The organism is Acinetobacter sp. YH12136 (assembly GCF_013418545.1).
Taxonomy (GTDB): domain Bacteria; phylum Pseudomonadota; class Gammaproteobacteria; order Pseudomonadales; family Moraxellaceae; genus Acinetobacter; species Acinetobacter towneri.
The window spans coordinates 1-56008 of record NZ_VPBV01000020.1 but is presented as its reverse complement, the minus strand read 5'-3'; the positions used below and the strand labels follow the sequence as shown (position 1 = coordinate 56008).

The following is a 56008-nucleotide window of genomic DNA, read 5'->3' as shown; positions in this document are numbered from 1 at the left end:
AAATGGACAATGCCTATTCAGGAATGGGGACAAACGATTACTCAATTATCCATTTACTTTGAAGGTCGATTAGATGATATAATTAAAATCTAGTCAAATTTACTGACACAGAATTTTGAACGCCCTCACATTTTCTCGCATTCACAAAAAAGCACCACATCAAAATGAAGTGGTGCTTTTTTAAATCTGAACTGATACTTCTGAAATTTAGCTGAGTATTTACTTAATACTTACTGATCAACTCATCCAATACTGCTTGATAATGAATCGCAATATCTTCAGCTAAAATTTTATAGACATTGTCGAATTGCACCATTGGCCAACCTTCTTTCCAGAAAGGGAAAATATTGTGCAAATCATGCGTTACCACAGCATCTTCACGCACAATCGCTTGTGCAACCTGAGCCAATACTTGTGCAGTTTCTGTGCCATCAATGGCTAAATAATCAATCCCACGTGCTTTTAAAATACGCACACGGTCTTTTTTATAACGAATTTTTTTCATTTGCGCTTCATTTAACTGCAAAGCCAAACTCACCGCTTCTACAAATTTGCTTTCAAATGATTGATTCAGTGCCACCAACGCTGCTTTATGCGCTTCCTGACGACCTGCTTTCCCACCATTACGGATAATTTCTTTTGCCTCTGTGTCTAGCTCATCACTTTTCATAGACTGCAAAATGTCGAGTATTTCGATATCACTTAATGATTCAGGAGATTGGTCAATCATGTACTGCCCTTGGACAAAAATAGCAAAACGCTATTTTCGCACAATTTAGCTAAAAGCTCGACACATTCCGAAGCAATTGTTCACACAAGGCAGTGCTGCACCTATTACAGTGCAGCAGTTTAAAATTGATCTTTCAGCTTTGATCATCCTTGTTTATTTTAAATTTCTTATTGTTCCCTTAGTTTTTCTCCTGAATTTTACCGTCTATTTAAAACCCGTTATTTCAAATGAATAATCCAATAAATAACAGGTTTAACTTTTCAACTCACTTGTACTTTTTAGTAAAAAATAATTAACAGGTTGCTCTTTACACTTAATACAAGTTTTCGCGTTTATCATGATCGAGGCGGTCAATATAGCGCTCTAAATGTAGCATCGCATGATACATTTTATTTAAGTTCCCAACATTGATTTGCTGACGAACAATATTTTTGTGTAACCGTTTTAATGCACGTAGACTGTGCTTTGTCGTATATGCAGATAAAATTTTCATAAGCCTGCTCTCTCTATCAAATTATTTTACATGAACCGTTTTGTAATCTTGAGAATGAATTCAATGAATATAAAGATAAGGTTTATTATTGACAGGGTGTGTCCTACACCTCCTTAATATTTGACTATTTGGAAAAATTTCATTGTGTTGAATTGTAGTTTAAAGGAATATTTATGTAATTATGATTAAAATAATTGCTAAAACTGATTCAAAAAATCTTTGTTAAAATCCTCTATAAAGTACACATAAAAAAACTGACACTCGGTCAGTTTTTTTATGTACGTTGATTTTAAATTTGAGTCTTTAAATCACTTCGACCACTACTTTGCCCACATGCTCGCCTGTATCCATTTCGGCATGCGCTTGCTGAATTTGATCAAACTGAAAGGTTTTATAAATCATAGGCAGACATTCACCTTTGGCTAACAATGGCCAAACTATCTCTTGCAAACCTTTGGTAATTTCAGCTTTTTCTGCAGTATTGCGGGCGCGCATGGTCGAACCCGTAATGGTAAGACGCTTCATCATAATTTGACCAAGTTTTACTTCTTTGGCTTTTGCACCACCTAAGAATGCGATATACACCAAGCGACCATCACGACGTAATAAGTTTAAATTACGTTCCAAATACGGCGCACCAACAATATCTAAAATGACATCGACCCCAGCATTGTCTGTCACTTCGTTAATCACTTGTTCAAAATCTTGTGTCTTGTAATTAATTGCTGTGGTGAGGTGTGAAATTGCTTGTACTTTTTCATCTGAACCTACGGTTGCAAAGGTTTTTAAACCTAAGGCATTGCACAGCATTAAAGCAGTTGTACCAATACCACTGGTTCCACCATGAATCAGCGCCGTTTCACCTGCTTTGGCTTTACCCATTTGGAATACATTGGCCCACACAGTAAAAAATGTTTCAGGTATCGCAGCGGCTTGTACAAAACTGACACCTGTTGGAATTGTCAAAGTCTGGCTTTCTGGTACAACACAATATTCTGCATAACCACCACCATTGGTTAAGCCACACACTGCATCACCAACTTTAAATTGGCTAACATCTGCACCCACAGCAACTACTTCACCTGCTACTTCTAAACCTGGCACTGGCGTCACGCCTTTAGGCATAGGATACAGACCCTGACGCTGTAAAATATCAGGACGATTCAAACCAAAAGCATGTACTTTGACCAAAACCTCATTGGCTTGTGGCTCAGGTATTGCAACCGTTTCATAGGCTAATTTTTCTGGGCCACCTGGTTCTGTGATAATAATCTGCTGCATTGTGTTTTGTGTCATGGCAAATCCCTGATTGTTTGATGCTGATATGAATTCTGACTATTTGAACATAAAACAGCAAAGCATTAAAACCCAGATTAACTTAGGTATAATTCTCATGCCGTGGTGTTTCATGCGTGATTAAATTTTTATTTATGATTAAAGAGTATGTGATGTCAGAAATTGTGGAATACAACGAAAATAATTACCGTGAGTTTGAATATGAAACAGGCGTTGCGGTGATTCGTTGTTATGCGACGTGGTGTACGCCTTGTGTTCAAAATGCACCATTTTTTGAGCAGCTTGCCCAACTTTTTGATGCTTCGGTAAAGTTTGGCAAAGTGAATGTCGATCAATCTCCAATTTTAACTTTGCGTTATCAAGTCTTTGGTTTACCGACCACTCTGATTTTTAAAGATGGGCAAATTGTTGAACGACTGTCGGGCAATGTTTCTGTCGTACAACTTCAACAAAAAATTCAGAGCTATCTTTAAGCCATGTAGAGTAGCGTCAACATATTAAGTTTGAATTACTACCTGATCACGTCCTGCCTGTTTGGCTTGATATAAATGCGCATCTGCGGCTTTCATAAAATCATCCACGTGCGTATACGCTTGTGCGCGAGTCATCCACGCCACGCCCATACTTAAAGTCACATATTGTTTATGGTCTTCTCGTGCCACATGCTCAAAAGCTGCATCACGCACAGCCTGCAAGACTTTTTGCATGAGTGGTGCAATTGCAGGGTGTGGAATATCGTGCAGTAAAATGGCAAACTCTTCGCCACCATAACGTGCCACAAACGCATTTTTAGGCAAAGTGTTTTGTAAAACCTTAACTAAGTTTTGCAGAATTTGATCACCTTTTAAGTGCCCATAATGATCATTGTATTTTTTAAAATAATCGACATCGAGCATCGCAAAAACCAAAATATGTCGCTTATTTTGCAAGGTTTCAAAATACAAACGCTGAATTTCTTCATTTAATGCACGGCGGTTATACGCCTCCGTTAATGCATCAGTATTAATCTGTATTTCCAGTTTTTCATTCAAAAGTCTGAGTTGTTCAGTGCGTTCCTGCACTTTTAAATCTAACGAGTTGTTTAAATGAATCAGCTTTTGGTTCAAGCGTTCAATGCGCAAGTTATGGTAGGCATAATTTCGTGCCTGCTGAAACATGATAAGCAATGCATAAACACTGGTCGAAATAAAAGATAAATGAATGGAATTGACCAGATTCAGCATTAATAAAAAATCATGAATAAATGTGCCACATAGAATAATTACTGCCCAAAAATTAATTTTGGAATAATCCTCTCCTGAACGCAGGGTTTGATAAAATCCATAAGTAAAATTTGCCAAAATCAAAACAAAGAAAAATGAACTATAAAATGCCAACTGCTGAAAAATAGTGGGTTCTGCCCACAGCGTCACCCCAATATTAAAGCTCAATAACAGCATTGCCGCGCTATATACCCAACGATGCAAATAGCGCGAACTGAGCAAAAACATATAACTCAGGAAAAATAAAATCGCTAAAAAACTAAATAAATATTCGAGTCTTATTCCCCAAGACCAACTTAAATTCAGGAAAGTGGTATAGGCATAGGGTGCAGAAAATAAATTGTGTAATGCCAGAAAAACAATAAAAATGCCGAAAATAAAAATACGCTTGGTCTTTCCACCATTTGCAAGACTAAATGCCGAAAACATCAAGGTAAACAAACCAATACCAAGTACTGCCCCACAAATCATGGCAATACTCATCATCAAACGCTGATACTGTTGATTGATGGTGCGACTTAAACCAATTTTCATTGGATTTTTTAAACCACCTTGCAAGCTCTGAAAGCTAGACGCTTGAATGGTCAGGGTAAAATATTCACTTTCAGGAACAAAATATGCAATTCGTGGGGCATTTTCGGTTTGGTGACTACTCGCATCTGCACCGACTGTGCCAACACGCACCAGTGGATCGCCATTTAAAAATACCCGATAGGCGCCATATTGGTTGGGAATCCAAATCGCAATACGTCTGCCTAGAAATTCTTTTGGAATTTGAAAGTGCCCAATAAAAGTGCCGTAAGTACTGGCATTGCCCATTAAATCTTCAAATGAAGCAGGCAATTCAACGGTATTCGATGCCAGTACCGCACTGGGTTCTTGAATCAATTGTTGCGGATAAAACAACCATCGCCCAGTCAAAATACTCGATTGATCTTCAGTAAATTGAACAGAATTGAGCAGTTGTTGATGGAGATAGTAAGATTCAGGTGCAGACTCATACTGCGCCAACACACACGGTGGTGTGAGTACACTGCACAGTAAAATTAAGAAGAGTAATGCACACTTGTGCCACATCCGAGTGAAATTCAAAAATGCAAAAGTCCTATTGTGCTTGTTTTTTAATCTAATCGTTCTTGCACTAAATTTGAAGTAAAAAATTAAGTCATTTATGCTAGACCTTACTGGCATCGGATGAATGACTTAAATTCTAGCGGTTTGGCTAAGTTGAAAGGTGTTTATTGATCGCGTGTTTTCACATCATACAATTCAATTTCAAAAATCAAATTAGAATTAGCAGGAATGATATTGCCCATTTTGCGCTCACCATAAGCCAAATGCGCAGGTACGATCAGTTTGCGTTTACCACCCACTTTCATCCCCATGATGCCTTGATCCCAGCCTTTAATGACACGACCTGTACCAATCACGGTTTCAAAATAGTTACCACGGTCTAAGGATGAATCAAACTTGGTGCCATCTTCCAACCAGCCTGTGTAATGCGTAGTAATTAAAGCGCCTTTAACCGCTTCTTTCCCCTCACCCACCACCAAATCAATAATTTCTAATTCTGCACTCATGTTCATCTCCAAATATTTACACTTCGATGTTTAAGATAATTTCCAGCTCGTGCAAGTGTTATTGCAACTGTGTCCACTCAATCTGAGCCTGTGCCTGATCGCCAATCAATGTCCATTCGCCATCCATTACATTCAACTGCAATTGCATGGTACGTTCGCATAAAGCTTGAACGGCTTCGGTACTCGCTGGCGATAGTTGCCACACTTCAACATTATTTAAAGTTTTGATTTTACTGTTACGTTTGTACCATTCATCTACCGATGAACCATAAGCAATAATCGCAACTTGCTTACAACGCGAACTGGCTTTTTTGACTTTGTCTTCATCTGGGCAACCGACTTCAATCCACTTAATTAACTGCCCTGTTAAGTCTTTTTCCCACAAAGCAGGCTCATCGGTTTCAAATAAATCTTTGGTAAATTCCAAAGCTTCATCTGCATAACGTGCGAATGCCAAAATACGCACCATCAATCGCTCAATAGTTTCAGAAGGATGCAATGCCATGGTGAGCTGATAGTCACCGTATTGATGCACATCCATATTGGCAATGTTCAAATCTGCCTTATAAATTGTCGCTTTCAGCGCCATTGTCTATTCCTAAAACTATGTTTAAATTTGCCACTAAGCATAATGGATTTTCTGTGATTTTGCTGTATCGTTTGCCCGATAACGTATAGATTTCAGTCTAGAACCGCAGCAGCATCGACCCGATACGCCAATAGTTCAGCCTCAAATTTTTCCCAATCACGCTCGCTTTGATAAATAATTTCCAACCGATTGTCTATGCCTTCATCGGTAGATTGATAATTAAATTGCTGCGGATTGAAGTTGAAACTTTTCCAACCCTGATTGGTATAAAAAATTCCTTTAATACGCAGCCAATCTTGCTGTTCACAGAGTAAATCTAATAAGGGATAAAAGTCGAATTGCCAACGTTTAGGCAATTTCCAACCTGCGACTGCATATCCTTGTGCAGTTTCGACATAGTGATATGGCAATTGTTTGATTTCTGCAGACTCTTGCAGATTTGTAGAGCTGACCTTCTGTTGCAATTTTAGCAACGGCTGAATTTTACGCTGTGTACCGACATACGGTATATCCATTTCGGTCAAAGCCAGATGACCCTGTTCTGCTTTCAACCATTTTTGCGCGTAGGCTTGATATTCCTGTTGTAGTTGTATGAGGGCTTGCTCATCTGCCGCCTGCATTTGGTCTGCATGTGACACCACAATAATTTGTGCAGCTTTGAGCTGATCGGCATACAGGTTTTGCTGCGTCCACGCCTGATCATGCAAACGCGAACCATCTACTACCGTCACCAAGGCGCGCATCGATAAATGCGTATGCCAATGTGGTTCGGTCAGTTGTTCCAAGAGTTGCGCAGGATGCCCCAAACCTGTCGGCTCGATGAATAAACGGTCAGGCTTCGCTTCGGACAATAAACGCGACAAAGCAATTTGCATAGGCAATTGGCTGCTACAACATAAGCAACCGCCCAATAATTCTTTGACTTGATAACCCTGTTGCTGAGGTAAGAGTTGTTGATCGACCCCGATTTGTCCAAATTCATTCATCAGCACCGCCCAAACTTCATGTTCTGGTTTTTGGCTGAGTAACTGTTTCAATAAGGTGGTTTTTCCTGCACCGAGAAAACCAGAAATAATATGCGTCGGGACTGCTTTTTGTGGTGCAATTAATTTCAAAATAAGCTCACTTTATTGAATTTCAAACAACTCAAGCATGCTAAGCAAGTTTAGCGATTAGTTCAATCTGAATCTAAACACACTGAAATTTATTCATTTCAGCACATCTATCACCATCATGATTTGAAAAATTCGCTTACATTTATTACGTGATGATCTGCAACTTATTTGGGGAAATACACGAGTTTTAGCCGCTTGATGTTATGTTTTATTGCCAACCACGCAATTTTATTGCGGAAAACACAGCCATTTTGATTGGATTTGACTGCATATTTAAAACAAAAATTACCAAACTACGACCTATTCATCATCATTGTGCGGTTCAAGTAACCGTCATTGTTTTGCTTTGTTGCAAGCATTGATCCCATAGCTTTGGCTCTTTAGCATGAGTTCCTGTTCAGCCCGTTCAAATCAGGTGATGACTGACTTGAACACTTTAGCCGCAATAAGTTTTTTTACTTAATGCTTGTGCTGAGCACTCCCTACTACTCATGAAAAACTTTAAATAAGGATGCCAAACCATGAAATTGACACAAATTTTACTCGCTTCAACTTTTGCTTTTGCCACTGCAACTACTTTTGCTGCAAAGGCTGAATCGACAGCAACAGAACAGGAAAAAGTGGTTGTTTCAACGCAGGAAACTGTGGCTGAACCAGCTTCAGAACAAGCTGCTGCACAACCTGCATCTGAAGCAAGCACTGAAACCCCTGCTGCATCGACGCAACAGCCTTAAAACTTAGATACATTTAAAAATGTAAATCGAATACAAAAACTGAGTTTTCCGCCACTCTCTCGGTTTACTCAGTTTTTGTTTATCTACAAAGCCAATCAATATTGCCTTGGACAAAATTAAAAAATAGGCACAAAAAACCTGTCTACAATTGCAAACAGGTTTTCAGCTAAATTTGATGAAAATTTAGTTTTGTTCAGTTTTCTTATAAATGCTGCAAGATGGATGATGATTTTCTTGCAAACGTGCTACTTTACGCTGCTCTGCTGCTTCAAAACGGCAACGCTTCCAGTCATTGTCTAATTTCAACGCAGGGATTTGTTTTGGTTTACCATTTTCATCGACAGCAACCATAGTGAAGTAACAGCTGTTGGTATGGCGCACTGTACGCTTTTGAATATTTTGTGCTTCTACACGAATCCCAATTTCCATTGAAGTACGACCGACATGGTTCACACTAGCAAGGAAAGTCACCAATTCACCCACATGAATCGGCTCTTTAAAGTTCACTTTATCAACCGAAAGGGTCACCACATAACTACCCGAATAGCGGCTCGCACATGCATACGCCACTTGGTCTAATAGTTTTAAAATTGTTCCACCATGTACATTCCCTGAGAAATTTGCCATGTCGGGTGTCATTAACACGGTCATGGTTAATTCTGACTGGTCATCTAACACTGGGGCAATTTGATCTAATGGTGACATCGCGTTCTCTAGACTCTTTTAAAGACAGTAAGATATGAGCGTATTATTATATCGCGTTTATAAAAGTTTGAATGTTCATTTCGGCAACAACTGCATCATTATTATTTATATTGTTTATGATAACATTTATTTAAAATTATAAGACTAACACTAAGACTCCCAAGCTGTTATTTTTTAATCCATTTCTAATTTTTTAGAATATTTGTTCAAATTGAATATTACGTGAATCCCCCTGATTCAAGTGTTCAAAAAACAATCTAAAATCTTTTATTCAATGGATTATTCAAGCAAATTTCGGCGAATTTACACAAAAAAAGTTCAATTTCCCCGTAAATTTTCAAACTTCGCTGCGACATTTAAGCCAAGCGCAGCATTTCCTGCGACACATTGCTATAAGTCAAAGTTTGTTCAGTACTCAGTGCAGCTTCAATCACATAAGAACCATCTGGATTAATCATCGTCACTGTAAAAATAACTTGCTCCATAGTAGCAAGTTTCACCTGCTGTCCAATTTCAAAGCCGTGCATGAAGTATCCCCTCGATTTTTTATAAAGTTTTAAAGTCCTGAAGCACAAAAGTTAGGCTGTCTTGGAAGCATGTTCAATTGGTAAACTGCTTAAAAAACGAATTCAGTAAATGCTACATAGAATAAATGGAAACAGTGCGAAAGAACACGCTAAAAAATTGATTTTAAGTCTAAATACCTCATCTCAGTATTTAGATATCTTTAGGGTATCTTTATTTTTAAAATATAATATCAAATACTTACAAAGAATAAATCTAAGCAATCTAACATTAAAGTTATTTTTATCAAGCACCTAATTAGACTTAAGTTAAATCTGTTGATTTCATTGAATTGACCTAAATGAAGGATCTGGACAGCTATTTAAACTGTCCATAAAGCCCAAAAGTATTACTCACTTTATAGTCTACAATTCTATGCCCATGCGCATAATGATGCTGTTGATAGACCTGATCAATTTTATTTAATTGCGCTGCGGTTGCTTCTGCACCTGCCAGCATAGTCGCTTCGCGCCCTTTTACATCAAAAATATGGGCTTTTTCACGTAAATCGGGTTGAATGACCACATCTGCCAGTTTCAATTCTTCATTGGCCAAATGCTTTTGCATAATATTAATATTTTGGTTAAACAATCCCCACACATTACTGGTTTCAGTATGAATAGGCTGCGCCAAAATATTCACGGCAATCACAATATCTGCCCCTAAATCGCGTGCAACCTTGACAGGTACAGGGCTCACTAAACCACCATCGACATATTCATGTTCTGCAATTTTAGTAGGTACAAACATACTTGGGATAGACACTGACGCACGCACCGCTTGACCCGTATTGCCATAATTAAATACAACTTTTTTGCCTTCTTTTAATTCAGTCGCCACCACGTACATCGGGATTTTAAATTGCTCCAAACGGAGTTGATCGACTTGTACATTGACATAATTTTCAACTTTTTTACCATCAAAAAAGCCTTTTAAATCTAAAGTCACATCCCGCACATCATTGGCTTTCATATTCATGGCAATTTCACGTAATTGCTGTGCATTTTTACCACTGGCATAAATTGAACCGACAATGCTGCCTGCGCTGCTGCCCACAATAAAATCAGGATGAATACCGTACTGCTCAAGTACTTCAATTACTCCAATATGTGCATAACCACGAGCACCACCACTGCCCAAAACCAATGCAACAATTGGACGTTTTTTTTGTTGTTTTAACTGACGAAAATCAATTTGATTCAGGCGTGACTCTGCTTCAACCACGGGCTGCGACTCACGCAAAGTTTGAGTCGAAAATTGCTGCTGCGATGGCACCACCTGACATCCCACCATCAGTAATGCTGTAAGAGATACATACCCAATTTTCATAATGACCTTCTTGAATCCATAGGTTTCAGTCGATATTTCACCATCAATCGTGTCAAGGTTGATCAGCCTACTTGATACAGCAACCCTCTTAACGTCAACAGTTATGCTCTCTGTTTTTACCTTGCATGAGCGCCCATAGTCTATCTATTATTTTAACCGATCCTTGTAGTAATTCGTTAAACTGTCACGTCTAGCGACTACAGTGGCGCACAAGTCGAATCTGTCTAAAATTATATGCCAACACCTTCTTATTCCTTATTATTCTGGATTTTTCTGCAATTAGGCTGTCTGTCTTTTGGTGGGCCTGCAGCGCATTTGGTGTTTTTCCATCAGCGTTTTGTGCAACAACTCAAATGGCTAGATGAATCCCAGTATTCACAAATTGTCGCACTTGCACAACTCTTACCTGGCCCAACTAGTAGTCAGGTGGGGTTAGCGATTGGTTATTTGCAAAAAGGCTATTGGGGTGCAGTCCTAGCTTGGTTGGGTTTCACCCTACCTTCAGCGTTGTTTATGGCTTTGGTTGCAGTTTTGGGACATCAATATTTAGATGTCCTGTCTTCAAATAGCTTTCACAGTATTCAACTGATCGTATTGGCCGTGGTAGCTTGGGCATTTTGGCAAATGTTGCGCAGTTTTTGTAAAACGGTTTGGCAATATGCCTTAATGTTTGCTTCTGCCCTATTTATTTATCTGGTGCCATTGAGCTTCAATCAAGTTTTGGTGATTCTGATTGCCGCTTGTTTTGGCATTTGGATGGCGAAACACGCAGCACCGACTGCTGCACCAGCATCCACCAATACAACGGCGACAGATACGCATTTTACTGCGGCACATTTACTCAAACATCGTCGTTATGCTGTATTTTGGGCAGTACTTTTTGTTGCACCCTTTATTGTGCTGTCAGGTCTAAACTGGCTGCAACCTCAATTACTCTATGCAGCCAATTTAAGTTTCTATCAAGCCGCATCTTTGGTCTTTGGCGGTGGGCATGTCATTTTGCCTTTATTGCATCAAGATTTTGTTAGCACAGGCTTAGTCAGTACAGAACAGTTCGATTTGGGTTATGCCATGGCGCAATTGGTGCCTGGCCCACTGTTCAGCTTTGCAACATATTTGGGCAGTTTGATTCCAATGACAGAATCAACGCTGCTGAATGCGACTTTAGCCACGTTGGCGATTTTTCTGCCGTCTTTCTTTTTGGTATTTGCGACCTTGCCTTATTGGTCTTGGTTAATGCAGCAAGCCTATATCCGTCATGCGGTAACAGGTATTAATGCAGCTGTAGTCGGTTTGCTGCTGTATATGGTGCTCGAAATGGCACAGCGTCATATTTTGAGTATTGCTGATCTGCTGTTTATTGTTTTGGTGATTGGATTATTAAAATCCAAACTACCTATTTGGCTCAGTTTAATTGGTAGTTTTCTGGTCTATACAGCATTTTTGCATTTCATGGCTTAAATTAAAAATGCTACAGATCAAATAAAAATGCCAGTTCAATTGAACTGGCATTTTTTGTGGATGACTGAATCAATCCTTCATGCTTTGGAGCTTAGCCACCAAAGAATTTTAGAATAGATTGAATCACCGCAACGTTAATTAAATCGACAAAGAATGCACCACACAGCGGCACAATCAAGAACGCTTTATAAGATGGACCATACATATTGGTAATGGCCTGCATATTGGCGACTGCTGTTGGCGTTGCCCCCATCCCAAAACCACAGTGTCCTGCTGCCAGCACGGCTGCATCGTAGTTTTTCCCCATAATACGAAAGGTTACAAAGGCAGCATATAACGCCATTGTGAGTGCTTGCGCACCTAAAATCACCATCAACGGACCTGCCAAATCGGCCAATTGCCATAGTTTGAGTGACAACAACGCCATCGCCAAATATAACGATAAAGATGCATTCCCAAACACATCAATCGCACGGTCAAAAATATTAACTTTAAAAATACTTTCTAAGACATTACGCAGAACCACACCGCCCGCCAATGCCCAAACGAAAGTTGGTAATTCAAACATGCTGCCTTTGGCAGCGCCTGTCATAAATTCGGCAAATGCCAAACATCCAGCAAATAAACCCAAAGTAGTAATTGCATTATCTGCTGTAATTAAACGAACCTGATGCGGATATTCAAATGGAATAAACTCATTGGAATCTTGATCCGCAGGCGTATTATCGCGTTTTTCAATTTGTTCGTCGGTACGTGGTACAGCCAATTGATGACGGTTGATTAAAGTTTTAGCCAGTGGACCACCAATTAAACCACCAATAATTAAACCAAAGGTCGCACTTGCCATGCCCAGTGCCAAAGCACCTTGAATACCATATTGGGTTTCTAAAATTTCACCCCACGCACCTGCCGTACCATGACCGCCAGTTAAGGTAATTGAACCTGCAATTAAACCAATTAGCGGATCAATACCTAACAAAGTTGCAAGGCTAATACCGACAAAGTTTTGCACCACAATAAATGTTGCAACTGCAATCAAGAAAATAATTAAACCGATTCCACCCTGACGCAATTTAGAAAAGTTCGCACTTAAACCAATCGAGGCAAAGAAAATCAGCATAAAGCTGGTTTGTAATGCGCTACTGGTGGTAATGCTATAACCCCAAAATTGATGCACTAACAATGAAATAATTGCGGCAACCAAACCACCTGCAACAGGTTCAGGAATGTTATAGCGTTTTAAAAAATCAATTTTATTGACTAAAAGTCGCCCTAAGAGCAGGACGATGACCGCAGCAATCAGCGTATAAAACGCATTAAAAGTAAATTCCATGGCAATATCCATATAGTGATTGCAGATTATTTTTTAATATGATGTAGATCTGTCTATGCAAACCAAAGCATTTGCATCACTATGACTCTAAATCAACTAAAAAATGCCGCAATACAAAGTATGTAAACAGTATTGTATTTGACCGATGTTTAAGAGGTATGCGTTTCGCTGAGCCAACCCAATCCTTAGGTTTCGCTCAAGCGTTATGGTCTGCGTTTGCCTAGAACAGAAGAAAAGAAAGACAAAAGACAGCATTTTCACTTTCGGGGTGACTTCGAGTGCAAACAACTGAATCGGCTTAACACTGAGAGGTAATCTCATATAAGCTCCAAAATATCTGAGGTGGATAAATACCTTCCGATAAAGATATTCAACCACTTGATAAAAAACAGCAAGATTAAAGGTCGATCATTATGCATTTTTTTTGACAAAAAGCTGCTATTTTCTGCGTTTTTTCTATAAATTTTAATGATTGTTTTCAGCTATAAGTGAAAGTTAAAGCATTTTATAAAAGTGAATAAAATTTAAGTTATTGAATTAATGTTATAAATTTAAAGCATAAAAAAAACAGAGCCTAAAATTAAGCTCTGTTTTCGATTTTGCTCAAAAGTAGCGACTTAGAAGCTATAGCGCGCCATAAAGCCTACACGGTCGTCACTGAATTTCTTACCATCAAAGTTTTTACGCTCACCATTTAGATATTCAATACCTAAATCGACTGGTTTTACAGGTGAATAGATAAAGTTAATCCACGCTTGTTGTACTTTTTCGTTAGCATCAGCATTTAAACGCGCATAGTCTGTACCATCATCGGCAAATAAAGCACCGTAGGCTAAAGTTGAACGTAGTTGTGGTGAGAACTTATAGGTTGCACCCACTTGTACACCAATCGTTTCATTTTGCTCAATGCTATTACCATCAACTACAAATGCTGAGTTATTACCATATAAGTAATTGCTGTTACCTTTTACATATGTTACGTCTGCAGATACTTTTAAAGGTTCTGCAACTTGATAATTCGTGCCTACAGCAGCACCCCAACCAGTTTTATCATCATTTGCTGCTTCTGATTTGTAATGTTCAACCAATGCACGTGCAGAAGCTGAACCTTTACCATCAGCAAAACCTTGAGTCACTTTTGCAGTCAATACTGGTGCGCGATAAGTTACTGGTGTAGGTGAGACTGTACTTGCTGAAACTTTACCAGCTGTGCTGTTGCCCTCTTCAGCCGAAACAAATAATTCTGTTGCAGGCGCTAGCTTATAACCATAACGAACTTGCGGTACACGCGCTGTACCACCACCAATATTCGTTGCGAAGTCAATCATTTCTGGTGCATGATTAGACAAGAAGTTCGATGTGGTTTGACCAAATAACCAGTTATTTAAAGTCAAATAAGCATGACGGATACGTAAGTTTTCTGATTTGTCATTATCAGAACTTGCAAAATCAACTTCGATTTTACCACCTAGCTTGTTGTCACCCATTGGCGTATTAAAATCTAATCCAAAACGAGTAACTTTTGGTGTAGCACGTAATTTATCTTTTGTAGATTTAGTTGTTGCATTACCCACAGTATGAGTACTGTTAAAGTCACTATCCGCACCATCAATAATATAGTTCGCATCACCACGGATCGAACCATAAATAGAAACATCTGCACCAGATTTAGACTTTAAACTGCTTAATGCACTTACAGGTGCAGCAGGCTTCGCCTGTTGTACTTGGGCAATTTGAGTTTGCTGCTGTTGTTGTACTTGCTGTTGTTGCTGAATTAATGATTTTAACGCTTCAACTTCTTGACGAAGTTCTTGAATTTGTTGTTGCTCAGTTTTTGCTGCGTGTGCAGTACCTACCATTAAAGTTGTAACAGCAATAGCTAAACCTTTGATCATAAATTGACCGTTGAGTAATTGACTCATTTATCTCTCCAAAATAAAACAACGCTGCATCCGTGCATGATGATTTTGTTCGTCATCTATCGATTTCACATCGAATTATAAAAATGGCTGAAAAATCAAAACACTTTTGCCAAATAGTCCAAGACACCCAAATATTTAAAATATTACAATTTGTGTCATTTATTACAGGCTTCAATCTATCAAGTTATGACGTTTATTAAAATCAGTTTTCCCGAATAAGAAATCACAATTAATCATAATTACAGATTCAAACAATTAAACCATATAAAATTCAACACCTTAAATAGGTTGATTATTCAAGTATTTACACCACCATTAGACTATTGTATATATTTCAGTTCTGTTAAAAAGCCCGATTTTTTCGAAAAAAATCACCATTTGAAAAAGTATTGACCCCAACTCAATCTGATTGAGGTTGCAAAATATGAAAAACGGCAAACATCCCAAACCCAATAAATAGCAGCATTAATACAGCCATATTCAGCAAAGCACTGCCTGTTAAAAAGTTGAGTAACACTCCACCAATCAAGCCACAAAAGAATTGCACACTGCCCATGACCGCACTGGCTGTTCCTGCACGTGCGCCTTGTTTTGCCATAGCTAGTGCCATGGCATTCGGGCCTGTAAAACCAATCCCAGACACGGCAAGAAATAAACCGACCATCACCAATGCCAAAGGTGCATACCCCAAACTACCTGCAAGCAGTAGAATGACCGCACCACTCAGTTGAATCATGCTGCCCAATTTTAAGCGTTGTAACACACCCAATTTGCCACTGATTTTTTTATTCAGGGTCGAAAACAGCATAATACCAATCGCATTGGCACCAAACACATAAGCAAAAGCTGTTTCACTCAAGCCATATTGATCCATCATGACTGCACTTGAACCGCTGATATAGCAAAACAATGCCCCACCAGTCAGACAGCCTGCCAACATTGGAAAACGAAAATCACGATCTTTTAAAATGGCAAAATATAAGGTCAGTACTTGCTGAAAGTTCAAATTTAAACGACGTTCTTTCGCCAAAGTTTCTTTAAAAAAGAAGTGCACACATAAACAGCAAATAATTCCAACGCAGGTCAGCACTACAAAAATAGCTTGCCAATTCATCCATCTAAGTACCCATGCCCCCAGCGTAGGCGCGATAATGGGCGCAATGGTCATCACAATCATCATGCTCGAAAAAGCTTGAGCGGATGTTTGCAAATCTAAGCGATCACGAATAGCTGCTCGTGCAATTACCACACCTACACAGCCACCCAAAGCCTGCAAAATACGTGCAGCAATCAGTCCCCATTCATTTTGTGCAAACACGCACAACATACTGGCGAGTGAAAACAGTGCTAAGCCAAAATATAAAGGCGGCTTACGTCCAATCCGATCACTCAGCGGCCCGTAAATCAGTTGACCCAATGCCAAACCTAAAAAGTAGGCAGGCAAACTGTTTGCGACCATTTGGGTCGATACGCCAAACTCGCTTGCCATAACGGGCAAGGCAGGCAAATACATATCAATCGATAAAGGCCCAAGCGAAGTCAATAACGCCAACAATAAAATCCACGCAGTCGAATATTGCCGCATGTTGGGTTGTTGCGCAGATGGTGGCGTACTGCTTGAACTTGGCAGCGTTTTCGATATGCTCATATTTTATGATGAAATGACAGATGTACAGACAAGCTTACACGCTCCATAGTATGATTTGTTGTGATCAAAGATGAATTTTCACATATTAGGTACTCTAAACATCTCATCTACAGTTACAATGTAAGCAAACCTTCATCTTGCAGCATAAATCTCTGTTTAGACAGAAAAGTTTACTTAAAGGAATGATGTTGAAACCTTGGCTGATAAAGCTCAAACAAGCGACCTATAACACCACATTTATGTATAACATCCGCATGCTCATTGCATTTGCGGGAACTGCTTTTGTTCCCTATTTTATGGGGATGCAGCTTGCTACTATTCCTTTAACTTTAGGTGTGCTTGCAGCAGGTTTGAGTGATATTGATGACCGTTTTTCGGTGCGTATTGTCAATCAGCTCTATACCTATATTGGTTTCTTTGTTACCGCCACATCAATTCAGTTTTTATTTCCGCATCCTATTTTATTTGCTACAGGCTTAATCCTGTCGTGTATTGTCTTAATTTTGCTCGGTTCGCTCGGACGACGTTATGCCACCATTTCTTATGGCTGTTTGGTGGTGTCAGTCTATTCCATGCTTGGCGTCAACCTATTTGATGACTGGTACATGCAGCCGCTGCTTTTGGTTTCGGGCGCAATTTGGTACGGCTTAATTTCGACCATCAGCTTTTTACTGTTCCCTGTTCGTGCCTTACAAGACAAACTTTCACTCAGTTATTCTTCTTTGGGTGATTTTTTATTTGCCAAATCAAATCTATTTGATGTGGATATGACTGCACCGAGTTATCAACAAAGCATCATTGATTTATCACTTGAAAATGGCAAATTAATTGCGATTTTTAACGACTTAAAAACCGCTTTACTGACCCGTTTAAAAGGTGACCGCGGGCAAAAAGATACCCGACGTAGCTTACAGTATTACTTTGTCGCACAAGACATTCACGAACGTGCCGACTCTGCACATATTGATTATCAAAAACTGGCGAAAATATTTCAGCACAGCGATATTTTATTTCGCTTCCAACGCATTTTGTCGATTCAGGGCAAAGCCTGTAAAGATTTAAGCGAAAGCATTTTGCACCGTAAACCTTATGTGCATAACAAGCGTTTTAAACATGCTTTTGAAAATCTTAAACAGTCTTTAGAAAAACTGCGCAGTGAACAGCAATATGACCAAGTCTGGATTAATGCATTGTTTGCCCTATACCAAAACCTGAAATCTATTGATGCTCAATTGCGTAACCTTGAAACCGAACGCAATATTAAACTGGATAAATCAAAACATATTGAACAACAACTGAAAGATGACGACTTAAAAAGTTGGGATGATATTGTCATTCGGATCAAGCAGCATTTAACCCCAGAATCGGTCTTGTTCCGCCACGCCATTCGTTTGTCGATTGTACTATTGATTGGCTATATTTTTGTGCAAGTCACCAATATTCAATATGGCTACTGGATTTTACTGACCGCCCTGTTTGTGATGCAGCCCAACTTTAACACCACCAAACGACGTTTACGTTTGCGTATTATTGGGACGTTGGCAGGGATTGTAGTCGGCTACACCATTTTATATTTTGTACCATCTGTAGAAGGACAATTACTGGTTTTAGTGATTAGTGGCATGTTGTTCTTTGAATTGCGCAGTAAACAATATGCACAAGCCACTGCCTTTATGACCATTTTGGCGCTGATGAACTTTAACCTAGAGGGTTTAGGCTATGCTGCAGCCGTACCACGTATGGTCGATACCTTAATTGGTTGTGCGCTAGCATGGTTTGGCGTGAGTTTTATCTTCCCCGATTGGAAATTCCGCCGTCTATCACGCACGATTCGCCGCTCACTCACCGCGCAATGTGGCTATTTGGCAGAAGTGATTGAACAATATAAAAATGGACGCAACAACGGTTTGAATTATCGTGTCGTGCGCCGTGCTGCTCATAATACCGATGCAGAAGTTGCTTCACTGATTTCAACACTCGCCACCGAACCTGATTTTGACCCCAATCAAAAAGCTCAAGCCTTTGAGTTCTTGTGTCTAAATCACACCTTTATTAGCTATATTGCTGCACTTGGTGCGCATCGTGACAAAATTGACGATCAGGAAGTCTTGCAACTGCTCGATCAAGCAATGGACGATATTCAAGGTGCTTTACTGAAAGATGAAACGCCAGATTTAAGTGCACACAACATGTTGCAAACCATTCGTCAGCGTTTAAGCCAAAACAAAGAAGAAGATCAAAAATCATTAATTATTTTGCAGCAATTATCTTTGATGATGAGTATCTTGCAACAATTAAGTCGCTTAAAACAAAGTTTAAGCCACGAACATGATCAGGACGCAACTGAACTGGCGTCTTTATAAACAATCCTGCAAACGGTCAGTGCCTACTTATTCGCCCTAAGCTGCACAAGTATTCACCGACCTTAGCATGATTTTGCGACAATATACTCACTGCATGACAGCAATTAATGCTAAACTTTTTATAGTTTTAAATTTGTTAGTTTCACTATGACCGCGAAAAGTTTATACGCCTATACCCTACAGCCTGTGATCTACGAAGTTTCTGAAGAAGAACAACGTCACGCACAACTGGTAATTTGGCGCAGTACCAATAAAATTGGCATGAAAGCATGGATTATTATGGGTGTGATTGTTGCCCTTTCCATTTTAGGCATTCTGCTATTAAAAAATTATTCGACAATTTTCTGCTGGGTTGCCATTGTCTGTGTGGTGCTCTACCTGCTGGTGCGTAAATACGGCTTGGAATGGTACGTTAAGCGAAAAATGAATGAATTTCCTGTTCAAGAAATTAAAGGGATTCGTTTAGGCGTACAGCCGCACGGTATCGTGATGCGTCAGCAAATGGGCGCTCAAGAAGGCGTGGGTGCAATTGGCTGGAAAGATGTGTATGAATGGTACAACACCCCTGAATTTATTTTGATGAACTTCAAAGTAAAAGGTCAGCAAGGTGCTTATATTCTGCCTAAGCGTATGGACAGCAAGAACTTTTCGTTCAACACCATTCGCAAGCATTTGACTGAAGCTGCAGGCGAAGCCAAGCAAATCTAAATATCCCTATTTAAAAATAAACCTCTATCCCCTGTGATGGAGGTTTTTTTTGCTTAAAATTAAAACAATGAACGATAATGAGAATAAATAGCATTTGCATTAACTTCATCTCTGCATTATTCTGCATCACAATTCATACTCAACAACCAACGCTTATGCTGAAGAAAGCCTTTTTCCAAATTCACTGGTTCCTTGGTATTACTGCAGGACTGATCTTGTCACTCATGGGCGTGACAGGTGCGATTTATTCCTACGAACAAGAAATTCTAAAATGGATGAATCCGAACAGTTATCAGGTACAAGTTGAGCAGAAAGCCAAACTAAGCCCTGCAGAAATTTATCAACATTTTCAGCGTACCCAACCTGACTATAAAATTAATAGCATCACCGTTGCAAAAGACCCGGCTGCATCTTCAACCATCAATATTGCGAAAGAAGGTGCAAAACGTGGACAAAATATCCTGATTAATCCTTACTCGGCAGCAGTGTTGCCTGAAATTCGGGGACGTGAATTTTTCCAGTTTATTCAGCAATTACACCGCAACTTAACCGTAGGGCCTATTGGTAAACAAATTACAGCCGCATGTACCCTCATGTTGTTGTTCTTTGTGTTAAGTGGCATTTACCTACGCTGGCCGAAACGCCATTCATTTAAACAATGGTTTGCGCTCAAACCTCAATTAAAAGGACGTAATTTTATTTGGGATTTACATGCCGTAGTAGGTACATGGGTGGTGATTTTCTATCTAGTTTTGGCATGCACAGGACTGTATTGGTCGTATGAGTGGTGGCGCAATGGCATGTTTAAAGTCATGGGTGTGGAAAGACCACAAGCGCAATTGCAAGCAGATGGACGCAACAAACCTGTAAATTCAGATGCTCAAGCACTTCATCAGGCTGCGCAAACACAAACTGCAGGACGCCGCGCAAACACTACAAAACCAGCCAAGCAGAATACGCTGGATCAGGCACAAATCAATCTTGCATTGACTCAGGCATGGCAGCATTTCCCGCAGCAATTGGGGCAGGATTATTCCAGTATCACTTTTAATGTGCCTAAACACGCCAATAGTGAAATTGAAATTAACTTTGTCGATGTCATTCCACAACATGAACGTGCCCGCAATAACGCAACTTTTGATTATCAACAAGCACGTATTACTCAACTTGAATTATATGTAGACAAACGGTTTAATGAAAAAATCATGAGCAGTATGCTGCCTGTGCATCGCGGTAGTTTCTTTGGGCCTGTTTATCAATTTTTAGCCATGCTTTCTGCATTGATGATGCCGCTGTTTTTCGTCACAGGTTGGATGCTGTATTTAAAACGTCGTAAACAAAAGCGTTTGACTCTTGCTGCACGTCAAAACCAGACTCAATTTCAGATCGACCCAAATGCTGCACACTGGCTCATTGTCTATGCCAGCCAAACAGGTACTGCCGAACAATTGGCATGGCGCACCGCTACTAGTCTGCAAGAAGCACATCAGCCTGTCACAGTCAAAGCCCTGCAACATCTCAGCCTTGAAGATCTTAAAAACACCACCCAACTGTTATGTATTGCTAGCACTTATGGCACAGGTGATGCACCCGATTTGACCTCAAGTTTTGTGAAAAAAATCCTACCGCAAACCTGTGACCTGAGTCATTTGCGTTATGCAGTACTGGCTTTAGGTTCACGTGAATATGCAGATCATTACTGCCGTTTTGGACATACGATTGCTGCATGGCTGCAACGTAATCAAGCACATGCCTTGTTCAATACCATTGAAGTAAATAATGCCAATCCTGCAGACATACAGCGTTGGAATCAGGCTTTGGTACAGGTCACACAACTTGACTTACCAAGTATGCATATCGAAAAAACTTTTGATACATGGACCTTACAGCAACGTGACTTGCTAAATCCCAACAGTTTAGGCGCACCCGCCTTCAATATTGAACTGTTAGCACAACATGATGTGCATTGGTCTGCAGGTGATATTGCAGAAATTCAGCCTGAAAACAGCACTGCACGGATTCACGCCTTTTTAAAACAGCATCAACTCGATGCCAATACAATTCTTGCTGATGGTCAGCAAACCTTAGTACAGGCTTTGGCAGATAAAGACCTCACCGCGCCAATTCAGACATTTAAAACTGCGGATGAATTATTGGCACAACTTTCACCCTTGCCTAGTCGTGAATATTCAATTGCCAGTATTCCTTCACAACAGGTTTTAAGACTTGTGGTGCGTCAAAAATTCGATGCTCAAGGCGAGCTTGGCTTAGGTTCAGGTTGGTTAACTGCACATGCTGCACTTGGGCAAAATATCGCATTACGCATTCGCAATAATCCATCTTTCCATTTAATTGATGATGACCGCCCAATTATTTGTATTGGCAACGGTACAGGGCTTGCAGGATTAATGAGCTTATTGCATGCACGTACCCGCCTGAATTACACCCAAAACTGGTTGTTTTTTGGTGAACGTCAGCAAGCGCACGATTACTTTTATCAGCACACCATCGAGGCTTGGCAAAGCACAGGTATGCTACAACGCCTTGATTTGGCCTTTTCCCGTGATCAAGCCGAAAAAGTCTATGTACACCATAAGTTACGCGAACAGGCTGAAGAATTAAAACGCTGGATTGAACAAAATGCCGTGATTTATGTCTGCGGTAGCATTCAAGGCATGGCCAGTGATGTCGACCAAGCCTTAAAAGATATTTTGGGTGAGACTCAACTGGAACAATTACGTCAGCAAGGACGTTATCGCCGAGATGTGTATTAGGATTTGTTGACACTTTTTAAATGGCTTGCGCTGTAGCTCTATAGCTAAAACTTGGCAATTCACCCAAGTTTTATCCATAGCCTCAGCCGAAACATAATTCAGTTGAGGCAAAATTTTTCAGCAGCTTCGGCTATACTGTTTGTACAGCATCACAGTACAATAAAATTATGCAAGGCATGCAAGCAAGTCACGTACAAACACAATTTAGTCTATTTAAAAGAATATTGAGTAGCCTAATTGGATTAATTTTAGTATTGGATGGTGCCTATCTCATCAGCTTAAAGAAAATTCATTTCGGCACCGTTTTACCTGTTTTAATAGGCACGATGCTGCTGTGTTATGCGATTTTCTATACTTGGATTCAAAGCCACTTAAAACAACATACTCGCTTAGATGGGCTGTGGAAATTCGGTTGGGGCATATTTTGGCTGTGGTGCATCAGCCTGCTGATCTTTTTTACTTATATTCATTTCAGTACACAGCAGCAAAATACTGTAGACAACAATGCTAAAGTGGTGATTGTACTCGGCAGTGGCATTGAAAATGGACAACCATCGCCCACGCTTGCCAAACGACTGGATACCGCAGCCGCTTATGCCTTAGCGCATCCACAAAGTTATTTAATAGTCAGTGGTGGCCCTGCTTTTGCGGAACAACTCACCGAAGCGCAGGTGATGTCCAACTATTTGCAACAACGTTATGCAATTGCAGCATCACACATTATCTTGGAAACCCAAAGCACCAGTACGGCACTTAATTTGAAAAACAGTCAGCCCTTGCTGCATACATTAGGCACAGATAAAACCCAACCGATTATAATTGTCACCAGCGACTTTCACACACCACGTGCAGCAGCCATTGCCAAACGACAAGGATACACACAGTTCAGCATGCTCAGTGCAACGACACCACTCTATACCCGCTATAACGCATGGTTACGCGAGTATTTTGCTTATATCAGTGGTTGGCTGCTGAATGAGTATTAAAAATAAAATCTAGCAAGCAGATCGCTTAATTCAAACGTATCGAGCGTGGTAAAGGAATTTGCATATCTTTAAAAAATTCAGGTTTTTGCATATACACCTGATACAAATAATTTTTTAGATCAAGCAATAACTTTTCAGGGGCAACCAATACATTCTGCCCTTCTGGACTTAGATTCATCGAAATATTGGTGGCTTCCTGACGTAAAAATGGAATCACTTTTTCAATAAAATCTTTCAGTGAAATTTCTTCGACTTGATAATTGGCCCAATTGTCTTTAATTAACAGTTTTGCCAGACTTTTATTTTGCCACATTGCAAAAGCACGTTGCCCTGTAGGCGTGGCACAGAGCGCCCAGCCATCTTCATACAATGCAAAAACATGCCCCTGAGACACAATGGTTTCAATAAATTGCTTGTAAATATCTTGTGCATTATAAGTTTGCGTTGCTTGCTTAGATGCAGCTTTACGTTGATAAGGATTTCGCATAAGTCACGGATATTAGTATTATTATTAAATAAAAATTCTAGGCGAATTTAGTGCAATACGCAAGAAATATAAGATAAAGGAGGATGAAAGGATATGGTGGGCGCTGACGGGATCGAACCGCCGACATTCTGCTTGTAAGGCAGACGCTCTACCAACTGAGCTAAGCGCCCTGAATATTAAAAAATAACATCGTTATTTTTTATGATGCAAGACAAGCGAAGCACGTCGTCTTGAACTTTGAAATACATTTTTCACATCAGGGAATGAAAAATGGCGCAGCGGACGGGGCTCGAACCCGCGACCCCCGGCGTGACAGGCCGGTATTCTAACCAACTGAACTACCGCTGCAACGGTAATTGCGTTAAGCAATTAAGGTCTTTTTTGTATATATGACAAGCATAGATACTAAAATATGGTGGGCGCTGACGGGATCGAACCGCCGACATTCTGCTTGTAAGGCAGACGCTCTACCAACTGAGCTAAGCGCCCTGATAAGATCAAAACAATATTTTGTTCTGATTTTGCAAAACTGTCAAACTTTGCATTATTTCAGTTTAAGTCTATCAGGCAACCTAAACTTTTCTTTTGAATGGCGCAGCGGACGGGGCTCGAACCCGCGACCCCCGGCGTGACAGGCCGGTATTCTAACCAACTGAACTACCGCTGCATCGCAAAAGAATCTGGTGGGCGCTGACGGGATCGAACCGCCGACATTCTGCTTGTAAGGCAGACGCTCTACCAACTGAGCTAAGCGCCCTCAAAAGCAATTTATGTAAATGGCGCAGCGGACGGGGCTCGAACCCGCGACCCCCGGCGTGACAGGCCGGTATTCTAACCAACTGAACTACCGCTGCACTTACACAAAGTCACTATTGTGGTACAAACAATGGTTAAAGAATCTTAAGTGGCGCAGCGGACGGGGCTCGAACCCGCGACCCCCGGCGTGACAGGCCGGTATTCTAACCAACTGAACTACCGCTGCACGTAAGAATCTATAACGTAAAGGCTTGGTGGGCGCTGACGGGATCGAACCGCCGACATTCTGCTTGTAAGGCAGACGCTCTACCAACTGAGCTAAGCGCCCTTAACGTCTTTATCGTTTGTGAGGTGCATTATAGAGAATCTTTACCGCCTGTCAAACGCTTTTCGGCTTGTTTTCAGTTTTTTGTGACTGAGTGATTAAAAAATAGGTGATCCGCTATAAAAACAAACAAATTCTGCAAGTTATTTTAGTTTTCAAGCAAAATTAATGTGCTTTTCAACTTGTTAGCTCTGCAATCTATCTGCTCAATATGTTGGTTTTTTATGTTGTGATAGATACAACTTTATTCAATTGACTCGCACCATCAACCAAGCAAACCTAAGCTATTTAAATCTAGCTTGTGTTCAGAAATATAAACCAAGGCTTTTTCTGGAATCAGTTCATACAATTCTAAAATATCGTGGTTACGCATCCGAATACAGCCATGCGATGCAGGAATTCCCATCGGCTCTGTATCTGGTGTGCCATGTATATAAATATAACGCTGAAAAGTATCGCAGCCAATGCCTTGATTAAAACCTTCTTGCAAACCACTGAGCCATAAAATGCGGCTTAAAATCCAGTCCCGTTCAGGAAATTGTTCAGCTAAATCTAAATTGTAAATTTCACCTGTCGGTTGACGCGCAATAAATACTGCATTTTCAGGTTCATTTTCACCAAATTTTAAAGCGACTTCATGCCAGCCACGTGGTGTTTTACCACTATTTTCAGTTTCACCAATGCCATTCACACCACTCGAGATGACGTAGAGTTTCTGATGCTTCGGCAAATATAAAGTTTGCTCGGCTAAATCAATCAAAATATCTGCTTGTGTGTATAAAAAAGACATTGCGCTACCCTATTCTTCTTCTTTCGTGGGCGGCTGTGGTTCAGGACGTAACCACAACCAAATACACACCACCAACATGGTGGTATTGGTAAAAATTTTGACCGCAACGGGCGCAGTTGTGAACAGCATGATCACGGCACTAATACTCATCATGATCGTTGCAAACCATTTGGCTTTACGCGGTACAGTACCATTGGCGCGCCAATCTCTGAGTGTACTGCCATATTTAGGATGATTCAGTAACCAGTTGTCCATTTGCGGCCAACCGCGTGACGATGCCCAAGCTGCTAAAATCAAAAAAACTGTAGTAGGCATACCCGGCAACAATGCACCAATAAAGCCAAGGATGACAAAGATCACCACTAAACTTCGCCATAACAAGCTTTGCATACCACTGTCCTAAACTACGAATTGCGGTAGTATAAAGCGTTTTTTAATTTTCCGTTGTAATTCTGCATTTTTCAGCATGGATTCATAATGATTGAGTTGTATCAACCCGAACTTCTGCCCGAAGTATGGCTGACCTACAAAACCCCACTCATCCGTCAGTTGGCTTTTAGTGTGGCAAGTCCGAATATTTTATGTGCTGTGCCTGAGCAATTGCCCATTCAACATGCTTTTGAATTCCATTCAGATACTTTTTGGCAGCAGCATTATCACGCTTATCAATCACGTTTAGCCTATTTAGATTCACATCCAGAAGCAGTGTACGACTTTTTAAATCAACTGAAAAGCACCCGTTTAGGCTTACGCTTTGAAATGCTGATGTGGTTTTGGCTGCGTGATCGTGATTATCATCCCTTCGAATTATTGGGACACAGTATTCAAATTATTGATGGCGCTAAAACTGTGGGTGAACTGGATTTTTTACTGCACAACCATGACACACAGCAGGTTGAACATTGGGAAGTCGCATTAAAATACTATTTAGCCGAAGCGGATTGCTCTTTGGCACACTGGTATGGTTTAAACCGCTCCGATACTTTGGCGCGTAAACTGAATCATTTTAGTCAAAAGCAATTTCAATTTAAGCAAGCCTTGGATGTGCCGATTCAACGCCGTTTTGCTGTACTCAAAGGACAATTGTATTTCGCCATACATCACTTGGCACAATCATCTACAACACTTACGCCACACTGGGTTAATCGCGCTCGTCGTTTAGGTCTTTGGGGGTGTGATATTCCTGCCCAAGCAGAACGGTTTTATCGCCTACAACGTCATGAATGGATTTGTCAAAATGCTCAAGCCAGTAGCCTACCGAATCAATGGTGGGGCGATGGTTTGTATTATCAAGAGGCACATTCACAATTTTATATGTATCGCGCTGCACCGCTGATTAGCTATCCCCCTTTAACACGCTGAATAACTGTTTCAACATTTTATTACGTAAGCACCATAAAAGTTGCCTATTTATTATTCTGTTTATTTCCTAAGCTAAAAAACACATCAAAATAATCTATCTAGAGCATATTGGAGATGATCATGAAAAAAATTCTAGTGACTTCACTGCTATTAACCTTTGTTTTAACGGGTTGTAATACAATTAAAGGCGTGGGCGAAGACGTATCTTCTGCAGGTCATGCGGTGAGTAACACTGCTGAAAAAACCCAACAAGAAATTCGCAAATAATTCTGAGTATTTCACGAATATCTTCACAAAAACCACAAAAAACCTTGTTCTCGGACAAGGTTTTTTTCACGCTAAAATTTCACTTTTGTTGCATTATTCCCCTATTATTAGCACTTACTCTTGATAAACGTCTGAAACTCTCATGACCTCTTCTGCTACTCTGGATTTAAGCCTTCAGCTTTTACGCCAACCGTCTGTCACTCCTGTCGATCACAACTGTCAAAACCTCATGGCAGAACGCTTAGAAAAAATTGGATTTAAGATTGAATCTATGCGTTTTGACGATGTAGATAACCTCTGGGCGCGTAAAGGTACAGAAGCACCTGTCTTTTGCTTTGCAGGTCATACAGATGTTGTACCGACAGGCAATTTAGACGCATGGAATACCGATCCATTTGTACCTGAAATTCGTGATGGCAAACTTTATGGTCGTGGCAGTGCCGACATGAAAACAGCATTGGCAGCCATGGTCGTTGCCTCTGAACGCTTTGTCGCCAAACATCCTGACCACAAAGGCTCAATTGCCTTTTTAATCACCTCAGATGAAGAAGGCCCATCCATTAACGGCACCGTAAAAGTTGTAGAAACGTTGGAAGCTCGTCAGGAAAAAATGACTTGGTGTTTGGTCGGTGAACCTTCAAGTACGCATAAACTTGGCGATATTATTAAAAATGGGCGTCGTGGTTCACTGAATGGAGTCTTGACTGTAAAAGGCAAACAAGGTCATGTGGCTTATCCACACTTGGCAATTAACCCGATTCATACCGCGTCTAAAGCGATTTCGGAACTGTGTGAAACGGTGTGGGATCATGGCAATGAATACTTCCCTGCCACCTCATTTCAAATTTCAAATATTCAAGCAGGAACAGGTGCGACCAATGTTGTCCCAGGTAACATGACGGTGACCTTTAACTTCCGTTATTCGACTGAAGTGACTGCAGATGAGCTAAAAGCACGTGTCTTGGAAATTTTAGATCGCCATCAAGTGGATTATGAAATCGAGTGGACGCTTTCAGGTTTGCCATTTTTAACCCCTGTGGGCGAATTGGTTAATGCTGCACGTCAAGCCATTCGCAATGTCACAGGTGTTGAAACAGAATTATCGACCAGTGGCGGTACATCTGATGGTCGCTTTATTGCGCCGACAGGTGCACAAGTGTTGGAGTTAGGCGTACTCAATGCCACCATTCACCAAATTAACGAGCATGTTGATGTGGCTGATTTAGAGCCATTGGCAGAAATTTATGAACAGATTTTGGAAGGATTACTAACTTAAATCCAATAAGATTAGTTGCATGAAGCAGAAAAGGAACTCTATTTGAGTTCCTTTTCTATTTTACAACGGAGAAAATTGCGTTTAGATCGTCAAATTTTCTTGAATGTATTGCAAATTAGGCACATGAAAGACCTGCTCACCCATACGGACATATTGGAATACCGCAGGATCAGTCGTGGTTTGCTGGTCATCATCTACCACTTCAGAAATACGCAAGCGCAGGGTTTTAGGCATTTCATTGCACATCAAAGCAAAACGCTGCTCCATTTCATCGCCTTCAATAACCAGTGCCACGCCCATTTTTTTCTCTGGGTCATTGACCGCATAAACAGGCAATTGCGATTCGTGCCATTCCACAGTTTTAACTTGAGTGGCGTTATCCAGCGCTGACAACACAATATTTTGAGGTATCAGCATCGGTTGTTTACCATGACATTCAACAATATAAGCATCAATAAAACCGGTAGATACGGTAATTAAATGTTGCAGCTCTTGCTGACTGATTTGCCCGAGTAAATTTGGACTATTCGTCTGACTCATCGTTTACCCCTGACTAACTGCTAATAATTGTTCAATATTGGCAAGCAATTCTGCCTCTTGGAACGGTTTACCCATGTAGTGCGTCACACCCAAGCTAAACGCTCGTTCGCGGTGTTTTTCACCTGTACGTGACGTAATCATGATGATCGGCAGATTGCTATGCATGTCGTGGTGGCGTACAAGGTTAGTCACCTCAAAACCATCCATACGTGGCATTTCAATATCCAGTAACATCAAGTCAGGTTTGACGTTTTCAAGCTGCTCCATGGCATCGACACCATCTTTGGCAGTCACGATGTCATAACCTTGACGCTCAAGCATACGTGAAGTTACTTTACGTACGGTGACTGAGTCATCCACAATCATAATTAAGCGGCGTGTATCACGACGTTGGCTATCACGTTGATCGCTGGCTTGTTTAGTACGTTGCGTTGCAAGAATTTGACGGGCAATGTTCTGACCATCCAAAATCAAACAAACTTGACCATCACCCAAAATAGTTGCGCCTGCAATTGCACCAATGCTTGAGAACTGTTGTCCAATTGGTTTCACAACAATTTGACCACGCGAACCAATCAACTGATCGACTAGTAAAGCAATGGTTTGACCTGTGCTGCCTTTAATTAACAGAACAGGTAGTGAATGACCCACATGGCTTAAACGCGGTAATGGCTGATTGCCAACGAACTCAGATAAGTAACGTAACTTGTAGTTCTGGTTGTCAATTTGGAAGAAATCTTCATTGCTGTTGAAGTAAGATTCCAAAGTGGTTGGTGCAATACGTACAATACGGTCAATTTGCGCCAACGGTACAGCAAATTGTTGATCACCAACTTTAACCATTAAGGCATCGGATACCGCAACCGTCGTTGGTACACGAATACTAAAGGTTGTGCCTTGACCTAATGTTGAATCTACAGAAACGTGACCGCCGAGCGCCTTAATCTCACTTTGCACCACGTCTAAACCAACGCCACGACCTGAAATTTGTGTAACCGATTGTGCTGTTGTAAAGCCTGGGTGGAAAATGTATTGCAGAATTTCGTTTTTATCTAAATTCTGATCGGCTTTGATTAAACCTAAGCTCAATGCTTTTTCTTTAATCTTGGCATCATCAATACCCTTACCATCATCCACAAAAGTCACCACAACATCTGTGCCTTGACGGGTAATGTTCAGTTCAATTTTACCAACTTCAGGTTTATTGGCTGCAGCACGTTGTGCAGGGTCTTCAATCCCATGGTCGACCGCGTTGCGCAGCATGTGTTCAAACGGTGTCACCAAACGCTCTAGAATGGTACGGTCTAATTCACCTTCAGTGTTATAAACCACCAGTTCTGTCGGACGGTTTAAGGTCGATGAAGTCTGACGCACAATACGTTGTAAACGTGGCAATAAACGTGAGAATGGTACAAGGCGTGTACGCATCAAGCTTTCTTGAATTTCAGCCTGAATACGTGATTGTTGTAATAACAAACCTTCGGCATCACGAATTTTTTCAGCCAAGGTGCTCTTAAAGTCCACCAAGTCCGATGCAGATTCCGCCAGAGATTTAGACAACTGATTCAACGATGAATATTGGTCCATCTCTAATGGGTCAAAGTCTGCATAACGTGAGTTTTCAGAACCATGCTTGGCAATAATTTGCGATTCCAGCTCGCCTTCCATTCGGCGTAACTGATCGGCAAGACGTTTAATCGCCAATTCCATCTCATTCAACGTACCGCCCAGTTGCCCAAGCTCCATTTCAATACGTGAACGGTTAATCGAGTTCTCGCCTGACAAGTCAATCATCTTCTCGACTAAATCGGCCGAGATACGAATCATCTCATTGCTATTATCCAGCTGTGTGGTTTCGCCCCACTCACCCGACATTGCAGGCGGCTCTGTACCATCACCCTGAACAAACTCATAACTACGGCTTGGCGATAACAAGTCGGTATGCGTTAAACGCTCAGGCAATTGTGCAGATACATCCACAAACTGCATTGCCGACAAGCTAGATTTTAAGCTGTCATAATTGCTGTAATCTGCTTTGAAAATTGCATCACGCAACCACGCCAACGTGGTTTGCAATAAAGCATCATAAACATTTGAGTTAAATTGATGCACAGCAAACTGTTCAAAGGCACTTTCAAGTTGATAGGCGATTTGCGCAACAGACTCAATTTCAGCCATACGTGCACCGCCTTTTAAGCTGTGCGCCGCACGTTGTAATTGAAGCAAGATACTTCGGTCACTACGCTGTTCAAACCATTGTTTCAAGCGCTGATCTGCAGCATCCAAAATTTCTTCCGCTTCTTCTCTGAAAGTCTCAACCACAATTGAATGTAATTGCTCATCTTCAGATTCAGCACTTGCTTCAAGACTTACAGTTTCTGTGATCGGCTCAAATGCCGCAGCAGCAGCGTCTTCAAAATGTGCATCATCAGCAACAACTGCGTCATCTTCAGCTAAATCTGCAGTTGTATCTTGCAACGCTTCTACCGCCAACTCAGGCTGTGCATCAACTTCTTCTACTGCCTCAATAGTCTGTTCAGGCTGCGCTGCGGTTGTCGCACTTGCAACTGACACATCTGCATCGCCTTGTGCCAAGCTAACAATGTTGCCTAAAATTGCAATCGACTCTGGCGCAGCATAGTCCACACGCTCATCACGAATGGTCTGAATACGGTCTGCAATATCATCTTGCACCAAACGAATAATTTGAATTAACGCAGGTGAAACAACAATTTGGTTGTTAATGATACGCTCGTAAATCGACTCAAGGTTGTGTGCAATTAAACCAATATGCGTCGCAGAAATCATATTTGCACCACCTTTTAAAGTGTGCAAATAACGCATTAAGTTGTTTAAAGCCGAAGTATCGCTGGCGTCTTTTGACCAAGTATTGACATCTTCATCCATACCCACCAAAAGCTCTTCTGCTTCTTCCAAGAAGATATCCAGCAAGTCAGGATCGAAGTCTTTATTGGCATCATCGGCATGCATGTTTTGTTGATCTGATGCAATACGTTGTGACAATTGCGCCAAATTCACTGTGCCCGAATTTTCGCTAGCAACTGCAGCAGGCACCGCTTCAGGTTCTGCAACAACTGTTGTTTCTACAGCATTGTCGCTCACTGATGTTTCAGCATCTTCAAGTGCAATTGCATCAATGTCTTGCTGCACAAATGCAGTTAAGTCATTTAAGGTTTTCTGAATGTCTTCTGTAACCGTAACACGCTGTCCCGCAGCCAAGGTATCGAATAAATGAATAAACTCTTGGTGTGCCTGTGCAAATAACTCATAACCATATTCAGAGTTAAGCAGAATTGGTTTGGCTAAAACACTGTCGTAAGCAGCTTTAAGTTCTTCAGTAAATTGATGAATACCCACAGACGCACGGTTATCGGTATGCTCTACCAACAATTGCGCTTGTGCGCTGAGTTCTTCTAAATAGCTTGGGAATTGCGCTTGCGCCAATTTATCAAATTCAAATTCGGCATCAAGTAAACGATCAATATTCAGTTCGATTAGCTTCGATACTAAACCTTGAGGATTAGAGTCTTCTGTATCGCTGGTGCTAAAGCCGTAGCTATCCCATGCTTTATTAAAAGTTGCATAGATTACATCTAAACCATCACAGTGACCTTGACGAAGTACATGCAGATAATCCCGGACAAATTCTGCATATTGCACCAACAGCGCAGTTTCTTTTGATGTAGATTCAATTTCATCTTGTACAAACGCTTTAAACAAGTTTTCAACTTTAGAACTGGCTTGAAAAACTTGATCAATTTGCGCCATAGACGAACTGCCGCGCAGTGTATGTAATGCACGGATTAAGCCATTATAGTCTTGTGAGTAAATCTGATCTTGTGCCAAGAACTGATCAATGGTCGCTAAATGCTCTTCAGCTTCTTCTACAAAAATAGCCAGAGTTTCAGCCAATAGACTCGCATCAGCAGCCTCTTCTTGTGCAACTTCTGTCTGCGGCATTTCTTCAGCAGTCATTACATCTTCAGATGATTCAACTGCTGCGACAGCTGCTGTTTCAACTGCAGCATCCGTCAATTCTAGTCCTGTCGGCATATCAGTGGCAGTCAGTTGATCTGCTAAAACCAGCAACTCTTCCAATGCAGGTTCAGGACTTTGGTTTTGCTGTAATTGTTGTCCTAAAAGCACCAATGGGCGTAAATCAAGATCAATTAAACCGACTTGCTTAAAAATTGGATAAAGCTTGTATTGATAAATATTTAAAACAGTTTTTGCGTATTTTTGAATATCAGTATTGAGTGTTACCGCACCCGAAAGCACACGGTTTAAAGTATCTTCAACCGTCCATGCCAACTCGCCCGCAGACTTCGCACCCACCATGCGACCCGAGCCTTTTAAAGTGTGAAAGTGACGACGAATAGTTACTAAAGTTTCTTGATCTGTTGGGTTCGCAAACCAAGTTGTAAATAATGGATTTAATTCTTCGAAGATTTCTTCAATTTCTTCGACAAAAATTTCAAGAATTTCCGCATCTTGCTCAAGATAACTATCTTCAGGAAGCGTCATTGTTTCGACTAAATTTTTTAATATTTCTTTCATAGCTAAGGCTTCTTACGTTTTCAGCACCAAAAGGCACTTCAACTTAATTGTAACCATCCTGAATGCCCCTAACCCAAAAGTTAAGTTCATCTTTGCGATGCTTTATCTCTGAATGATGGTGTACCCATAACAGTGTATAGGTACACCTTTCCCCAAGCTGGAATCCCGCTTATTCAGGTAGTTTAAAGTCAGTTACAGATTCACGTAATGATTCTGCCATGTTGGCCAACTCAGATACCGAACGTGCAGTATCGAAAGTTGCACTGGTCGTTTGCGAGGTAATTTCCTGTACAACGTTCATCGTGGTTGCAATGTGACCTGCAGAAGCAGACTGAAGTTTTGCAGCATCCGAAATGTTAGAAATCAATTTCGCAAGGTTGGTCGATACCGTTTGAATTTCATCCAGTGCAACACCCGCATCCTTAGATAAGTTCGCACCACGTACAACTTCCGATGTGGTTTGTTCCATCGAAATTACGGCTTCGTTGGTATCGGTCTGAATGGTTTTAACCAGTGTTTCAATCTGTTTGGTTGCAGATGCTGAACGTTCCGCTAGACGCTGTACCTCGTCGGCTACGACTGCGAAACCACGACCTGCTTCACCCGCCATAGACGCCTGAATTGCTGCGTTTAATGCCAAGATGTTAGTTTGGTCGGCAATATCGTTAATCAAGGCAACGATGTTACCAATCTCTTGTGAAGATTCACCCAAACGCTTAATACGTTTAGAGGTTTCTTGAATCTGCTCACGAATGATATCCATACCTTCAATTGAACGGTTTACAACGTCTGCACCATTCGATGCAATATGTACTGAACGTTCTGCTACCGCTGCTGATTCTTCAGCGTTGGCAGATACTTGGTCAATCGACATTGCCATTTCGTTAATTGCGGCAGATGCACCTGCAATTTCTTGCGCCTGATGCTCAGATGCTTCAGCAAGCTGGTTGGTAATGTTCTGTGTGGTTGCCGTATATTGTGCAACTTCGTGCGATGTTTCGTGAATACGCGATACAAGGTCACGTAATTGGTCAATTGCGAAGTTAATCGAGTCGGCAATTGCACCCGTGAAGTCTTCCGATACTGTTGCGTATGAACGTAAGTCACCATCTGCAAGGTCGGCAATCTCATCAAGTAAACGTAAAATCGCGTTCTGGTTACGGTCATATTCATCTTGTAGACGAACCACGCGAGTTTTATCGGCTTCACCACGTAAGTTCAAGAGTTTGAATACACAGAATAAGAACGCAAGTAATGCTGCAATTAAGCCAATTGCAGGAATTGCAATAGACCAACCTGAACCGCTAGACAATTTATTTAAATTGGTTAAAAGCTTATCTGACTGATCAAAAATAGAAGATGATGCCTGACGTACTTTTACAATTTGTGTTGAGTTATTTAAAACTGTTGCAGCAGCAGATTTCAATACATCTTCATATTCTGCTTGAATACCTTCTAATGAACTACGTAAATCTTCTTGAGTAATACGTTGTACACCAAGTTCCGCACTACCATTTAACTGTGCTGCCAAGTAAGCACCAAACGTTTCGGTATCGGCACTAAAGTCATCTGCAGATTCACGTGAACTGTCTGTACCTGTTAATACAGAACTGATTGAACGTAAAATACGTTCTGCAATGAATACTTGGTTCTTTGCAATAACCACCTGGCTACTTGGCATGTCTTGACGTGCCATTTGGTCAACCATCAAGTTATATTCAGCCTGAATACCCGGAATGGTTTCACCAATTGCAATGTTGGTGTCATAGAGTTGGTTAATGATTTTTTGTTGCGAAGCAATCAAATCAATATTTTCAGAAACCGATTTCCACTGTGTTTCCACTTCACGCAGTGTATCTGTGCTGGCATGAATATCCTTCACTGTTTCTAAGTGAGCAGCAAAGGCTTTTTGTGAATCTGTTAAGTTTTTAATAGATTCAGGCGTACCTGATGCAGTCGCTTCGGTTGCTTGACGTGAAATGGTTTGTGACAACAGACGTAAATCACCCAAACTACGGGTAAAATCGTTATTACGCGGCACGCTATAAAAAAGGTATAACAACAGGAAAAGCGATAAGATGATACAAAAAGCTGCGCCTAAAATAAGTGGCTTAGATTTTTCTGTTTCGCCAAATACACTCGCAAACTCTTCTGTTCGCGCCTGTAATTTTGCAAAAAAACCTGGACCACTTGCTTTACGGACGGTTTCTTCGCCTGAATTTTTCTTTTTAAGTTTAAAGCCCATGCAGCTTCTCCCCGATTGACGCCTTCATTTTTTAGGTGCGCGACAGTTAATTTATAAATTTTATAGATGCGTTCATGTATTTTGGGTTTTGCAATAAACGACTAAATAAGAAAACATGCCATTGTTGGTTATGTTGGTGAAAATACCCCTGACAATATTCTTGTAAATTACTATCTAAATCATTGTGTTTAGAAAAGAAACTTTTCTTATTAAAGTGCTGTATACCCAAAACTTGATCTACAACTAAACCGACATAATGGTCATTATGACTAATACACATTACTTTTTGAGTAGGTGAATATTGGCTGCTTTGCCCAGAAACATAATGTGCCAAATCTGAAACTGAAAGTAATCTTCCGCGAATATTCGCTAAACCTACTACCCAAGGTTGGGTATTTGGCACTGGCGTATATTTCGGTGGATAAATAACCTCAGAAACTTCTCCTAATGGAGCAACGAAATATTGCCCCATCATCTCAAAAGCAATGCCTGACCAGCGGTTTACCTCATTTTCGGTACTAACGTAGTTTTTGTTTCCACGTTTAGATAACCGAAGCAATTCAATAAAACCATTTGCAGCCATAGCTTATCCTGCATTAAGGTGTTGATTAATCACATCAATTAATTGTTTTTCGTCAACAGGCTTAGTTAAGTAATCGCTTGCACCTTGGCGTTTTCCCCAAACACGATCGGTTGCCTGATCTTTGGTACTCACAATTACAATTGGAATGTGTTTGGTGGTGTCACCACGCGAAATTTGACGTGTTGCCTGAAAGCCATTCACGCCTGGCATAACCACATCCATTAATACTAAATCTGGTAATTCAGCTTGCGCCATGGTCACGCCATCTGCACCATTCGCTGCTTCAATGACTTCAAAACCATGCTTGGTCAAGATTTCTCTGAAGCGGAATGTTTCTGTAGGTGAATCATCTACAATAAGAATACGAGCCATTATTTTCCCCAATAAATCTAACTAACTAATAATTATGCTGTCACGTGGTTACGAATGGCGTTTAATAATTCATCTTTACTAAATGGTTTAGTCAGATACTCATCAGAACCTACTACACGTCCTTTGGCTTGGTCAAATAAACCATCTTTACTTGATAGCATAATGACAGGAATGTTTTGGTAGTTTTGCGAGTTTTTAATTAAGGCACACGTTTGGTAACCATCTAGGCGTGGCATCATAATATCTACGAATACGATATCTGGATTTGATTCTGCAATTTTGGATAAAGCTTCAAATCCATCAACTGCGGTAACCACTTCACAACCTTCACGCTGCAGAAGTGTTTCAGCTGTACGGCGAATGGTTTTTGAATCATCAATCACCATGACTTTTAGATTTTGGAATTTATCGTCCATTCAATGACCCTTCCCATTTTTGTTTGTACAAGCAACTGAGTAGAAAAATCTTACACATTGATCGTATTTTTAACATATCTTTACTTGTAGTTTCAATGAACATATTTAGTGTAAATCTACACTTTTACACCATTATCACCAAACCGCTCACACTTTCTTGTGACCATTGATATTTTTTATCGGTTGTATTTTTTTAATTCCTAATTTTGATCTAATATAACACTATTATTACGTGTAATTTAAGTAATTTAGTCAACTTTATTGTGGGGGACAACGTGAGCACTTTTTTTGCAAAATCACTCGCTGTCAAATTAAAACAAAATAAGCAGTCACTTAAATTGGGCATGCTTGCTTTACTGCTCTTGTCCTCTGCCCCACTCATGGCTGACAGCCAGAACAAAGCGGTGTGGTATCGCTATTATGATCAACATGGCGTTGCAAATATTAGTAGTAATGTGACACCTAATCATATTCGTCATGGCTATGAAGCATTAGACCGTAACATGCAAGTGATTCAGCGCGCACGTCCATACAACACTGAAATGGATATTAAAAAAGCCCCACAACGTGCTGCTCAAGCGTATCAAATGGAATCTGATCAGCGTTTAAAAAAAGCCTATACCAATAGTCAAACCGCAATCACTAAACGTAATAACGCTTTAGCGCATATTAAAAAGCAAATTATTTTCCAACAAGAACAACTCAAACAGCTGCAAAATGACCGTATTACTTTTAAACGTCAAGAAATGGAGTATTTACGCAAGGTCAAACCTGTGCCTGCACAACTAAAAACCAATTTGGACAATAACTTAAAAAACATCGAGCTTAAAAAAGATATGATTCAATCTTTACAAACAAGCTATCGAAATACACAAGCAGAATACGACAGAATTATTACTCGCTTAAAAGCACTTGAATAGTTGATTTGAATTACCTTGTCATTTTGGCAATCAATAAGGACAAATATGCATGCACATTGCACAGCGTATCGCAGTTAGGTTTAATCGGCAGCATTTACCCATTTTTCGTATCGGTGCAATCGGTTTATGTATTTTGCTGAGTGCCTGCCAAAAAACAGAAACTGAAAATAAAACAACAGTATCAGAAAAAATTGAACTCATTCAGCAAGATTTAGTGACACCACAACAAGGCAGCGCAATCAGTAAAACTGCCTTTACAGGCACAGTGCGTGCTGTGAATCAAAGCAGTATTCAAGCACAGGTGACTGCCACAGCAACCTCAGTCTATGTCAAAGTGGGAGATAGCGTACAACGTGGTCAAACCTTGCTACGCTTAAATAATCAGGATAATGCTGCGCGTTTAGCACAAGCTCGCGCCAATTTAGCTGCAACGCAAGCGCAAGCCAACCAAGCCCGCAACATGATGCAACGAAAAAAACGTTTGCTCGATCAGGGTTTTATTTCACAAGTGGAATATGAGCAAAGTCAGTTAGATTATCGTGCGCAAATGGAAAATGTACGCGCCCAACAAGCCAATGTCGATATTGCACTAAAAGCCGATCAAGATGGCACGATTACCAGTCCAATTCATGGTGTCATTACCCAACGTCAAGTTGAGCCTGGGCAAACTGTGGCTGCAGGACAAACCTTATTTGAAGTCGTCGATCCGAACCAATTAGAAATTCAAGCGAAATTACCAAGCGACTTACAAGCCGCACTCAAAATTGGTCAAAAAATTGAATATCAACTCCAAGGACAAGCAAACACATTTAATGCACAAATTAGCCGTGTTTCTCCTGTTGCGGATTTAGCCAGTCGTCAAATTGAATTTTTTGCGACCCCGCTTGAGCGTCTTCCCTCTTTAAGTATTGGGGCATTTGTGGATGGTTATATTTTAGCGAACACGACAATTTCAGGGCAAATCATCCCACTCAATACCATTCACGATATCCAAAACAAACCTTATGTTTGGGTGATTCGAGATCAAAAAATTGCCCGCGTGGATATCACAGTTTTAGAACAGCGCTATAGTGACAATACTGCTGTGATTCAAGGCTTACAGAGCAGTGATCTAGTCAGTCGAGTGGTGTTCAACCCCGATCAAATTCAGCAGCAGGTGATCATTCAAAATAACCCTCAATAAATTGAATTTCATCTCAATGCAGTAGTGCAGATGTCCAATAAATAAAAAATCAGGATCGTTGTTATGTGGTTTACCCGAGTTAGCGTCAAGTATCCCGTTTTTACCATCATGATGATGTTTTGTCTAATGGTGCTTGGCTTGGCTTCATGGCAACGTATGGGCGTGGAAGAATTTCCTGACGTCGATTTTCCGTTTGTAGTGGTTTATACCAGTTATCCGGGTGCATCACCTGAAACAGTTGAATCTGAAATCACCAAGAAAATGGAAGATCAGATCAACACCATTTCTGGACTCAAACAACTGGTTTCACAATCCAGTGAAGGGCTATCTACTATTATTGCCGAGTTTAATTTAGATGTTCCTTCGGCAGTGGCGGCACAAGATGTACGCGATAAAATTTCGTCTGTCAGTGCAGGGTTTCGAGATGAAATTCAAGACCCTGTGGTGGAGCGCTACGACCCAACTGCCAATGCAGTCATGTCGATTGTGTTTGAATCCTCACAAATGTCTTTGCGTGATTTAAGTTCCTATTTAGATCAACAAGTTGTACCGCAACTGCGCACTGTGTCTGGTGTCGGAACTGTTAATTTATTGGGTGATGCACAGCGACAAATTCGGATTGAGGTAGATCCACAAAAGTTAATGAGTTTTGGCTTAGGTGTAGATCAGGTCATCAACACGCTCAAAGCTGAAAATATTGAAGTACCTGGCGGCACACTCAAACAAGCCAATAGTGAATTGGTGGTCGAAATCCAATCCAAGGTCATTCATCCTCTGGCTTTTGGCGATTTAATTATTGCCAATAAAAATGGTGCGCCAATCTTTTTAAAACAAGTTGCCACAATTCAAGACAGTCAGGCAGAGCTGGAAACCAGTGCATTTTTAAATGGGCAAACTGCGGTTGCTGTCGATATCTTGCGTAGTTCAGACTCTAATGTCATTGAAGTGGTAGATAACACTTATAAAACCTTAGAACGTATTCAAACCCAACTGCCTGCTGGCATGACTGCAAAAGTCGTGGTGGATTCTTCTAAAGGGATTCGTGGCAGTATCCGTGATGTAGCGCGCACCATTATTGAGGGTGCGATTCTGGCAGTCCTGATTGTACTGTTGTTTCTTGGTTCATTCCGTTCTACCGCCATTACAGGATTGACCCTGCCAATCGCCCTACTCGGCACACTCACCTTTATTTGGGCATTTGGCTTTACCATCAACATGATGACCTTACTGGCGCTCTCGCTCAGTATTGGCTTATTGATTGATGATGCAATTGTGGTACGTGAAAATATCGTGCGTCATGCAGATATGGGTAAAGACCATGTCACGGCTGCTTTGGATGGTACTAAAGAAATTGGCTTAGCAGTTTTAGCAACCACCTTAACCATTGTGGCGGTATTTTTACCTGTGGCATTTATGGGCGGCATTATCGGACGCTTTTTTTATCAATTTGGTGTCACCGTCAGTACTGCCGTGCTGATTTCCATGTTTGTCAGTTTTACGCTGGATCCAATGCTTTCTGCACACTGGGCAGAAAAACCAAATTCCAATAAAAAACCTGGACGAGTAAAACGCTTCTTAAACTGGATTTCCAACAAACTCGACAATTTAAGTCATCATTATGAAAAACTTTTAAAATTAGCACTACGATTTCGCGTTATCACCTTATTGATTGCCGTGGGTTCATTATTTGCAGCACTCGGATTATCCAAACTGATTGGCACAGAGTTTGTACCTGTACCCGACAAAGGTGAAATTCGGATTAAATTTGAAACACCTGTAGATGCCTCGCTTGAATATTCACAAGCAAAATTAAAACAAGTAGATCAAATCATCCGTCAACACCCTGAAGTACGTGCGACTTACGGAGCCATTAACAGCGTAACAGATCGCGGGAAAAATCATGTTAATTTGCGTGTAACTGTCAGCCCACGTAATGAACGTCAACAAACGCTAACCGAACTCAATAACGAATTTCGCCAGCGTCTACAAAGTGTTGCGGGCATCACCATCACCTCTGTCGCCTCTGCCGATGAAACGGTTTCTGGTGGGCAAAAACCTGTGATGGTGTCTATTAAAGGCCCTGATTTAGCAGAATTACAAAAAATCTCTGACCGCTTTATGACAGAAATTGCTCAGGTGAATGGTATTGTCGATTTAGAAAGCTCGCTAAAAGCTCCTAAACCTACATTAGGTGTTCATATTAACCGTGTCCTTGCCAGCGATTTAGGGCTATCGGTAAATCAAATTGCCAATATTATCCGCCCACTGATTGCGGGGGATGATGTCACCACTTGGCAAGATGAACGTGGCGAAACCTACGATGTCAATGTTCGCCTTACAGAAAACCATCGTAGCTTGCCGAGCGATGTGCAAAATATGTATTTAACTTCACAAAAAACCGATGCCAATGGACAAAATATTTTAGTGCCTCTAGCAAGTGTGGCGAAGTTTGAAGAAAGTTTAGGTGCAGCGCAAATCAACCGCCGTGATTTGGCCCGTGAAGTTTTGGTCGAAGCTAACACTGCTGGACGTCCTGCAGGGGACATTGGTGCCGACATTCAAAAAATTCAGGATAACTTTAAATTACCCGCAGGTTATAGCTTCGACACTCAAGGCGCCAATGCTGACATGGCTGAATCTGCAGGTTATGCACTGACTGCAATTACCCTGTCTATTGTGTTTATTTATATTGTTTTAGGTTCGCAATTCAACAGTTTCATTCACCCCGCAGCAATTATGGCTTCCCTACCTTTATCGTTGATTGGAGTATTCTTGGCACTGTTTATTTTTAACTCGACCATGAACCTGTTTTCTATTATCGGTATTATTATGCTGATGGGATTGGTCACCAAAAATGCGATTTTACTAATTGATTTTATTAAAAAAGCCATGGATCAGGGCGATTCACGTTATGATGCAATTATAGCTGCAGGGAAAACCCGTTTACGCCCTATTTTAATGACCACCAGTGCAATGGTGATGGGGATGGTGCCACTCGCACTTGGCTTGGGTGAAGGCGGCGAACAAAGTGCGCCTATGGCACACGCAGTCATTGGCGGTGTAATTACATCCACCCTACTCACCTTGGTGGTCGTACCTGTCATTTTCACTTACTTAGATGATTTTAAGAATTTTATGTTACGCCAAACACGTAAACTCATTTCTTAAAATCTCACGCAAAGTCACACAATCGTTCGGGCTAAATTTTAACGCAAGTTTAGCCCGATTTTTATTGTATAATCTGGCTTTGAAAAAACTCCATTTAACGCTTCACTTTTTAGGACAGTTTCCATGCGCGCGAGTCGCTTTTTATTTGCTACGTTAAGAGAAACCCCAAACGATGCCGAGGTGATTTCTCACCAGCTGATGTTACGTGCGGGTATGATTCGTAAATTGGCTTCAGGTTTATATACTTGGCTGCCAATGGGTGTACGTGTGCTAAATAAAGTTGAAGCCATTGTTCGTGAAGAAATGAATCGCGCAGGTGCTTTAGAAACATTTATGCCTGTCACTCAGCCTGCCTCACTTTGGGAAGAATCAGGTCGTTATGTGCAATACGGTCCTGAATTACTGCGCTTTAAAGACCGCCACGACAATCCTTTTGTACTTGGCCCAACACATGAAGAAGTCATTACCGATTTGGCGCGTAATGAATTAAAAAGCTATAAGCAATTACCAATCAACTTCTATCAAATTCAAACCAAATTCCGTGACGAAATTCGTCCACGTTTTGGGGTAATGCGTTCACGCGAATTTATTATGAAAGATGCTTATTCTTTCCATACCGATCAAGCTTCTTTACAAGAAACCTATGATGTAATGTACGACACCTACTGCCGTATTTTCTCGCGCTTAGGTTTAGACTTCCGCCCAGTACAAGCAGATACAGGTTCTATTGGTGGTTCTGGTTCACATGAATTCCACGTTCTGGCTTCAAGCGGTGAAGATGATATCGCCTTCTCTACCGAATCTGATTATGCAGCCAATATTGAAATGGCTGAAGCTATTTTGGTGGGTGAACGTGCTGCTGCAACCCAAGAACTCAACATTGTGGATACACCAAACCAAAAAACCATTGCGGAAGTTTCTGCATTTTTAGGCACAAATAGTAACCAATCAGTCAAAGCGCTCTTGGTTCAAGGTGTTGCAGATGAAACAGGTCAAGTGCCTGTGATTGCATTATTCCTGCGCGGTGACCATGAACTCAACGAAATTAAAGCAGAAAAGCATCCACAGATTGCAGCACCACTTACTTTTGCAACCGATGCACAAATTGCAGCATTAGGTTTAACTGCTGGCTTTGTTGGTCCACAAGGTTTGGTTGAAAAAGGTATAACTGTGATTGTAGACCGTGCTGCATCGGTACTGTCTGACTTTGTTGCTGGTGCAAACCAAGTTGATCAACACGCAACAGGTGTGAACTGGGAGCGCGATGCACAATATACTGAAGTTTATGATTTACGTAACGTCGTTGAGGGCGATCCATCTCCCGATGGGAAAGGAACGCTACAAATTAAACGCGGTATTGAAGTCGGTCATATCTTCCAACTTGGTACTAAATACTCAGAAGCTTTGGGCTGTAAAGTTCTTGGTGAAGATGGCAAGCCGTTTACCGTGACTATGGGATGTTATGGTATTGGTGTTACCCGTGTGGTTGCCTCTGCCATTGAACAAAACTTTGATGAAAAAGGAATTATTTGGCCTGCTGCCATCGCACCATTTGAAATTGCGATTGTGCCAATGAATGCACATAAATCACCACGTACATTAGAAGCAGCAGAAGCACTTTATGCTGAACTTCAAGATGCGGGTTATGATGTCTTACTAGATGACCGTAATGAACGTCCTGGTGTGAAATTCTCTGACCTTGAGCTTACAGGTATTCCGCACCGTATTGTGATTGGTGAGAAAGGTTTAGATGCAGGTACTTTTGAATATAAAGGTCGCCGTGATGCTGAATCTAGCAACCTGACGAAAGAAGAATTACTCATCAAAATTGCTAAAAAAGGTTAAACACTAAGCATAAAAAATCCCGCACAAGTTGCGGGATTTTTTTCATTTGAGATTAACAGAATTTCATACCACCATAACAGTTAGGGGTGACGTTCTGGTTTTGTAAAACCTTATCCGTTAATGTAATCGTAGCAGGGTTCTGAGTAGTATATTGCCCCACATTAATATTTAATTTTTTCTCTACAGGTATTCCAGCTAAAGATCCTAACGCAGCAAAAAAACCAACATCAATTGGTTCAGATTTATAAAGTAAATAATCACTAATTGCTTCAGCTACTTGTGGTAATACCGCAGAAATATCAACCTTATCTGTTGTTGCTAAATATCCCAGTTGTATAGGTTCTTTAAAAGACATCCACCACCCTTGTTGTGCAACATCGCCCTGATCAGCCCCCTGCCAATGCACAGGTTTACTTTGCAAAGATAAATAGCCCCCCGTACCATTGAGTGGAATATTGTGAATCATATTTAAAGCTTGAACAAAAGTAATATCCATATTAAGTTCATCCAAACTCGAACCTGCTGCCATTTTAAAGAATGAGTGCGTACCAACCGTACCTAATAAAGCCGGGAATTCCACATAAAGCTGGTCTTTTGAGAAGTCAGGAGTTCCCTGAACACTACCTGGTAAACTCTTACCCGACTCTGCAGCAGCTAAAGGAATAGAAGGAATAAATGAGCGAATACCACTCACTTTGGCAGCAGTCATACGTTGACCCGTAACCACCGTTTCTGGCATAGTAAAATCTACTTTCATAGAAGGAACTGTAATCCCTGTATGCCCTTCTGTTCTAACACCATTTGTAAATGGCTTACTATGAAACTGTCTTGTTTGCCCCAAAGCCTTTAAACGACCAGAAATAATTTCATCATCGGTCATACCAAATGTCGCTTGCTCAGTAAATGAATGCCCTTGAGTTTGTGCCATTTTCATATAACCACTGAAACTTTTAATCCCGTCATTGGGGTTTTGTACGTTATCTGTACCCAAAGTCAGTAGACCTAAAATTTCTTCTGCACCTAAGCGAAAACCTACCACTTCACGTGTTGACGCACTATTTCCACTAATCGCAAACTCAATAAATGGATTGGTAATTTGCGCACTAGTACCCGCACGTTCACCATTAAACTTTGGGCTACCTGTTGAATCATAAGATTCATTCAAACCACTCAATGCAATATTGGAAATATCAATATCACATCCCGCTTTACCACCAATCGCATTATTTACACCACCACAACCCAATTGTAGCGTTTTGATGTTGGCATTGAGCTCCATAAGCGCATCAACACTCAGCTTATAAAAGTTGAGCCCTTGTGATTGATCTGTCGCAGTCATCAGGTTCAAAAGTGCCTGACCTTGTACATGAGATAACTGATCATCATTTAAAGCCTGCATCGCTTGAGCAGAATTGAATGAAAAAGCTGTACTTAAAATAGATGCAACTAAAATTGTTTTTTTCATTTTATTTCTATCCTTTAGCGTGGCGTAATGCCCAATGTGCTGCGCATGGTTCCACCAGTAAGCGCTACAGATGCAATTTTCTGCATATTGCCATTGGTAGACATTGCAAAGTCTGTTTTAAACGGTCGAGCAATATCATTTTTATAATTAAATTTAACTTGATTGTCTAAAGTAACCGTATCTGCACTGACGACGACTTTTCCTTTAACACCTAAATGACCTTCCATTCGATTCAAGTTAATTGAAGAAGTCTGAACAGTTTCATTATTCACTTGATCTTCATTAATCAAACTAAAATAACTACCCAAGTTCTTTGGATCTGCCTGTTCTGTGCTATCTAGACTTCTAAACTTAAAGTTCGCATCAAAAGACAAAAAGTTTGAGTTCGGATTAGTATCGGTTGGATCCATTCCTGGAATTACCAACAACTCGCCATTGCCATCTAATTTAAAAGCAATTGTGGTCAACACATCATCTTTCTTAGAAAAATTATCGTATGGTACAAATCCACCGCATTTCGTTGATCCTGTGACGCAATTGTATTTTGAACCTGGTAATTGCCCAATCGCTAACTCTGCTTTTGCTGCAACCAATAAATGATCTGCACGAATATAAATCCCATCATCTTCATAACCAATCACACCATCGGACTGAATTAATGCATCAATATTTCTTAAACCAGCATAATAGTTAACAGTTTCTCCTGCATGCAGGCTGTTTTGCCCATCAATTAAGATAATAGAAGTGGTACTTGGTAACCCAGTTTTTGAATCAATGCCATAACCTTCGGTAGAAACAATAGCGTTATAACCAATTCCGGTTTTGTTCGTTCCATCATAAGGTGACAGATATTGTTTACCCGACAAGGCCACATTGGCATTTAAATTATAAATTGGAATCCCAATACCCCAAGAACCACCATCTCCTGTCAATTCATTTAAAGAGTTATCAGAAATAATTCTCGCTTTGGCCGCAATAGACTGAAAGTCCATACCACGAACAGCAATCAGTGAGAACTGGTCACCTTCAAGCTTACTCGATAGCAACTGGTTTAAAATAGGACTGGTTGCACCAATAGTATTTTTAATATTTTCATTGACTAAAAAATTGAGGTTTTTCGCTTGTACGGTATTAATATAAATATCGCCAAAATCGATATAGGCATTTTTATTGTGTAAATTACCTTGTGCATCACGTGTGGTTAGCGGTCTTAAATTCGAAAATTCAACCGCATAACTGCCTTTTCCTGTGTGCCCAATTTCTAAAGTTGTTGGTAATTGCCCTGTGGCCAAACCTGTCGTATTTTGATTGGTAAAATCGGCAGATAAGCCTAAATGCAAACCACCTTGTCCCACCACAGTATCGTAGCCTGTAACTGCGGTATTTTTTGTTTCAATTACACCATTGACCTTATTCGAAACGTCAAAATGGGCAACATTTTTTTGCTGCCCATTAAAAAACAATTTCGCATTGCTCACCGCACCTGATGCACCAAAGCGAATTAAATTTTTATCATCATAACGCAAGTCAATATTGACCCCAGGGTTAGTTGCATTTTGTCGGCTACTAGCAACATCACTTAAGTCTTTCACTCGTCCAAGATTCACAAAATGGTCAGTGGTGCCATTTTTAGTGGTAAAGACCAATCCCTCATCGGCATCAATGTACATATAGCCGTCAGTCGCAAAATTAAAGTTAAAATCATGCATAGATAATTGATGCTTACCTAAACCATGACTAATTTTGGCATTCTGTAACTGGAAGTTTAAATGTGCCGTTTCATTTTGATTGAATAAACCTGCTTTGGTTTCTAATAAAACTTTTAAAGGTGATTTAGTTTCTAAGCCGAACTGACCCAAGCTTTGTGTTTCTTTAGTACAACTATTTCCGACACAGTTTTTTTTGACCAAGTTTAAATCTGCGGTCGCTTGAAAAGCATCAATGCTCGCATCGATACGCACACCTGCGCCAACATCAGTTTTCCCCACATCTAAAGCAAGCTTACTGATAATAGGCTGGTTATTCTGTCCTTTAATTTCTACATTATGTAAGCCTAAACCCTGTTGAGTTCCAGCCACTAAATCAGGATCATACCAATTGACTTGATTAATCGTGGCTTTAGACATTTCATGGGTGATTACAATACCATCTTGCCCGCTTACATCAGACAAATGCTGGTCTGCAATCAGCTCTAAAGCATACACTTGTTGCGCACAAAGTACGCTCAATGTTAATAAATTCAACTGCATTATTTTTTTCATTTTTATTTCCCTATACTGTACTTAATCCTATATTCAACAACGACTTGCTGCTGAACCTGTACAGTTGTAGCTAAATATTTTCACATTGCCAGACATGTGCATATTGCCGTGAATATTTAAGCCCATAAATCCTTTTTCAGCGCCCTGATCAAACAAAGGTACATCTTGCTGAACTAAGTTATAACTACCATCTTGTTGATAATTTCTTCCTAGAAAATTGGTATATACCTCTGAATTTGCATAACCTTCATTTACTCCCTGCCCAGAACCTGTTTCAATAGATAATGCAGCGAAGCCTAAATTTCTAATTTTTAATGGTTTATCATCATAAAACTTAAGCTGCATAGCGGTTTGTGGGTCATTTTTATGATTAATAATGGTTGTGCCATCTAAAGAAAATTTATCTATTTGTATGGTGCCCTGAATTTGTTTAAATACCAGCCATTTTTTATTGCCGTTATTATCTTCATGGTTATTGGGTGCAATGGCTAAACGACAGAGCACATTGTTGTCAGCACAATTTTTACTATAGCGATAATAAACTTCTGTAGGTTTAGTCCCACCATTAAATTTAGAAATATTGCTGAGTTCTAAGTTTTCGGCATATTCATGGTTTAACGATAACGTCCAACTGAGGTCTGCTCCACCTTGACCAGTAGCCTGCGTTAATTCATGATTTTCCAGTGCAATTAAATTGGCATGGGTCAAAGGACTACACATCAATGCAATACAAGACATTTTTTTCAACATGATGATTCTCCTTTTATAGACCTGTTGTTTTAAATTTAAGGTGCTGAATCAGCACACCATCTATTGCAACTGAACCTAGATTCTTAGCAGTACCATCCACACCTTTAAATACAACTCCTGTGGCATTATCATGATCCTTGGCACGCAACATATTATTTGGCAAGCGTTCTACAGTACCAATTGCAATACTACTATGCGTCGCATTACGTCCTTGATACATCGCAGCACTGTCATTGACATTGGCTTTTAGCGGTGAGCCACAGCTCACCACATTACAGGTAGAACCTGTAAATGCTGTAGAACCTAAATATCCACCCTTTCCATCTTCATAATTTTGATAAATTTTATTGTAAATTTCAGGAACATTCGGAATACGTGTTACTTCCAGCACAATATTATTGCCCTCAGAACCAACCACAAAAGGCTGATACATATTCCCTAAAACTAAATTGATATTTGGGCTGTATAAATACAGACCTTCTATATCATGAAAAACTGGTGCTAATGAACCATCTATTGCTGGTGTGACCGCAGTTCCATCTAAAGTGTCTGATTTTGCTGCTGTACTAATGCGAATTCCTTTACTGTCTAAGTTTGAGTCTGTGAAACTTAGATTCGCAGGATTATCATTGGTATTTAAACGCAATAAACTTGCCATACCCAAGGTTTGATGATGATTTGGGTTATCCGAGTCTAAAGTCTGAAATAGTCGGGTCTGTGAACCATTTAAACTTAAACCATTGGCAATAAACTGAGTGCGTAAACGGTGTTCTTTATCTAAACCAGATTTTGGCGCCCCAGTGCTTGGATCTACCTCTGCGCTTGAGTTCAACTGACGTGAAAAAATATCAGTCCAAAAACCCAATTTAATATTATTATCACTTTCAGTTGCTGCAATAGTCGCAAGTGGTGCCTCAAGCGCCAAATAACCCACATCTTTTTCAACATTTTTAAATTGTTTTACTTTTTCTGTGCCTGCACGGAATAACCATGGGTTATCTGCTGAACCCCAGTTAAAGCCTTGATTGCTATAACGGCTACTTAATGAGTTATCACTTTTAGATAATGCTAAACCATAAATAAAGACATCTGCTTTAGTTCTGAGTGAACCCACTGAAGTTTGTGCTGCTGCTGTTTTTGCTGCTTGAGTTGCGTTATTTACTGCTAATAATTCCAATTCTTTGATTGCATTTGTAGCTGCTGCTTTTGCAATTTTATCCCCTTCATAGTCCAGCCGCTCTTGAGTTACTGTTTCTACAGTTTGAGCAACCTTAGGATCAATATGATTAACTCTTGTAACCCCTTGCGTCCACTGTGTTGAAGGTACGGTATCAGTATTTCTATTGCCATATAAAATTTCAATCATTTCATATGTATTCTGTAATGCATATTTGGTAGATGCATCTTTATTCCGCCAAGTTGGATTTGCAGCACTAGGAATAGTCGTTCCATCCTTCGTCGCATTAATCCTTCCTTCATTATAATATTCATTATAGCGCTGTTGATAATATTGTTTCATTCGGTTAGATTCAAAGTATTCTGCCACTAAACTTTGACGCACACCAACTGAGATTTCACTGCTTACTGCTGTTTTTGTAGAGCTATAATTTTGTGTTTTATAGTTATTGAAAGTCGTTGTATAGGTACTTTGGTATAATGTTGATGTAGTTGAAACACCTGCCAAATATTCAGCATCATAAACCTGATTATAAACTTTCTTATAGGTATGTTCTGAAATATTCTGATAATTCTCCCCCGTCGGGATAATACGAATAAAGCCCGTATCATATTGACTTGGGTTTTCTACTCCACTACGAGTATAGCTTGACCCTGTAGAAAGATCATTCGGTTGCTGGAACACCATTTTGAAGTCATCAAGAACTAACGCAACACCTTCGCCTGTCGTATTAGAGAGGGAGTCATCTGAGAGTGCTTGCAAGGCATAACTCGGATTTGCCAAGAACATACCTACAGCAATAGCTAAGCAATGCTTGGGAAAAGGGAAAGTAATTGCGTGTTCAGTCATCTCGACCTTCCTTTTATCTGATGCTCCGCATCTTTCTTTTATTTATCTATGACTTGGCTATTTATTAGGGTGTTTTTATCCTTAAAAACGTGATTATGCCAAACCAATCTCAAATTTAATTATGCTGAATATTAATACAAATGCAAAAAAAACTGGCTAAACAGCACAGCTTTCCGATGAATGAAAAAAGCGAACCTTTCGGCTCGCTTTCTTTTAATCTGAATTAGTCTATCAGTTATGCTTTAGGTAAAGTCACACCTGTTTGCCCCTGATACTTACCACCACGGTCTTTGTACGAGGTTTCACAAACTTCATCCGACTCAAAAAACAGCATTTGCGCCACGCCTTCGCCGGCATAAATACGTGCAGGCAAATTAGTCGTATTAGAGAATTCTAAGGTGACATGCCCTTCCCACTCAGGTTCTAACGGAGTGACATTGACAATAATACCGCAACGCGCATAGGTCGACTTACCCAAACACACCGTCAAGACATTACGCGGAATACGGAAATATTCAACGGTGCGCGCCAAGGCAAACGAGTTTGGCGGAATGATGCACACATCTGATTCAATATCGATAAAACTTTTTTCATCAAAGTTTTTTGGATCGACAATTGCTGAGTGAACATTGGTAAAGACTTTAAATTCACGTGCACAACGTACGTCATAACCATAGCTAGAAACACCATAGGAGATGAGTTTCTCGCCATTTTCGTCAAAGCGAACTTGGTTTTCTGCATACGGTTCAATCATGCCGTGTTTTTCGCTCATTTCGCGAATCCAACGATCAGACTTAATTGCCATTTATTTTCTATCCAAAATATGAATGTTTAACTGTGCTGTACTTTAACTGAAAACCAGATTAATGAAAACTAGCTACTTTTAAAGCGCCAAGATAATTTAAATTTCCGCCATTTCCCATTTACAGGCACACTAATCCTAAGTAGCTTCTAGCTATTGAAATACTTATAAGGCAACAATAACTGTTATTTTTCAATTCGCACTTAAAAAATACGATTCTGATCTTTTTCAGCTTTAGGCAGTTTTTTTGCAATTTGCTTGGCAATCGCAATGTAACTATCGGCAGCATCATCGCCTGCAATCACTGACGGCGTGCCTGCATCCACATTTTCACGAATACTGACATTCAATGGTAAACGTCCAAGCAACGGAATGTCATATTGTTCTGCCAGTTTATCGCCACCACCTTGACCAAAAATTTGTTCTTCGTAGCCGCAGTTTGAGCAGATATGGGTCGACATATTCTCAATTACGCCCATCACAGGAATTTGCACACGATTAAACAGCTCGATGCCTTTCACAGCATCCATTAAGGCAACATTTTGTGGTGTAGTCACAATCACCGCTCCCGTTACAGGAATACGCTGTGCAAGGGTCAGTTGAATATCCCCCGTTCCTGGTGGCATATCAATCATCAACACATCTAAATCAGGCCATAAGGTCTGATTAAAAAGCTGCATTAATGCGCCAGTCGCTTTGGGCCCACGCCATGCCACAGGTGTATTATGATCACCCGTTAAATGTCCGATGGATAAAACTGGCATACCAAAAGCATCTAATGGAACAAACTGCTCAGCCTCAATCATAGGGGTTTTGCCCGCATTACCCAGCATGGTAGGAATGCTTGGGCCATAAATATCGGCATCCAATACACCAACTTTTAAGCCTAATTCTTGCAGCGCTAAGGCCAAATTTACAGTTGTGGTAGATTTTCCTACCCCACCTTTACCTGATGACACCAAAATCACGTTTTGAATACGTGGATGTTTTGGCACATCACGCTGTTGTGGCGCAGCTTTTTGAATAGGTGGATTATTCGGATCTACTTCTTGCGCTGAGCTTTGACCCGCAGCATCGACCACTGGTGGTAAATTAGAAGATACAGTCTGAGCTTGAGTAGATGATGAACAGCTTTCGCCCGCAGCATGTTGATGACCACAACTTTCTTGCTTTGCTTGACCCGTTTTTTGCTGAATCACATGCATATTCAATTCTTTAATGCCGCATTTTTCTAAAGCATCTGCCAGTTCATCATGAATTTGTTGTAAATGTTGTTTTTCTTCAGGATAAGTATTGATGGTGATTTGCAGAATATCACCTTGCACATTCACTTGAGAAATACGATCTTTTAAAGCATGTTCAGATTCAGGCAATATATAACTTTGTAGCACGTGCTGAATAGCTTCCTCATTCACCGTATGCAAAGGTGAAAAAACTGATTTAAGTGAAGAAAGCCAAGACATAGATTTACTCCAAAGTTTGGAAATACCGCGATTTTGATAGTGTAACGATAATTCAGTATAAGGTTAAGTCGTGCTATCACTGAAATACTTAATTCTGAGTATATTGCTTGGTTTTTGACATGATTTATCTTCAAATGCAGACCAAGAGCTTGTTTCGATATTGTATTTAGCCTTCTAAGCGGATTTGAAAAGAATTCCTGGAATCCCTTGTGCATCTATGTGCTATCTAAGGTAAAATTGCCCGAATTGCATCGTCCCTATTTGAGAGAGTTATATCCGTGCGTCAAATTTTAGTCACTAACGCCCTACCATACGCCAATGGTCCGATCCATATGGGTCACTTACTCGGTTATATCCAGGCAGATATCTGGGTTCGCGCCATGCGTGCAATGGGACATGACGTGACTTATGTCTGTGCGGATGATGCGCATGGTACAGCAATCATGCTGCGTGCCGAAGCCAACGGGATTAGCCCTGAACAGCAAATTGCCAATGTGCAACAAGAACACATTCGCGATTTTGACGGTTTTGGTGTGCATTTTGATCATTATGATTCAACGCATAGCGACACCAACCGCGCACGTGCCAGCGAAATTTATGTCAAAAACCGTGATGCAGGCAATATTGCTGTGCGTCCTGTTACGCAATTATTTGATCCTGAAAAAGGCATGTTTTTGTCTGATCGTTTCATTAAAGGCACGTGCCCGAAATGTAAAGCGGAAGATCAATACGGCGATTCTTGCGAAGTTTGCGGCACTACCTATAACGCGACTGAGCTGATTAATCCAAAATCGACTTTGAGCGGTGCAACACCTGTAGAAAAATCATCAGATCATTACTTCTTTAAATTGCCTAATTTTGGTGAATATTTACAAAAATGGACGCGCGATGAAGGTCGTTTGCCAGTTTCAATTGCCAACAAATTGGATGAATGGTTTGAAAATGGCTTGAATGACTGGGATATTTCACGTGACGCGCCATATTTTGGTTTTGAAATTCCAGACGCACCAAATAAATATTTTTATGTATGGGTTGATGCACCAATTGGTTATATGTCGAGTTTTGAAAACTACGTAAAAACCAAACGCCCTGACCTAAATTTTGACGATTACTGGAAAAAAGATTCAGACAAAGAAGTCTATCACTTCATTGGTAAAGACATCGTATATTTCCACGCTTTATTCTGGCCTGCAATGTTAGATGGTGCGGGTTATCGCACGCCTACAGGTTTATTTGTAAATGGTTTCTTGACTGTAAATGGTCAAAAAATGTCGAAATCTCGCGGCACATTTATTAAAGCAGAAACGTATTTACAGCATTTAAATCCTGAATATTTACGCTATTACTTTGCATCAAAACTGTCTGATAAAGTTGAAGACTCTGACTTAAATCTGGATGATTTTGTGCAGAAAGTAAACTCTGATCTTGTAGGTAAAGTGGTGAATATTGCCAGTCGTTGTGCCAAATTCATCAACACTAAATTTGATAACAAATTAAGTGCAAACTGCGCTGAACCTGAGTTAGTACAAAGCTTTATTGCTGCAGGTGACTCGATTGCCAAAGCATACGAAGAGCGTGAATTCTCTGCGGCAATTCGTGAAATTATGGCGCTTGCTGACCGCGCCAACCAATATATTGATGAGAAAAAGCCTTGGGCTTTAGCCAAAATTGAAGGCGAAGAACAACAGGTTCACGATGTATGTTCTGTGGGGATTAACCTGTTCCGTCAATTGGCGATTTACTTGGCTCCTGTATTGCCGACTTTGGCTGAACAAGTTCAAACCTTCTTACAGTTAGATAGCTTTAACTTTGAATCACGTAAAACTGTTTTAGTCGGTCATGAAATTGCGTTGTTCCAACCATTGATGCAACGTGTCGATCCGAAAGCTGTAGCTGCAATGGTGGATGCATCTAAAGATTCTTTAGCCGCCCCTGCTGAAGCACCAAAAGCGGAAAAGAAAAAAGAAAAAGCCAAAGAGAAAAAAGCAGAACCTAAAGTGGGTGAAGCGGAAATTATCACGATTGATGACTTTGTCAAAATTGATTTACGTGTTGCAGAAGTTCTTGAAGTGGCTACGGTTGAAGGTTCTGACAAGCTCCTTCAATTGACTTTAAATGTTGGTGAAGCCGAGCCACGTAACGTGTTTAGCGGTATTCGTGAGTTCTACCAACCTGAAGACTTAAAAGGCAAATTGGTGGTAATGGTGGCGAACCTTGCACCACGTAAAATGCGTTTTGGTATTTCAAACGGTATGGTACTTGCAGCGGGTAATGGCGAAGGTGTTTGGGTGATTTCACCTGAATCTGGCGCTAAACCAGGCGATAAAGTGTCTTAAGCTTTGGAGACTTAGAAAAAGCCTCTACATTGTAGGGGCTTTTTTATTCTTTAATCATGAATAATCCTTTAATTTAACCCGAATTACGGATAAGAAAAGCCCTTGAAAAAAAGGTAGTTAGAGCCATTTAGAAAGTTACGACACAACCCAAAGGCTCTAACTACCATGTACGATTTTACAGAAATTTTTTGTATTGTTGA

General features: G+C 40.5%; 43 protein-coding genes and 8 tRNA genes. 15 read left to right on the top strand and 36 right to left on the bottom strand.

Annotated features, from left to right (window positions below; all coding sequences use genetic code 11):
• Positions 1–223 precede the first annotated feature (223 nt).
• The 3 genes from FTU71_RS10125 to FTU71_RS10115 all read right to left on the bottom strand — a co-directional run bounded on the left by FTU71_RS10125 (position 224) and on the right by FTU71_RS10115 (position 2519).
• Entirely contained in the window at positions 224–730 is a 507-nt protein-coding gene (locus FTU71_RS10125; protein WP_004977287.1) for a hypothetical protein, read from the bottom strand.
• 313 nt (positions 731–1043) lie between these two features.
• On the bottom strand, positions 1044–1223 hold the full coding sequence (locus FTU71_RS10120; RefSeq protein WP_131262037.1) for a hypothetical protein: 180 nt from the start codon (positions 1221–1223) through the stop codon (positions 1044–1046).
• A 303-nt stretch (positions 1224–1526) separates the two neighbouring features.
• A complete protein-coding gene (locus FTU71_RS10115; RefSeq protein ID WP_179994508.1) occupies positions 1527–2519 on the bottom strand; it encodes an NAD(P)H-quinone oxidoreductase in 993 nt (330 codons plus the stop codon).
• Between the two features lie 152 nt (positions 2520–2671).
• Here FTU71_RS10115 and FTU71_RS10110 point away from each other — a divergent pair, with 152 nt between their 5' ends.
• Entirely contained in the window at positions 2672–2992 is a 321-nt protein-coding gene (locus FTU71_RS10110) for a co-chaperone YbbN (protein ID WP_180111940.1), read from the top strand.
• A 24-nt stretch (positions 2993–3016) separates the two neighbouring features.
• On the opposite strand, the gene FTU71_RS10105 is transcribed toward FTU71_RS10110, so the two are convergent.
• From FTU71_RS10105 to FTU71_RS10090, 4 genes are all read right to left on the bottom strand, one after another.
• Entirely contained in the window at positions 3017–4858 is a 1842-nt protein-coding gene (locus FTU71_RS10105; protein WP_373684956.1) for a diguanylate cyclase domain-containing protein, read from the bottom strand.
• 161 nt (positions 4859–5019) lie between these two features.
• Complete coding sequence (locus FTU71_RS10100) at positions 5020–5361, bottom strand: FKBP-type peptidyl-prolyl cis-trans isomerase (RefSeq protein WP_004977304.1); 342 nt, start codon at positions 5359–5361, stop codon at positions 5020–5022.
• Positions 5362–5419: 58 nt separating this feature from the next.
• Positions 5420–5950, bottom strand: coding sequence for a YaeQ family protein (locus tag FTU71_RS10095; RefSeq protein ID WP_004977306.1), 531 nt, complete (start codon positions 5948–5950; stop codon positions 5420–5422).
• Between the two features lie 92 nt (positions 5951–6042).
• On the bottom strand, positions 6043–7065 hold the full coding sequence (locus tag FTU71_RS10090) for a GTP-binding protein (RefSeq protein WP_096901474.1): 1023 nt from the start codon (positions 7063–7065) through the stop codon (positions 6043–6045).
• 521 nt (positions 7066–7586) lie between these two features.
• Here FTU71_RS10090 and FTU71_RS10085 point away from each other — a divergent pair.
• A complete protein-coding gene (locus FTU71_RS10085; protein WP_004977309.1) occupies positions 7587–7799 on the top strand; it encodes a hypothetical protein in 213 nt (70 codons plus the stop codon).
• A gap of 183 nt (positions 7800–7982) precedes the next feature.
• Here FTU71_RS10085 and FTU71_RS10080 read toward each other — a convergent pair whose 3' ends face one another.
• The 3 genes from FTU71_RS10080 to FTU71_RS10070 all read right to left on the bottom strand — a co-directional run bounded on the left by FTU71_RS10080 (position 7983) and on the right by FTU71_RS10070 (position 10361).
• On the bottom strand, positions 7983–8504 hold the full coding sequence (locus FTU71_RS10080; RefSeq protein ID WP_004977311.1) for an acyl-CoA thioesterase: 522 nt from the start codon (positions 8502–8504) through the stop codon (positions 7983–7985).
• A 356-nt stretch (positions 8505–8860) separates the two neighbouring features.
• Positions 8861–9031 carry a hypothetical protein gene (locus FTU71_RS10075; protein ID WP_165492551.1) on the bottom strand — a complete coding sequence of 57 codons (171 nt, stop codon included), beginning with the start codon at positions 9029–9031 and terminating at the stop codon, positions 8861–8863.
• Between the two features lie 355 nt (positions 9032–9386).
• Entirely contained in the window at positions 9387–10361 is a 975-nt protein-coding gene (locus FTU71_RS10070; protein WP_180111941.1) for a patatin-like phospholipase family protein, read from the bottom strand.
• A 270-nt stretch (positions 10362–10631) separates the two neighbouring features.
• Between FTU71_RS10070 and chrA the strand changes: the two genes are divergently transcribed.
• On the top strand, positions 10632–11858 hold the full coding sequence (chrA, locus tag FTU71_RS10065) for a chromate efflux transporter (RefSeq protein WP_180111939.1): 1227 nt from the start codon (positions 10632–10634) through the stop codon (positions 11856–11858).
• 91 nt (positions 11859–11949) lie between these two features.
• Here the strand turns inward: chrA and gltS are convergent, their stop codons facing one another.
• From gltS to FTU71_RS10050, 3 genes are all read right to left on the bottom strand, one after another.
• Positions 11950–13191, bottom strand: a complete 1242-nt coding sequence (gene gltS, locus FTU71_RS10060; protein ID WP_180111938.1) for a sodium/glutamate symporter — start codon at positions 13189–13191, stop codon at positions 11950–11952.
• Positions 13192–13808: 617 nt separating this feature from the next.
• Entirely contained in the window at positions 13809–15113 is a 1305-nt protein-coding gene (locus tag FTU71_RS10055; RefSeq protein WP_180111937.1) for a DcaP family trimeric outer membrane transporter, read from the bottom strand.
• Positions 15114–15513: 400 nt separating this feature from the next.
• Positions 15514–16698: a multidrug effflux MFS transporter gene (locus tag FTU71_RS10050; RefSeq protein ID WP_131261542.1), complete on the bottom strand. Its 1185-nt coding sequence runs from the start codon at positions 16696–16698 to the stop codon at positions 15514–15516.
• Between the two features lie 251 nt (positions 16699–16949).
• Between FTU71_RS10050 and yccS the strand changes: the two genes are divergently transcribed.
• The 4 genes from yccS to FTU71_RS10030 all read left to right on the top strand — a co-directional run bounded on the left by yccS (position 16950) and on the right by FTU71_RS10030 (position 23592).
• Positions 16950–19124 (top strand): YccS family putative transporter, encoded by a 2175-nt coding sequence (yccS, locus tag FTU71_RS10045; protein WP_131261543.1) that lies wholly within the window; start codon positions 16950–16952, stop codon positions 19122–19124.
• A 147-nt stretch (positions 19125–19271) separates the two neighbouring features.
• On the top strand, positions 19272–19832 hold the full coding sequence (locus tag FTU71_RS10040; RefSeq protein WP_004977388.1) for a YcxB family protein: 561 nt from the start codon (positions 19272–19274) through the stop codon (positions 19830–19832).
• A gap of 155 nt (positions 19833–19987) precedes the next feature.
• Positions 19988–22606 (top strand): sulfite reductase flavoprotein subunit alpha, encoded by a 2619-nt coding sequence (locus FTU71_RS10035; protein ID WP_180111936.1) that lies wholly within the window; start codon positions 19988–19990, stop codon positions 22604–22606.
• 167 nt (positions 22607–22773) lie between these two features.
• Positions 22774–23592 carry a YdcF family protein gene (locus FTU71_RS10030; protein ID WP_180111935.1) on the top strand — a complete coding sequence of 273 codons (819 nt, stop codon included), beginning with the start codon at positions 22774–22776 and terminating at the stop codon, positions 23590–23592.
• A 25-nt stretch (positions 23593–23617) separates the two neighbouring features.
• On the opposite strand, the gene FTU71_RS10025 is transcribed toward FTU71_RS10030, so the two are convergent.
• The 11 genes from FTU71_RS10025 to FTU71_RS09975 all read right to left on the bottom strand — a co-directional run bounded on the left by FTU71_RS10025 (position 23618) and on the right by FTU71_RS09975 (position 26340).
• Positions 23618–24079: a DUF2750 domain-containing protein gene (locus FTU71_RS10025; protein ID WP_004977378.1), complete on the bottom strand. Its 462-nt coding sequence runs from the start codon at positions 24077–24079 to the stop codon at positions 23618–23620.
• A 94-nt stretch (positions 24080–24173) separates the two neighbouring features.
• A tRNA-Val gene (locus FTU71_RS10020) sits at positions 24174–24249 on the bottom strand.
• Between the two features lie 101 nt (positions 24250–24350).
• Positions 24351–24427: transfer RNA gene (locus FTU71_RS10015), tRNA-Asp, on the bottom strand.
• A gap of 65 nt (positions 24428–24492) precedes the next feature.
• Positions 24493–24568 (bottom strand) — tRNA-Val (locus FTU71_RS10010).
• Positions 24569–24669: 101 nt separating this feature from the next.
• Positions 24670–24746 (bottom strand) — tRNA-Asp (locus tag FTU71_RS10005).
• A gap of 14 nt (positions 24747–24760) precedes the next feature.
• Positions 24761–24836: transfer RNA gene (locus tag FTU71_RS10000), tRNA-Val, on the bottom strand.
• A gap of 20 nt (positions 24837–24856) precedes the next feature.
• Positions 24857–24933: transfer RNA gene (locus FTU71_RS09995), tRNA-Asp, on the bottom strand.
• Between the two features lie 51 nt (positions 24934–24984).
• Positions 24985–25061 (bottom strand) — tRNA-Asp (locus FTU71_RS09990).
• 26 nt (positions 25062–25087) lie between these two features.
• Positions 25088–25163, bottom strand: a tRNA-Val gene (locus tag FTU71_RS09985).
• 262 nt (positions 25164–25425) lie between these two features.
• Positions 25426–25950: a cell wall-recycling L,D-carboxypeptidase ElsL gene (elsL, locus tag FTU71_RS09980; protein ID WP_004968267.1), complete on the bottom strand. Its 525-nt coding sequence runs from the start codon at positions 25948–25950 to the stop codon at positions 25426–25428.
• Positions 25951–25959: 9 nt separating this feature from the next.
• Positions 25960–26340: a YbaN family protein gene (locus FTU71_RS09975; RefSeq protein WP_004968265.1), complete on the bottom strand. Its 381-nt coding sequence runs from the start codon at positions 26338–26340 to the stop codon at positions 25960–25962.
• Positions 26341–26427: 87 nt separating this feature from the next.
• On the opposite strand from FTU71_RS09975, the gene FTU71_RS09970 reads away from it, so the two are divergent.
• From FTU71_RS09970 to dapE, 3 genes are all read left to right on the top strand, one after another.
• A complete protein-coding gene (locus tag FTU71_RS09970) occupies positions 26428–27312 on the top strand; it encodes a DUF1853 family protein (protein WP_179989694.1) in 885 nt (294 codons plus the stop codon).
• A 120-nt stretch (positions 27313–27432) separates the two neighbouring features.
• Entirely contained in the window at positions 27433–27579 is a 147-nt protein-coding gene (locus FTU71_RS09965) for an entericidin A/B family lipoprotein (RefSeq protein ID WP_004968261.1), read from the top strand.
• Positions 27580–27721: 142 nt separating this feature from the next.
• Positions 27722–28855 (top strand): succinyl-diaminopimelate desuccinylase, encoded by a 1134-nt coding sequence (dapE, locus tag FTU71_RS09960; protein ID WP_004968259.1) that lies wholly within the window; start codon positions 27722–27724, stop codon positions 28853–28855.
• An 81-nt stretch (positions 28856–28936) separates the two neighbouring features.
• Here the strand turns inward: dapE and FTU71_RS09955 are convergent, their stop codons facing one another.
• From FTU71_RS09955 to pilG, 6 genes are all read right to left on the bottom strand, one after another.
• A complete protein-coding gene (locus tag FTU71_RS09955; RefSeq protein WP_004975530.1) occupies positions 28937–29395 on the bottom strand; it encodes a hypothetical protein in 459 nt (152 codons plus the stop codon).
• Between the two features lie 3 nt (positions 29396–29398).
• Positions 29399–33973, bottom strand: a complete 4575-nt coding sequence (locus FTU71_RS09950) for an Hpt domain-containing protein (protein WP_180111934.1) — start codon at positions 33971–33973, stop codon at positions 29399–29401.
• Between the two features lie 169 nt (positions 33974–34142).
• Positions 34143–36218 (bottom strand): methyl-accepting chemotaxis protein, encoded by a 2076-nt coding sequence (locus FTU71_RS09945; protein ID WP_179988579.1) that lies wholly within the window; start codon positions 36216–36218, stop codon positions 34143–34145.
• A gap of 46 nt (positions 36219–36264) precedes the next feature.
• Entirely contained in the window at positions 36265–36801 is a 537-nt protein-coding gene (locus FTU71_RS09940; protein WP_004975527.1) for a chemotaxis protein CheW, read from the bottom strand.
• Between the two features lie 3 nt (positions 36802–36804).
• Positions 36805–37173, bottom strand: coding sequence for a PleD family two-component system response regulator (locus FTU71_RS09935; protein ID WP_004975526.1), 369 nt, complete (start codon positions 37171–37173; stop codon positions 36805–36807).
• A 32-nt stretch (positions 37174–37205) separates the two neighbouring features.
• Positions 37206–37589: a twitching motility response regulator PilG gene (gene pilG, locus FTU71_RS09930; protein ID WP_004975524.1), complete on the bottom strand. Its 384-nt coding sequence runs from the start codon at positions 37587–37589 to the stop codon at positions 37206–37208.
• 275 nt (positions 37590–37864) lie between these two features.
• Between pilG and FTU71_RS09925 the strand changes: the two genes are divergently transcribed.
• The 4 genes from FTU71_RS09925 (at position 37865) to FTU71_RS09910 (ending at position 44705) form a co-directional block, all read left to right on the top strand.
• On the top strand, positions 37865–38509 hold the full coding sequence (locus tag FTU71_RS09925) for a hypothetical protein (RefSeq protein WP_154320463.1): 645 nt from the start codon (positions 37865–37867) through the stop codon (positions 38507–38509).
• Between the two features lie 49 nt (positions 38510–38558).
• Positions 38559–39692 (top strand): efflux RND transporter periplasmic adaptor subunit, encoded by a 1134-nt coding sequence (locus tag FTU71_RS09920; RefSeq protein ID WP_004975519.1) that lies wholly within the window; start codon positions 38559–38561, stop codon positions 39690–39692.
• Positions 39693–39755: 63 nt separating this feature from the next.
• A complete protein-coding gene (locus FTU71_RS09915; RefSeq protein ID WP_180111933.1) occupies positions 39756–42860 on the top strand; it encodes an efflux RND transporter permease subunit in 3105 nt (1034 codons plus the stop codon).
• Between the two features lie 123 nt (positions 42861–42983).
• Positions 42984–44705, top strand: coding sequence for a proline--tRNA ligase (locus FTU71_RS09910; protein ID WP_180111932.1), 1722 nt, complete (start codon positions 42984–42986; stop codon positions 44703–44705).
• A 52-nt stretch (positions 44706–44757) separates the two neighbouring features.
• On the opposite strand, the gene FTU71_RS09905 is transcribed toward FTU71_RS09910, so the two are convergent.
• From FTU71_RS09905 to apbC, 6 genes are all read right to left on the bottom strand, one after another.
• Positions 44758–46170, bottom strand: a complete 1413-nt coding sequence (locus tag FTU71_RS09905; protein ID WP_180111931.1) for a hypothetical protein — start codon at positions 46168–46170, stop codon at positions 44758–44760.
• A 14-nt stretch (positions 46171–46184) separates the two neighbouring features.
• Positions 46185–48431 (bottom strand): DUF6160 family protein, encoded by a 2247-nt coding sequence (locus tag FTU71_RS09900; protein ID WP_180111930.1) that lies wholly within the window; start codon positions 48429–48431, stop codon positions 46185–46187.
• Between the two features lie 33 nt (positions 48432–48464).
• A complete protein-coding gene (locus FTU71_RS09895; RefSeq protein ID WP_180111929.1) occupies positions 48465–49181 on the bottom strand; it encodes a hypothetical protein in 717 nt (238 codons plus the stop codon).
• A 13-nt stretch (positions 49182–49194) separates the two neighbouring features.
• The gene (locus FTU71_RS09890) at positions 49195–51207 is read right to left on the bottom strand and encodes a hypothetical protein (protein WP_180111928.1); all 2013 of its coding nucleotides are present in this window, start codon (positions 51205–51207) and stop codon (positions 49195–49197) included.
• 235 nt (positions 51208–51442) lie between these two features.
• Positions 51443–52012 carry a dCTP deaminase gene (dcd, locus tag FTU71_RS09885; RefSeq protein WP_004975507.1) on the bottom strand — a complete coding sequence of 190 codons (570 nt, stop codon included), beginning with the start codon at positions 52010–52012 and terminating at the stop codon, positions 51443–51445.
• 200 nt (positions 52013–52212) lie between these two features.
• Complete coding sequence (gene apbC / locus FTU71_RS09880) at positions 52213–53472, bottom strand: iron-sulfur cluster carrier protein ApbC (protein WP_180111927.1); 1260 nt, start codon at positions 53470–53472, stop codon at positions 52213–52215.
• A 278-nt stretch (positions 53473–53750) separates the two neighbouring features.
• Here apbC and metG point away from each other — a divergent pair, with 278 nt between their 5' ends.
• Positions 53751–55808: a methionine--tRNA ligase gene (metG, locus tag FTU71_RS09875; protein ID WP_180111926.1), complete on the top strand. Its 2058-nt coding sequence runs from the start codon at positions 53751–53753 to the stop codon at positions 55806–55808.
• The last annotated feature ends 200 nt before the right edge of the window (positions 55809–56008 follow it).

Coding starts and splice junctions, on each gene's coding strand:
- FTU71_RS10125 (WP_004977287.1), bottom strand. CDS start 730: ATGATTGACCAATCTCCTGAATCATTAAGTGATATCGAAATACTCGAC.
- FTU71_RS10120 (WP_131262037.1), bottom strand. CDS start 1,223: ATGAAAATTTTATCTGCATATACGACAAAGCACAGTCTACGTGCATTA.
- FTU71_RS10115 (WP_179994508.1), bottom strand. CDS start 2,519: ATGACACAAAACACAATGCAGCAGATTATTATCACAGAACCAGGTGGC.
- FTU71_RS10110 (WP_180111940.1), top strand. CDS start 2,672: ATGTCAGAAATTGTGGAATACAACGAAAATAATTACCGTGAGTTTGAA.
- FTU71_RS10105 (WP_373684956.1), bottom strand. CDS start 4,858: ATGTGGCACAAGTGTGCATTACTCTTCTTAATTTTACTGTGCAGTGTA.
- FTU71_RS10100 (WP_004977304.1), bottom strand. CDS start 5,361: ATGAGTGCAGAATTAGAAATTATTGATTTGGTGGTGGGTGAGGGGAAA.
- FTU71_RS10095 (WP_004977306.1), bottom strand. CDS start 5,950: ATGGCGCTGAAAGCGACAATTTATAAGGCAGATTTGAACATTGCCAAT.
- FTU71_RS10085 (WP_004977309.1), top strand. CDS start 7,587: ATGAAATTGACACAAATTTTACTCGCTTCAACTTTTGCTTTTGCCACT.
- FTU71_RS10080 (WP_004977311.1), bottom strand. CDS start 8,504: ATGTCACCATTAGATCAAATTGCCCCAGTGTTAGATGACCAGTCAGAA.
- FTU71_RS10075 (WP_165492551.1), bottom strand. CDS start 9,031: ATGCACGGCTTTGAAATTGGACAGCAGGTGAAACTTGCTACTATGGAG.
- FTU71_RS10070 (WP_180111941.1), bottom strand. CDS start 10,361: ATGGTGGGATGTCAGGTGGTGCCATCGCAGCAGCAATTTTCGACTCAA.
- chrA (WP_180111939.1), top strand. CDS start 10,632: ATGCCAACACCTTCTTATTCCTTATTATTCTGGATTTTTCTGCAATTA.
- gltS (WP_180111938.1), bottom strand. CDS start 13,191: ATGGAATTTACTTTTAATGCGTTTTATACGCTGATTGCTGCGGTCATC.
- FTU71_RS10055 (WP_180111937.1), bottom strand. CDS start 15,113: ATGAGTCAATTACTCAACGGTCAATTTATGATCAAAGGTTTAGCTATT.
- FTU71_RS10050 (WP_131261542.1), bottom strand. CDS start 16,698: ATGCGGCAATATTCGACTGCGTGGATTTTATTGTTGGCGTTATTGACT.
- FTU71_RS10040 (WP_004977388.1), top strand. CDS start 19,272: ATGACCGCGAAAAGTTTATACGCCTATACCCTACAGCCTGTGATCTAC.
- FTU71_RS10035 (WP_180111936.1), top strand. CDS start 19,988: ATGCTGAAGAAAGCCTTTTTCCAAATTCACTGGTTCCTTGGTATTACT.
- FTU71_RS10030 (WP_180111935.1), top strand. CDS start 22,774: ATGCAAGGCATGCAAGCAAGTCACGTACAAACACAATTTAGTCTATTT.
- FTU71_RS10025 (WP_004977378.1), bottom strand. CDS start 24,079: ATGCGAAATCCTTATCAACGTAAAGCTGCATCTAAGCAAGCAACGCAA.
- elsL (WP_004968267.1), bottom strand. CDS start 25,950: ATGTCTTTTTTATACACACAAGCAGATATTTTGATTGATTTAGCCGAG.
- FTU71_RS09975 (WP_004968265.1), bottom strand. CDS start 26,340: ATGCAAAGCTTGTTATGGCGAAGTTTAGTGGTGATCTTTGTCATCCTT.
- FTU71_RS09970 (WP_179989694.1), top strand. CDS start 26,428: ATGATTGAGTTGTATCAACCCGAACTTCTGCCCGAAGTATGGCTGACC.
- FTU71_RS09965 (WP_004968261.1), top strand. CDS start 27,433: ATGAAAAAAATTCTAGTGACTTCACTGCTATTAACCTTTGTTTTAACG.
- dapE (WP_004968259.1), top strand. CDS start 27,722: ATGACCTCTTCTGCTACTCTGGATTTAAGCCTTCAGCTTTTACGCCAA.
- FTU71_RS09955 (WP_004975530.1), bottom strand. CDS start 29,395: ATGAGTCAGACGAATAGTCCAAATTTACTCGGGCAAATCAGTCAGCAA.
- FTU71_RS09950 (WP_180111934.1), bottom strand. CDS start 33,973: ATGAAAGAAATATTAAAAAATTTAGTCGAAACAATGACGCTTCCTGAA.
- FTU71_RS09945 (WP_179988579.1), bottom strand. CDS start 36,218: ATGGGCTTTAAACTTAAAAAGAAAAATTCAGGCGAAGAAACCGTCCGT.
- FTU71_RS09940 (WP_004975527.1), bottom strand. CDS start 36,801: ATGGCTGCAAATGGTTTTATTGAATTGCTTCGGTTATCTAAACGTGGA.
- FTU71_RS09935 (WP_004975526.1), bottom strand. CDS start 37,173: ATGGCTCGTATTCTTATTGTAGATGATTCACCTACAGAAACATTCCGC.
- pilG (WP_004975524.1), bottom strand. CDS start 37,589: ATGGACGATAAATTCCAAAATCTAAAAGTCATGGTGATTGATGATTCA.
- FTU71_RS09920 (WP_004975519.1), top strand. CDS start 38,559: ATGCACATTGCACAGCGTATCGCAGTTAGGTTTAATCGGCAGCATTTA.
- FTU71_RS09915 (WP_180111933.1), top strand. CDS start 39,756: ATGTGGTTTACCCGAGTTAGCGTCAAGTATCCCGTTTTTACCATCATG.
- FTU71_RS09910 (WP_180111932.1), top strand. CDS start 42,984: ATGCGCGCGAGTCGCTTTTTATTTGCTACGTTAAGAGAAACCCCAAAC.
- FTU71_RS09905 (WP_180111931.1), bottom strand. CDS start 46,170: ATGAAAAAAACAATTTTAGTTGCATCTATTTTAAGTACAGCTTTTTCA.
- FTU71_RS09900 (WP_180111930.1), bottom strand. CDS start 48,431: ATGAAAAAAATAATGCAGTTGAATTTATTAACATTGAGCGTACTTTGT.
- FTU71_RS09895 (WP_180111929.1), bottom strand. CDS start 49,181: ATGTTGAAAAAAATGTCTTGTATTGCATTGATGTGTAGTCCTTTGACC.
- FTU71_RS09890 (WP_180111928.1), bottom strand. CDS start 51,207: ATGACTGAACACGCAATTACTTTCCCTTTTCCCAAGCATTGCTTAGCT.
- dcd (WP_004975507.1), bottom strand. CDS start 52,012: ATGGCAATTAAGTCTGATCGTTGGATTCGCGAAATGAGCGAAAAACAC.
- apbC (WP_180111927.1), bottom strand. CDS start 53,472: ATGTCTTGGCTTTCTTCACTTAAATCAGTTTTTTCACCTTTGCATACG.